The sequence below is a fragment of the Undibacterium sp. SXout20W genome (assembly GCF_049340285.1).
Taxonomy (GTDB): domain Bacteria; phylum Pseudomonadota; class Gammaproteobacteria; order Burkholderiales; family Burkholderiaceae_D; genus Undibacterium.
This window is the reverse complement of record NZ_JBMPPH010000003.1, coordinates 1-57,671: the sequence shown is the minus strand read 5'-3', so window position 1 is coordinate 57,671 and position 57,671 is coordinate 1. Positions and strand designations below refer to the sequence as shown.

Genomic DNA, 57,671 nt, shown 5'->3' with positions numbered 1-57,671 from the left:
AAAGCTTAAAGGAAGGCTGGTCGTGCTGTTCTCAGACTTTTGTAGAACGCAGGATTTTAAAATTGCATTCGCGGCAGCTTGAATCTCTTCGGGTGAATGTGGGTCGAGTGGAATAGGTTTTGTCGCCGTCGTTGAATTAAGCGACAGTGCTAAGGATTCCATTTCAATGAGTAAATTCTCGACGCCTCTACTGTCGACCGCCACTGTTTCAACTACTGGAATTTCAAGCGCTCGTTGTAGCGCTTTAATGTCAATGTGAATATCGCGTTTTTTGGCGACATCCATCATGTTAACGGCAAGGATAAGAGGTAGCTTCAGTGCTTTCAATTCTAGTGCTAGACGCAGCCCCCTTTTTAAATTGGTGGCGTCTACTACGCATAAGATGGCATCAGGTAGCGCCTCATTTACGCGTTCCCCGGTAATAACTTCTTCAGTAATCTTCTCATCAGGTGTGATGGCATGAAGGCTGTAAGTGCCAGGTAAATCCAAAACATGCCATAGTCTGCCGTTGGCTGAGGTAAATTTCCCCTCTTTGCGTTCAATAGTGACGCCAGCGTAGTTTGCTACTTTTTGACGTGCGCCAGTCAGGCGATTAAATAGTGCAGTTTTTCCGCAGTTCGGGTTGCCTACTAATGCAATGCGCGGAGAGAAAAGGGTGTTCAATGTCATTAAATTCGTCCGGACTTTGTAACGCTAGTAACACTAATGAGGGCTGCTTCAAAATTACGTAGGGCAAACGTAGATTGTCCAATTCTTACGGCAATGGGTTCACCGCCAAAATAACCTTTATGCAATATAGTCAACTCTTCACCGCACACAAACCCAAGCTCCTTAAGGCGCCTTGAAATCTCGCTCATGTCTGAAGTAGACTCTTTGCTATGATTTGCAACGAGACTCACTACTGCTTTTTCACCGACTTTAAGGCAATTAAGAGTTGTGTGGTTCGTTTGGTTTTGGTGGGTCTTATCCATGATGCATGACTTTGAAAATTGCTGATGTATCAGGGCTTCTAGATTGGAAGGTGCCTGTAATTCTAAATGATAATGAGAATATATATCAATATGCTTTAGCCGACAATCGATATCGCCGTTGGATGCTCGAAAGCTGATGTGTTTTTAATCATGAAATATCATTCGATTGTCGTATTTGATCATGAAAATCTTATTCAGTGGCCTCGTCGCTGAATTTCTCGCTGGGAGCTTTTCCTGAAGCTGGTTGTAGTCGATGGTCTTGTAAAAGCTTGCTTAGTAACTTGAGTTTCTCATGCTCGGAAGAGGAATTTTGCTCATGCGCTTTCTGTAATTGCACTTCTAGCGAATATTGCATATTTTTAGACACTGCTAGTTCTATCTCGATCGCCTGAAGTTTTATTTGTGAGTCTTGCAATAATGAAGTTACATCATTTTTATTGCGTTCTGTTTCGTCTAGCTTAAACATTGTTTTGTTATACAAACTTTCTAAGTCGCTTAATTCTTGGAGCTGAATTTGCGTAATCTCTTTCATTTTGTCTTGTGTTGTCCGAAGCTGTTTGTTTTCACTATGCAATTGTGCATTTTCACTTTGCAGTCCTGCCTGTAGCGCTTTGTTGTGTCGTAGATCGCTCTCACATTGAAGGATGCGCGACTCGTAAGACTGTTTTTCTTCAAGGCGTTGATTTTTGCTGGCTTCTTGAAAATGCTCAAACTGGGAACGTGCTGAATCGAGCTGTCCGTGCAGTGCCTTGACTTGATCGATGCTGTCATTAAGTCGGTTCAGTAAACCTTGATTTTCATTTTTTAAGGCTGTGAGCTCGAGATGAGACTGTTGCAATTGGAGCTGAAGCACATTATTCGTATTTTTGATGCGATTGCTTTCTTCTTCGAGATGATCACGCTGATTGGATAAGTCATTTACAGTGGTTGAAATCGCTTTGATTTGGATCTCTTTTTCAGCCAGATTTTGTTCGCAACTGGAACGTATTTCGTCTATCGCATTGGCGGATTCCGCTTTAATCAATTCGTAAACCCCTCTGACCGCATTCAATATTGATTCTGGCAAGCCGGAATTGATGATTGTCATTTCCCCTAGATGTTCTTCTTTCCATTTTTTTAGCATGGGTGCAATCGTGCTTTTGCTTCCGGTATCTCCCATCATTTGTCTCACGTTATCGACTGTGGGCGTGCTTCCAGATTGTTTGATTTTATCTGCAGCTCGTGCGACATCTGAATAAAGGATTCCTGATCTGGCCATCGTTACCTCGAATAAGATTATTCATTACGTATTATGTAATATTATGTTAAGCAATACGAAATTAGTGAAATATATTAATAAATATAACATGCGATAATGTATATTATCGTACGTTATAATGGCAACCAAATTGGATTGTTGGGTCGTACAGTACAGCGTGTTGTGAAAAGCACTTTTGCGCACCAATCCGAGACTGCGAGTACATATTGCAAAATATCCCTAAATTTGGAATTCGAACGGCAGATTGAAATAATGATTCCTCAAAAGAAATTTCCTTCAGTTAAAGAAAGCTGGAAAGTGGCTGATGACCGTAGTCAGCCTCAATCAGAAACGATCAACGAGATTAGCCATGCGCTTCTGTTAAGTGAGGAATTTATTGCGGCAGCAACCTCTGATGCGACGCGACGAGCGTATCGCTCCGCCATCAGGCATTTTTTGAGTTGGGGCGGGCGTCTGCCAGCCAATGAGGTGATGATCATTCAATACCTTGTCGCTTTTTCTGAAACGCTTAATCCTAGGACCTTGAGTCTTAAATTAACTGCTATTTCCCAATGGCACCGGCACCAGGAATTTGTCGATCCATGTGCCTTCCCATCAGTGAGAAAAGTGCTACTTGGCATATCGCGCACGCATGGAACGCCAAAGCAAAAGGCACCCGCACTATTACTTGCTGATGTGGAAAAAATTGTTTTGCATTTACAAAAGGATGACTCATTAAAAGCGTTGCGTGATTGTGCGCTATTGCAAATAGGATACTTTGGTGGCTTTCGTCGGTCCGAATTAATAAGTCTGTGTATTTCACACCTGACTTGGGCGCGAGAGGGAGTGGTCATACAATTGCAAAGATCTAAAACAGATCAAAGTGGGCAAGGGGTAACCAAAGCAATTCCTTATGGCACTGGCATATGCTGTCCAGTGACGGCACTAAAGAAATGGATTGATGCAGCAGAAATCCATAATCGCTCCATATTTAGGAGCGTTAATAAGTGGGGTAAGGTAAGTGAGAATGCCATAAATGCCGCCAGTGTAAATTTAATTTTGGTGGATTTAGCGAGCAATGCTGGGCTTATACATCTGTCTTCGATCAGTAGTCACAGCTTAAGGCGTGGCATGGCAACCAGTGCCTTTAGGGCCGGCGCGAAATTTCGAGATATCAAAAAACAAGGCGGCTGGCGTTTTGATGGTACCGTTCAAGGATACATTGACGATGCGGATCGGTTTCAGGAAAACGCAGTGAGTGGCTTGTTGAGACCCTGAATTGGCACCGTCATCGTTAAAATGATTGTTTTATAGCCAGTCACACTTACATTTAAAATAATAATTTGTCGTATATTTGACAATTTCGGGACAGAATAGATGACTATTGTGTAAGCAAGTGTATCTGGAACTGTTTCGCTTGACTGGATTTGTCAGATGGCTGATTCGTGTACAGGGCAAAACGCGGCAAATTTGCGGATTAAGTTTTGCTACTTTTACAGACTTGACTTGATGTTAAATATACTGGGGGCAGATTGTGAGCCTGTTTGGCCCCAGTGAAACTATGCCACACCTTGCAGGAACATATTTTCCAGGCACTAAATATGGTTTGAATAAATAGATAACAATTATTGAGTAAGTATTAGCAAAAAATAACAAGTAATAACATGCATCAACTAGCATCCGTGCGAAGCACGAGTCAATGTAGATTCTTTACTTGAATAAGTTGCGCCATGGAAATAAAATTAGAGGTAATTGTTAAAATTTGTGATTTAATGCAAATGTAAGATCTCCTAGTCTCTCATTGTATATAAAGTAACGAGCTTCTAATCAGGTGGGTAATTTAGTAACATTTTAGTTATGTCCGAATTTGTCACAGATCCACGTTGGAATCAGTGCTTTTTAAGTTTTTAAATGTTGAGTGATTTTATTGAAGAGCGTCTTTAATGGTATTTCAAAAGCAAATTAGGCAATACATTGGTTTTACGACGATTGAACTCGTCGTCGTGATGGCAATCGCAGGCATTTTGATCGCCATCGTGGTGCCGAGTTTTCAAGCGGCGATAAAAATCGCATCCACGACGAGAGAGATCAATGCTTTTGTCGGTGATTTAGGCTTTGCAAGAGCTGAAGCAATCAAGGAAGGGGTATCGGTGACCATGTGTGCATCATCAAACGGTACGTCTTGTTCAGGTTCTAATAATTGGCAAAATGGCTGGATTATCTTTTCAAATCCGGGGCTGACAGGAACCAATATTGTGCCTCTCCGAAAACAACTTGCCTTTACCAGTACCGATACTTTAATCGGAGATAATTCAACATCTGCAATTAATTTTTCATTAGAAGGTTTTACGATAAATTTACCGGGGAATCCGGTGACATTTGCAGTGCAAACGGTGCCGCTCGTTGCCTCGTACACGCAATGTACCGCGGTGAATAATGCAGGGCGACATGTCAATCAAAAGTCAGGTACGGGGAATTGTCCATGACTGCGCGCAAAATCTGCCTTCATCCGTCGCAAAAAGGATTCACGTTATTTGAAGTGTTGATAGCGATGGTGGTCTGTGCCGTCGGCCTGCTTGGTTTGGCGAAAATTGCGGCATTAGCCGTGTCAACCACACAAAATGCCGGATCGCGCTCTTTAATCGCGGTGCAAATGGAGAGTCTGGCGTCGATGATGCACGCGAATAGTACAACCGATATCGATAAGACTACCAACCTGCCCAGGGGATTCTGGCAATCAGGTCAAATACTTAAATTTACTGCATCTGGAACGACTATTACTGATTCGACAGGGCTTCTGACTAACGTTCCTGCATCTGGCTGTGTCGCACCGGCGACTTGCACCCCGGCGCAAATAGCCGCTGTGGACGTAAATAATTGGGTCAAGGACATGAATAGTCAGTTTCCGACTTATGGCGCAACAGTGACCTGTAGTGCGCCCGGAACGGTTGCTATCGCGGCGTCTAGTACTGCACCGACCGCAATCGATTGTTCAATTAATGTAACGTGGACTGAGAAACAGATTGCAGTTAATGCAACGGCTGCAGCTGGATCAGCAACGCAAATCTCTACACAGTCTTATACCGTGTATGTAAAGCCATGAAAATGCCAACTAAGGGAAAATTGAGCCCACTATTTGCTAATCAAGGTAAATTCAGACAAACTGGATTTACGTTGGTCGAACTGATGATCGCAATCACCGTGACGCTTGTGTTGGTTGCCGGAATTGTCGGGATGATCGCTGGCTTAACGAGAAGTTTTTCTACACAGGACGCATTGACGCAAATTCAGGAAAATGAGCGTTTCGCGATTTCAGTATTGGATTCAACCATCAGAAATACTGGATATTTTCCTGGTGCTGAAAACTTTACGACGCCTGCTGGCGTTACATTCACGGAGCCCTCGGGTGGTCAATTAAAGGCATTTCCTGCAACGACGACGGCAAACCCTGACGGTACAACTTTTGCGGCGGGTCAAGTGATTGTTGGCACCACAACGGCAGGAAGCGATACGATTAACGTCCGAGTCATTAGTAATCCAAATAGTACCGTGACGAATTGTCAGGGTGATGTAAATACCTCGGGATCCGCTGTGATTTGGACGAGTAGCCTCACCGTTAATGCATCGAATCAATTAATTTGTACCGTGAGTGTTAATGGTGGTGCGCCCGGTGCGCAGACCATTCTGGCGGATAATATTTCCTCGATGAAAATAACGTATGGCTTGCAGACGCAAACACCTACTTGTTTATCTGCACGCCAAGCCCCGCCACTTAATGTGGATGCTTATATTGACGCATCGGGGTTAAACGCGCCACAAGCGCCTCAATCCTGTTGGCTTTTGGGGGCAGTGACGCCAATAAATTGGATGTATGTGATGTCGGCGCAAATAAAATTGACGTTTGTTAATACGGTGGTTCCAAAGTCAGGTGGAACTACGCCGACACTGACACCGATTTTGCATACGATTTACATGATGAATGTGACATGACCGTGAATATGAACCTTGATTTTGCTCGAAAAAATCCGAGTGCGGGCAACAAGTGCACGCTGCCAGATACAGATGAGCGTGGCATCGCCTTGGTTACTGCATTGCTGATTTTGGTGGTGTTAACGTTAATCGGTTTGACGATGTTTCGGGGTTTTGGTCTGCAACAGAAAATTGCAGGTAATACGCGTGAAAAGGAGCGTGCATTTCAGGCAGCGCAAAACGCGCTTGAATATGGCGAATGGTGGCTCGTTAATGGTACTCAAGGAACATCAAGGCCTGGTTCTGGCTCACAGTGTTCCTCAAGCAAATCGAAGGCGGTGACCGATCAATCCATTATGTTTGTCTGTTCGAATCCACTAAGCAATCCTACTAACCTTGCCAGTTGGCCATCGGTGTTAACTTACACACCTCCACCGATGAAAGTTGCGTCTGGTGGTGGTGTAGTGACAGATGGATTTCAAAATTCGGATATTAATTACAGCCAGGCACCGGGCATTTATATCAATTTTCAAAATCGCGTGATTGACTCACGCGGCAATACGACAAACGTCTATACAGTGACGGCGGTCGGTTTTGGTGGGAGTGCAAATTCTACGTCGATCGTACAGAGCGTTTATTCTGTAACGGTTGGAGGAAAGATCAAATCTCTTTCTCAAGATCCAATCAATAATTGACAGGAAGGTTAACATCATGAAGTTCGATAAGCAGATAATTCTATGTACTGCTGCTGTGACTGCGATGGTCGCCTCATTTAATAGTATTGCCCAAGTGGTCGTCAATGACACATTGACCGGGGCATCATCCAACTCCCCATTGAAGTGGCAAACTTTTGGTGACACTTGTCTGACTGCGGGTGATGGTTCCGCAAGTTCAATTCCTCCATGTACAGCCAAGAATGTGAATACTGGTAACGCACAGGTTGGCGGTGTTAATGGCAAACTTCCTGACCCGATAGGCCAGGGCGCGTTACGCCTGACGAATGGTGGAAACAGCGATACTTCCCGAACCGGGCAAATCGTTTCAACCGTGCCTTTTAATACATCACAAGGTGTTCAGGTAACTTTTACGACGGTCACATATGGCGGTAACGGGTTTGGAAACAACTATGGCCAAGCATCGGGCGCTGACGGCCTTGCATTTTTTTTGGTTGACGGTGCAAAACTGACAAATCCAGCTTCAAATATGGTGCTGGGTGCATTTGGTGGTAGTTTGGGCTATAGCTGCTCCAATAATAAGTATCAAAACAATGGTACAGATGGTGGTTATCTGGCAGTGGCGATCGATGAGTATGGTAACTTTTCCAATCCGGGTGATACTAGTTCAGATGGCCCTGGTCAGACGCCGGGTGCCATCGTTGTCCGTGGTTCCGGAAGTGTCTATTATCCGTCGTTGACTGCGTATAACTCTAACTATTATCCTTCGTGGGTATCAAGCAGCCCAGGTTCCTATCAGTACTACACAAACGGTCAAAACTACAGTCAGCAACAAGCTGCGGTTTACTACACGTGCAAGACCGGTTATTACCAGCAATGGAATTCGAACGGTTACTGGCAGTCAACGAATGTACAGGCACCTGATTACCGTATCATTACTGGGCCGACGCCCATGAACGCTACTATTTATAGCCAGGAAGGTTCAAATTCTTCAACGCGTGGTGCGGCGACGCCAATTACTTACGGTTTAAAAATTACACAAAATGGCTTATTGAGTCTTTCGTATAGCGTAAATGGTGGCGCGACTACGCCTGTTATTTCTGGCCAAAGCATTATTGCGAATAATGGAGCAGTTCCTGCAACATTATTGTTCGGTTTTACTGCGGGTACTGGTGGTGGTACTAACGTCCACGAAATTACATGCTTTAAGGCGGCACCAATTAATGTCGCCGGAGATTCGGCGGGCTCGAACGCCCAGCAGGCTTCCAAAGTCCAAACTGACTCACAAATTTATTTGGCTTTTTATCATTCTTTGAATTCGTGGGGACAACTGCAGGCGTTTAATTTATTAACGGACACGACGACCGGTGCCGTATCTATTGCCTCGACCGCAAACTGGGATGCAAATTGCGTACTAAGTGGTTGCTCCTCAGCGCCTACTGCAACAAAACAATCGCCGACATCCAGAACAATATTAAGCTGGGATCCGGTTGCGCGTAATGGGATTCCTTTTGAATATGCCAATCTTAATTCGACGCAAGTAACTGCTATCGGAGGTACCGGATCCGGCCCCAATACGGGTACAAACCGGGTCAGTTATTTAAGGGGTGATACAACAAATGAGATCAACTCATCCGGAGTAGGACCATTTCGTGCGCGTACCGGTATTTTGGGTGACATTATGAACTCAAGCCCGGTTTGGGTAGGCGGGCCAAATGTACCTAGCGTTTTACCTACCACTGACGCAATTTATAACAAAGCGTTATCCGGATATAGCACCTATACATCATTCGCAAACTCCTATGCCGCAAGAACGAATATTGTCTACATTGGCGCCAATGATGGGATGCTGCATGGTTTTCGGGCGGGGAATCCAAATGATGGGAAGGAGATGATTGCGTATATCCCTGATGCTGTCGTTAATAGCATTCACACTGCAAATTCATCTCTTGATTATTCATCGCCAAGTTATGCGCATAATGTGTATGTCGATGCAACCCCAGGTACAGGAAGTTTGTATTACGCCAATGCATGGCATACGTGGGTAGTCGGTGGTCTGGGCGCGGGTGGTAACGCTTCTGGTGCAATCAATAATGTCACGAGTGCGGCCAATGGCGTAATTTATGCGCTCGACATCACTGATCCATCAACTTTTCAGGAAAGTAATGCAGCTAAGCTCGTTATCGGCGAATGGAATTCGTCCAATATTAGCTGCTTGAACGATACTAAATGCAAAACTAAATTAGGTAGCATTTTTGGTACCCCAATTGTTCGTTTAATGCATGATGGCAACTGGGCGGTGATATTTGGTAATGGTCGGAATAATGCCAACGGTACCTCGGGTATTTTTATCATGTCGATCAATCAAGGGACGGGCGCGATTACGTTTAATTTCTTTGATACGAAATCTGGTAGTGCGAGCAATATCAATTGGATCGATTATGCAACCTCTGCAGATCTGGATGGGGATGGTGTCGTCGATTATATTTATGCTGGCGATGCTTACGGACAGCTGTGGCGATTGGATGTCACAAGCAATGATTCAAGCAAATGGACAATGGGTTCTAGTCCCATCTTTACCACACCGGCCGGTCAGCCAATTACGACGAAAGTTTTAGTGAGTTCGTCACAGCAAGCAAAAGGAAATGCTCGTATCATTTTGAATTTTGGTACAGGTGTTCAGTATCCGCAGACATTAACAAGCGGTGCAACATATGCGAGCGGTACGCAAGCTTTGTACGGCATTTGGGATTCCGATATGACAGCTTGGAATGCTTTAAGCCCTCTCGATTATGCAGCGTTGCCGGCGGGTCAAGTAGTAAATACGAGTAATTTGCAGACCCAAACCATCACCAACTACAGTGGTGGCACTGGTTCAGTTTCCGGTTATCGGACATTGACTCAAAACCCGGTTTGCTGGAAAGGATCAACGACGTGTGGCACGACGAACAATCAGTTCGGATGGCAAATGTCTTTACCAAATTCTGGAGAGCAAATTATTTATAATCCAGTAATTCAAAATGGTGGGTTATTTGTAAATACAACGATTCCAGCGGTCAATCAAGTGCTAAGCTGCTCCACACAACCCGCATCAGGCTTTACAATGGCTATTGCACCTGATACGGGTGGAGCTCCTGTGTCGTCGTATTTTTCGACGGCAGCACTCAATGCAGGGATATCAGCGCCAGCGGGTGCGGTGATTGCAGGATTAGGATTGAGTGGTACAGGTACGCCGACTATTGTAACGTCAACCGGTAAATCGGGAAGTTCTGGAAGCACAGGTAGTACCGGGTCCATTAGTCAGCAAACTATGGTGCAGCAAAATACGTCTGGTACAGGTAGCGCAACCGTGATTGATCAAGCAGGATCTTCAAATGGCAAGCGCGTTACTTGGGTGAAATTGCGTTGATTAAGAAAAGGATTGCTATGAAAATAAAGTTAAACATCAATAAAAAACAAGGCTTTACTTTGATAGAGCTGGTAATTGCGATTGCAATTGTTGGGCTGCTTGCTGCAGTGGCCCTTCCAGCCTATAACAGTTCGATCATGAAAGGTCGACGGGTAGATGCCAAGAATGCGGTTCTTGACCTTGCCGCCAGAGAAGAGAAGTTTTTTGCCACGAATAACACTTATGTTGCCACAATGGCGCAACTGGGCTTGAATGCTGCAGCGGGTGCGACTACTGTTGCAATCATGTCTGGAAATACAAGTTATTACACTCTGAGCGTGCCGACGCAAACCGCAACGTCTTATACGATCAACGCAGCCCCAACTGGCACCCAGACTGCTGACGCCTGTGGCACCTACGTAGTAGATTCACTTGGTTCGCAAACAAATTTCAACGGCGCTGGAATGATTGCTGCTTCTGTCGGTTGTTGGTAGGTAGGTGGAAAGTAAATACCAGCGCATTGATGCTGTATGAAAAAAGAAGGCGAGATCAGTTCTGTGCCTTCTTTAGGTATCCAGTGTGTACTCGTCTTTCTGATGAAGGATTGTGTGACAACCCTGATGCGGTGAGCAGACTATTGACGTTTCAAGCTGTTTTCTCGATGTTGTAAATCTTTGTGCTACCCAATTTCATACTCCAATGGCGGCTCATCCCCTGCTAGTGCGCCAGAATTTATGGGTAGACCCTCGCCAGCACGAATCATGCTATCGGCATGTTCATAGACATTTGGACAGGCTGTTTCCGCAATGAGTGACTTGACTATGGTGACTTTCCACGCATCAACCCCAGCAGCCTGAAATTGGCAAACAAGATAACCAGGATTTTGACCATAATGGTCTACGAGTAGACCAGGTAGTTGATCTGCTTCGCCGTTAATCAGACGCTGTGGCGATGTGGATGATGTTTTGCGCGGCTGTGTTTTTGCTAGCGCGGTTTGGACGCGACGTTTGATCATTGCGTGATCAACAGCCTCCTTCTCATCTAAGGTCCATACGCGTGCTCTGATTTGAGACTTCGGACTCCAACTTGCTCTGGCTAAAAACTGTCCTGACGATGATCTTACAAGAGCTGTTCCGCCGGGTTTAATTCTCTCCTCAAATTTCCCATCTATTCTTGAAATTGCTGATAAATAGATCCAGGGATCACCTGCCAATATTGCTTTTTCTTTACCTTGTTTAATTGTAATAATGAGCATTTTGGTGGTCCTGACTGTTGGTTGATTGGAGGGTTGCGGAATATACCTTGATTCTCCAGTGTTCCGCAACGAAAGCTTTGTCTTTTTCGATCACAGGGAAGCGATGAGAGAAATACGCGCCTCTGCTACAATAGCAACCTTGTTCTGAATTTGACTGCCTTTTAATTAATATTCCGCAGACCTTTAAGTCGTCATTGCAATAAGCTGAATAAACAGAGTAAGCTGTATTGGTTCAATTGTTGTCGCAAAAAAAGGGAGCATCATAGTGCCGTAGTCAATTTGTTGGCGCTTTGTTTCTCTGTTTGCACTCAAATTCCCACTTATTTATCTTAATTTTTATCTAACATTATGCACATTATCCCTAATTCCGTTGTCAGCCTGAACTATACGATGTTTAATGAAGAAGGTAACATCATTGATCAGAACCAAGATCCTATTGTCTATTTGCATGGTGGTTACGACAATATTTTGCCTGCTGTCGAAGCAGCGCTTGATGGTAAATCGGTTGGCGATAAGGTTTCTGTGACCTTGACACCTGAAGAAGGCTTTGGCGAGTTTGATGCACAATATGTGCGTCAAGAAGACGTTGGTTTATTTCCACCAGACATCGAAGTAGGAATGATGTTTGAAACACGCGACCCGGAAACAGAAGAAACGATGCAATTCCGCGTTACGGCAATTGATGCTGGTGTCGTTACCGTTGACGGCAATCATCCGCTGGCCGGTATGACGATTCGTTTCGATGCCGAAGTGTTAGAAATTCGTGAGGCATCTGATGAAGAAGTGGTACATGGTCACGTTCATGGTGAACACGGGCATCAGCATTAACTTCCTCGCATAACCCGGCCAATTTTGTCGATGCTTTTTAATAGGATAGCAAGTAGTGGCAATGAGCTATTTGCTTGCTTCAGTGCCGGGTTTGACATGCAAAAATGATCGCTATTTGAGTATGACATTTGCTTAGTTTGGTTGAACTAGTGCTTTTTTTAACCGATTCGGCAGATGCGGCTCATTTGCGCAGAATTCCGTTGATTTTTTCAAAGAATCTATGAAAGATTACTACGTCATTCTGGGTATCGCACCAAATGCTACTTTGGCCGATATTAAGAAAGCCTTCCGTCAGAAAGCAGCAGAATTTCATCCTGACCGAAATACGTCAGAGCTGGCGCCAGAAAAGTTTCATGCGGTAAAGGAAGCCTACGATATTTTGTCAGATGATGCGGCACGTACCGCTTATGATGAAAATCGTCGTCGCAATCTATTGGATTCACCGTTAGAGACCGCGACTGAAATCTGGAAGCATTATTTATCAGGAGTATTGAAGTGAAATTGTCACGTTTTTTTGAAGACTTGACCTCGGTCTACAATGCCGAAATTGAAGATTTAAAGTCAGATTCAGAAGGAAAAAATATCCTCAAGGCCAGACTTCGCGAAAAGGCCGAGCAGTTGCCTTTATTGCTGCCGATGATGGAAAGTAATCCCGAAATGCTTGCATCAGCCTTTCATTCAGGGTTCATCTTTATGAATCCTTTGGTGATGGAAACCTTGAGTACAAAAGAAGAGTCCAAATTACCTTCATGGAAAAGTCTGGCAACGGCTGTCAAATTAGAACCGTGGGCAGAGCCTCTAAGTCAAATTGTGCTTAAGGAAGACGGCGGTGAGCGTTTTATGGTCATCGCAGCGGCGCTGGAGTACCTCAATCGAGGATTGCAAGCTCGCAAACATAGCGCGACCAATACCTTAGAGGATGATGAAGATAGTGAAGCCAATGAAGAAGCGGAAGAATTAAAAGAAAACGGCGATCTGGATGGGAACTATGGCCGCCATGGTCGCGATGATGGCGATGATGGTGACGATTACGATCTTGATGAAGCAGGCGCAGACTGGCTCGCCGAACAAGGTTTTGACCGCAAAGATTAAGGAATAGTATGACTTTACCTGCATTAATTGAAGCGCAAAATCTCATTCTGGCAGGTGATATCGCTGGTGCTGAATTTGCATTAGCGAATATTGCTGAAACGCAAGGTGATAAGGCATTAGTTGCGGCATTGGATGATTTTCCTTCTAAGGATTTGTTGGCCATCATTCGTGAATATGATGCGTCAAAGGAATCGTTGGTGAATCTGTTAGTGACGCCAGAGCAGTTTGCTCAGGCGGTCGTTTTGGAACGCCGTTACGGCGATCAGACGCATGAACAACTTCGTGGAATGATTAATTCCGTGATCTTCCGGGAGGGTGCTGATCCGGCAGAGTTTCTCTATGAAATCGCTGAAGTTGATGGTGGCTATGACGCACTGGTTGATTATTTGCTCGATCGTACGCAAATGGTGGAACATTTTTACCGCTACGCCACGTTTGATCTGTATGAGTACGGTGACGGCGCCAAGACCCAAGCGCAAGAAGATGATTTGATGAATATTGATCGTGACACAGAAAGCCTGGCATCGCCGCTGGATATGGCTAATCTGGAGGATCGCGACTGGATGCAAGTGACGTATATTCTACGTTATGAATTGCCAGAAATATTCCGTGAGGTTTTGATGAAATTACGGGCGCGCTACAAAGCGTACCTGGCAAATCTTCAAACCGATGAACTTGAAGGTGAATCGGAATCTGAAGAAGAGGAACGACCAAAAAATAACGACGATGGTGATGATAAGGATGATGACGAAGAGTCTGCTTTGTAACACTTATTCGCCGTTTTAAATAAGTGCAGGGCGCTGAGTGCGTTCTGCATTTTTTATTTGTTTTTGCAGAAAAATTTTTAAACGAGTAAAGATCCTATGTCTGATTCCCAATACGATATTGCCCTGATCGATAACCGTCCATTTTTCGAATCTGCTCTACGTCATGGCGTTCAAAGAGCGATTATCCCTAACAGTAAAGTTGCCGCCATCGAAGCAGAGGCGCCTAAAGGGATGGTGCAGATTGCAGACGTCTTCGGTAGTAAATATTTGCGTCCCGAAATTGAGGCTGCACGCAAACGCATCGTTAATCTGGCCAGCCTTTATTTGATCGAAACATCGAAGGGTGATCTTGATGTGGCTGCAAAACTCATTCGTGATAATACGTTTTTGACTTTGTCTCGTGGTGGTTCAGGTTTGTTAAAGGCACTGTTTGCGTTACCTGAATACGCTTTACTTGGGCGAGAGGCAAAAGGCCGTGTGGAGGATTTTTTGGAGGCATGGTCTCTGAAGGAAAAACCACATGAATATCGCAACACGCTTGAATATCGTCAGCAAAATGCCTTAGAAATCGAAGCAGGTTATTGGTTTGGTGAGTATCTCGGTATCTCGATTGAGAATTTAAAAGAAGAGGATGCCGAAGCAGTTGGCGTGGTTCGCTCTGCATTGCTAGTGATGATGTTTGGCGGGCCAGACGATAATCTCGCAAATCAACTTGAATTTGCGACGTTGCTAGAAACTATACGTGGCATGTCGAATGCCAAACGCAACAAGGCTGTTGCGAGCGTTGATGTGAGCGATATTCCTGTTCAATTTATGCCGGTCGTAGAGCGTATTGTTGAAGAGATTAAGTCGCATGACCTCCCAGTTTTGCAAGACAAGACAGCGTCGCTTGATCGTTTGGTGTATTCGCTGAAAGATAAATATTACCTCGGCGATCACGAGATTGAAGATACCTCCGATTACGATGCATTAGTTTCTAAAGAGTGGAGTCGCTTAACAAAGGGTAAGACCGATGTAGATTCACTGATGACACTGTTTGTTTGCATTTCTGCTGGCATCGCGCCAAAAACAAGCATATCGGAGAGGCTCGCAAAGACGATTGTTAAGCAATTTCGAAATGAAGGCTTTAAACATGAGTTAGCGACAACGTGGATTAAAAAGTCAGCTCCTCATGAAAAGCAGGAAGGTTTATTGGAGGATTGGGTTAATTTTATTGAAGAAGCCGATAACTACTTGCTTGATGACTGGGACACGTCTTACAGTGGTGCTATGCGGTTCCTTGCGCTGCATTGCCACGTGCAGAAAGCCACCGCCAAATAAGGTATGTGGTGTGTAATCTGTCCGTCTGCAGATGGTTCCACCGTATATTTGTGCTGGCAATGGCGGGTTGCAAGCAAACTATGTTGACTATCCGGCGGTTTAGCATGCCGGATAGTGTGCATATAGACAGTATTCAAAGAAACAGCATTCAAATAAACAGTATTCAAAGAAACTGGTCGTAACTACGACAACTTACAGACTCAATTCTAATACTTGACGGCTAACATCTAATGTCACATCACGTTTTTCTCCCAGTGCTACCATGCGATGGGTTTCCAACGCTGCTACGATAGGATCAATGTTGCTGGCGTTCAGTGCGTAGTCGCTTAAATGTGTTTTTACACCCATTTGTTCAAAGAAGTCTTGTGTGCGACTGATGGCTGTCTCAATACGTGAATCTTCATCGCCATCGCGCAAATTCCAAATCCGTTCAGCGTATTGCAATAATTTTGCCCTTTTTGATTCTTTACGCACGCGCAGCATGCTTGGCAGTACGATTGCCAAGGTTTGAGCATGGTCTATGCCGTGCAACGCAGTTAATTCATGGCCTATCATATGCGTTGCCCAATCTTGCGGCACGCCAGCTGAAATTAATCCATTGAGCGCCATTGTTGCGCACCACATCAAATTTGCGCGGACATCATAATCTTCAGGATTTTTTAATGCTTTCGGACCTTCTTCGATCAAAGTTTTAAGCAAACCTTCGGCAAAGCGATCTTGAACAGGTGAATTAACTGGATAGGTCATGTATTGCTCCATGACGTGTACAAACGCGTCTACCGCGCCGTTACCAATTTGGCGAACGGGAAGAGTGTAGGTTTTGGTCGGATCCAACACGGAAAATTTAGGGTAGCAATGTGGGCTTGAAAAGGCCATCTTCGCTTTGATTGATTTTCGTGTGACTACGCCACCTGCGTTCATTTCTGATCCGGTGGCAGGTAAAGTAAGAACGCTACCGAAAGGCAGTGCTTTTTTAATATTGGTGCCGCGTTTTTCGAGAATGGCCCACGGATCGTCACCTTCAAACAAAGCCGCGGCGGCGATGAATTTCGTGCCATCAATGACGGAACCGCCACCTACAGCAAGTAAAAAGTCGATCTGACCTTGCTTGATGACTTCGACGGCTTGCATTAAGGTTTCGTAACTTGGGTTTGGTTCGATTCCATTAAATTCCGTGACGCTGCGGCTTCCCAATGCTGCAATCACTTCATCAAAAACGCCGTTTTGCTTAATACTGCCGCCGCCGTAGAGCAATAAAACTTTAGCGTTTTCAGGAATAACCTTATTCAAATCAGCAATGCGGCCTTTACCAAACAAAATGTGAGTGGGATTGTAGAAATCAAAATTCAGCATAGGTATTTCCTCCGAAAAAATACATAGTAGCTGAAATTCAAAAAACAAACCGTTCGTTCTAAATTTTGTGCTTTTATAAATCTCGATCTTAATTTGCGAGAAATAAGAATACGGTGGGTTTCTTATGAAAATCGGGTGATTTGCCATTGCCGACGCGCATTCTCCATTCGGTTGCAGTCAAGGTCTGAATCGATTCGCTTGGCAGGCTTAAATCAGTCGCAACGCAAATCAGGCTACTTGGATTCAGGTGATGAGCAAGTGCCTCAAGCATCGCAGCGTTACGATAGGGTGTTTCAATCAGCAATTGGGTTTGTTTTTCCTTTTTTGAGCGATCTTCAAGTTCCTTGATCCGCTTGGCGCGCAAAGCACTGTCGGTGGGAAGGTAGCCATGAAATGCGAAACTCTGACCATTGAGTCCGCTTCCCATTAAGCCCAATAATAACGAGGAGGGGCCGACAAGAGGGCGCACTGTGACGCCCTTTTGATGCGCAAGACGTACCAGGTTTGCGCCCGGATCGGCTACCGCGGGCACCCCAGCTTCAGAAATTAACCCGACGTCGTGTCCTTGCAATAGCGGTTGTAACAAACCTTCTAATGCCTGATTCGGCGTATTGATATTTAACTCGCTGATATGGATTTCTTGCATGGCGAGTTTGAGAGGGTGATGCTGTCCCAAAAATTTTAAATATGCGCGTGTTGTTTTCGCATTTTCCGCGACAAAATAGCTGAGCTGCGCGGACATCGATTGGACGGTATCAGGAATAATTTTTGCCAATAAACCATCTTGTTGCCCGTCTGAATAGCCGAGGGTATTGGGAATAAGGAAAAGCGTGCCGGTGTTCATATTTTTTTGATTTTTAATTAATACTGGGAGGTGTATATTTTTATACCTTATATTTTCTCATGATAATTTACTGGAAAATCCACATACTCCCTCGTTTTTATAAATTAGCTGAAAAAATTGATGCCTGCATTGCGCAGCATACTCGTGAGCGCAATCAGAGGTAAGCCAGTCAGTGCGGTTGGGTCATTACTTTGAATTGAGGATAAAATAGTAATACCCAAAGCTTCATTCTTTGCACTGCCCGCGCAATCATACGGTTTTTCAATTTTCAGGTAAGCGTCTAATTCAGCATCATTCAATTCGCGAAAGCGAACAATGGTGCTGATATCTTGCACTTGCAAAGGATCTGGCGCTGATTTGCGTGTATCGAGTAGACATAACGCTGTATGGAAAATCACTTCGCGACCACGCATTAGTTGTAATTGCTTTAAGGCGTTTTCGTGGTTGCCTGGTTTGCCTATTTGTAAATTATCTAAGGTGGCGACTTGGTCTGAGCCAATGATGAGGGCTTCGGACGAATCGCCTAGCTGGCTGGCGACAGCTTCCGCTTTCAAACGCGCAAGCCGCAATGCTGTTTCAGTTGGTTTTTCAGATGCTAGCGGCGTTTCGTCGACGTTTGGCACCAGCGTGATGAACGGCAACTGTAATCGACTTAGTAGTTCTCTTCGGTACGCTGAGCTGGATGCTAAAATCAGCTGTGGATTGTCCTTTTTGTGCATTGCTTGCCTGATCATCGTGTTAATTTTGCAGTAAATTGTGTTTTTGACTTGTTTTACTCTAAAAAGTGCGCCTAAGCCTTTGACTAACAAGGGCGAGTGCTGTTATTATCGCAGGTTTTCTGGGTTCAAATAATCCTATGCAAGCTTTTGTGATTGACGCCTTCACGTTTTGTCGACTTGAAGAGCAGCGTTCCGGGAGTATTCCGGTTGCAGATTTTCCTCGTCTTTCCGAGGAAAGCGCCAACACAGAAGGTGTGTTGAATTGGACTTTGTCCGGTGGCAAAGATAAATTAGGTCACGCAGAACTGACTTTAACAGTTGCTGGTAGTGTGAATTTAATGTGTCAGCGTTGCCTTACGCCTTTTGCATTTGAAATTGACTCAGAATCAGTATTGATACTCGCCAAAAACGAAGAAAATGCCGATGAAATAGACGCATTACTTGAAGATGACGAGGTCGATGTTGTAGTAGGTAGCAAAACATTCGATGTCTTAGCTTTGATAGAGGATGAAGCGCTACTCGCAATACCCCAATCGCCCAAACATGCAGTATGCCCAGATGTAACATTGGCTTCAGCAGATTCTACTGCACGGGTTGACGCAGAAGGCAGTGGAAAAGTATCTCCTTTCGCTGTGCTGAAGAAGATAAGTGGGCGTACCTAGTGGCATTATTCTGAAAAAACACTCAGGTCGAAGTATTGTTAGGGATTCTTGGTTGGTGATGTTCGCACTCTTCAGCCAGGTGTGTAAATTTTTAGAAACATTTTTTGAAGTATTAGGAGTTATCATGGCAGTTCAGCAAAATAAAAAATCCCCATCCAAGCGTGGCATGCACCGTTCCCACGATTTCCTGACAGCACCACAGTTAGGTATCGAACCAACAACGGGTGAAACACATCTGCGTCACCACATCAGCCCTAACGGCTTTTACCGTGGTCGTAAAGTATTGAAAACTAAAAACGACGAGTAATTCGTTATTTAGTAAAAAAGCGGCGCTGCGAGTCATAGACTTGGCGCCGCTTTTTTTACGTCCGTAATTTCGCTTAGAAGAGTGTTTATTCGGTTTGATGGTAGGTCTTCGCAGTAATTTTTGCGTGTTTATCATGCCAAAACCTAGTTTTTTTCTTGTTTCATTACTTATTGGCAATGAAAATAACTGAAATACTCCTCTAATTTGGTACACTAGCTGTTTCGTATAGAAGTCTCGTAACACCACATGACAATAAAAATTTCCATAGACTGCATGGGCGGCGACCACGGACCTGCAGTTACCGTGGCGGCGGCGGTTGCCTTCGCGAATCGTGAGCCAGATGTCGAATTTCTATTGGTCGGGCTTGAAAGTAATATTCAGGCTGAGCTCAAAAAAAACCATGCTAGCCAACACCCGCGAATTAAAGTAATTCATGCTTCTGAAGTCGTCGAAATGGATGATCCGATTGAGGTTGCTTTGCGCCGCAAGAAGGATTCTTCGATGCGTGTTGCAGTGACGCAGGTAAAAGATGGTCATGCACAGGCTTGTGTTTCAGCTGGTAATACCGGTGCCCTAATGGCAGTTTCTCGCTACGTATTGAAAACGATGCACGGCGTAGATCGTCCTGCTATTTTCGGTATGCTGCCGAATCAAAAAAATAAGCCAACCTACATGCTCGACCTAGGTGCGAATGTTGATTGTGAACCTGTTCATTTGCATCAGTTTGCGATTATGGGATCGGTATTGGTTTCTGCACTGGAAGGCAGAGAGAAGCCAAGTATCGGCTTATTGAATGTTGGCGAAGAAGACATAAAAGGCAATGACGTAGTCAAAAAAACAGCCCAATTATTGCGTGCGGACCATGAGCGTGGCTTGTTAAATTTTTACGGCAATGTCGAAGGAAATGATATTTTCAAAGGCACAACAGATATTGTTGTTTGCGATGGCTTTGTCGGTAATGTGACCTTGAAAGCTGCTGAGGGAATGGGGCGTTTCGTAAAAACGACGCTCACTGAAGCATTTAAAAGTAATCCGTTCAATATGCTGGGTGCCATTATTGCGCGTGGTGCATTGAAGTCAATTTCTCGTACGATGAACCCATCAAACTATAACGGCGGTAGCTTATTGGGTTTACGTGGCATTGTTTTTAAGAGTCATGGTGGCGCGGATAAATATAGCTATGAATGGGCTATTCAACGCGCATTTGATGCAGCAAAAAATGACGTCTTAAAGCGCATTTCAACATCGATGGCGATCTTAATGCCGGTGGCAGAGGCGGTTGCGCCAAATAATAACGAACAAACAGCACAGAAAATCGCATGACTTTTTTTAGCAAAATTATCGGCACAGGCAGCTATTTGCCCCCCAACAAAGTAAGTAACCAAGACCTCACCGATCAACTGGCAGCAAAAGGCATTGAAACCTCAGACGAGTGGATTGTTTCTCGTAGCGGAATTTCGTTTCGCCATTATGCAGACGACGGTGTTAATTCCAGTGATTTGGCGGTCGCTGCCGCAAAGAATGCATTAGATGCAGCAAATTTGCAGGCCAATGATATCGATATGATCATATTGGCCACCTCTACACCAGACTTTATCGGTGGCTTCCCAAGTACAGCCTGTATTGTTCAGAATAAGCTCTTGATGAAAAATGGCGCTGCTGCCATGGATGTGCAGGCAGTTTGCAGCGGGTTCATGTATGCAATGTCGATTGCTGACAGCATGATTAAGTCAGGTGCGCACAAAAATGTATTGGTTATCGGGGCGGAAGTTTTTTCGCGTATTCTGAACTTCGAAGATCGCACAACTTGCGTTCTGTTTGGCGATGGTGCCGGTGCAGTTGTTATGTCTCGCTCAGAGACGCCAGGCGTGCTGGCCACTAAGTTACACGCAGATGGCAGCTATGCAGATATTTTATGCGTCCCCGGGCAGGTTCAAAATAATGCCATTACAGGAAGTGGCTATTTGCACATGGACGGTCAGGCAGTCTTTAAATTGGCAGTGACAGTGCTTGAAAAAGTGGCCAATGAAGCGCTGGAAATCGCTGGTTTACAAGCAGAAGACATCGATTGGCTGATTCCACATCAAGCCAATATTCGCATTATGCAAAGCACGGCAAAAAAAATGCGCCTGCCGATGGAGAAGCTTGTCGTCACGGTTGATCAGCAGGGTAATACATCGGCGGCGTCGATCCCACTAGCTTTGGATCAGGCGGTTCGTGATGGTCGTGTGCAAGCTGGACATAAAATTTTGTTAGAAGGTGTTGGTGGCGGATTTACCTGGGGTGCCGCCATTGTTCAAATGTAGTAATCAAAATAACCCAAAAGAGACATAAAAACATGACCCAATTTGCATTTGTTTTCCCCGGTCAAGGCTCGCAAGCGATCGGGATGCTTAATGGTTTTGCTGATAACCCTGTTGTGCAGCAAACTGTCGCCGAAGCTTCCGATGCGCTGCAATTCGATCTTGGCAAATTAATTTCCGAGGGGCCAAAGGAAGACCTCGACTTAACTACGAATACCCAACCAGTCATGCTGACCGCTGCAGTTGCAACGTATCGTGCCTGGATTGCGGCTGGTGGATCTACCCCTAAGGTTGTTGCCGGTCATAGTCTTGGAGAATACTCCGCTTTAGTTGCTGCTGGAGTTATTGCCTTTAAAGATGCCGTTCCACTTGTTCGTTTTCGTGCGCAAGCTATGCAGGAAGCAGTGCCAGTCGGGCAGGGCGGTATGGCTGCCATTCTTGGTTTGTCGGATGAAGACGTCGCTACGATTTGTCAAGAGGCTGGCAGTGTTGGTGTGGTTGAGGCGGTGAATTTCAATGCACCGGCACAGGTTGTCATTGCGGGTACCAAGGCGGCTGTAGAGCGTGCTTGTGAGTTGGCGAAAGCGAAGGGTGCAAAACGCGCTTTAGTATTGCCCGTGTCAGCGCCATTCCACTCATCCCTTCTTAAGCCAGCTTCAGATAAATTACGTGAATATTTGGCTGGTGTCGCGTTTTCCGCTCCGGCAATTCCGTTGATTAATAACGTAGACGTGACGATCGCCTTGGATCCTGCCTCCATTAAAGATGCGTTAGTCAGGCAAGCAGCGAGCCCTGTGCGCTGGGTTGAAACCATTCGCGAAATGCAAGCTACTGGCATTACTCACGTCATTGAGTGTGGGCCAGGCAAAGTATTAACAGGCCTAACCAAACGAATTCATGGCGATTTGATTGGGGATGCTGTTTTTGATGCAGCGAGTTTAGAAAAAGTACTGGAAATTTTAAAATGACAAAACCATTAGCAAATCAAGTTGCCCTTGTCACGGGTGCGTCGCGCGGGATCGGTAAGGCCATTGCAGTGGCTTTGGCAAACGCCGGTGCTAAAGTTATCGGAACAGCAACGACGGAATCCGGTGCTGAAGCTATCTCCGCCTACCTTGCGGAATTGGGGGCGGATGCCGGTAAAGGTGTCGCCTTTAATGTTAACGACGTTGAGCGTTGCAGCAGCTTGGTGGATGAGATTCAAAAAGAATTTGGCTCTTTGTCCATTCTTGTCAATAATGCTGGGATTACCCAGGATCAGTTGGCGATGCGAATGAAGGAAGATGACTGGGATAATGTTATTTCGACCAATTTGAATTCGGTTGCTCGCTTATCCCGCGCGGTGCTGCGGGGAATGATGAAAGCAAAGAACGGGCGTATCATTAATATTACGTCAGTTGTAGGATCCTCAGGTAATCCAGGGCAAATGAACTACGCTGCTGCAAAGGCTGGTGTGGCAGGGATGAGTCGTGCCTTGGCGCGTGAGATTGGTAGCCGTAATATTACGGTCAACTGTATTGCTCCAGGCTTTATAGATACCGATATGACCAAAGCATTAACCGATGAGCAAAAGGCTGCTATTTTGGGGCAAATTCCAATGGCTAAGCTGGGACGCCCCGAAGATATTGCTGCTGCGACGGTATTTTTAGCCTCACCTGATGCTGGATATATTACGGGTACAACCCTCCATGTAAATGGCGGGATGTATTTAGCTTAATTTTTTTGTTGTTAATTAACTGCAATTTCACCGAAATTAGCCGGAGTTATTGCTGAAAATTTAGTGCTTGCTATTTTTAGCCACAAACCTGCTAAAATGCGCGCACTTTCTGTAGGCCCTTATTTTTTGATTTTTCACTGGAGATACAAATGTCCGATATCGAACAACGCGTTAAGAAAATTGTTGCTGAACAACTGGGTGTTGCTGAAGCAGACATCAAAATTGAATCCTCTTTCGTTGATGACTTAGGTGCAGATTCTTTAGATACAGTTGAATTGGTCATGGCTCTCGAAGACGAATTCGAAATGGAAATCCCTGATGATCAAGCTGAAAAAATTACAACTGTGCAACAAGCGATCGACTACGCTACTGCACACGTTAAGGCATAATTCAGTTACCTCGTTTTCAAATCCAGGAGAAACGCTTGAGTAGTTCGCTTAAACGTCGTGTTGTCGTAACCGGATTGGGTTGCGTTTCGCCAGTTGGCAACACAGTTGCCACTGCATGGGAAGCAATTAAGACCGGGCAATCTGGTATTGCTACGATCACCAAATTTGATGCAACTCCTTTTTCCACGCATTTTGCTGGAGAAGTGAAGGGCTTTAATGTCGAGGAATATATCCCGGCAAAAGAAGCACGTAACATGGATACCTTCATCCACTACGGTATCGCTGCCGGGGTGCAGGCGTTTCAGGATAGCGGTTTAACCGTTACCGAAGAAAATTCCGAACGCATCGGCGTCATCGTGGGTTCTGGAATTGGTGGGTTGCCGCTGATTGAGGCGACGAAAGAAACACTGATCGAGCGTGGTCCGCGCCGGATTAGTCCTTTCTTTGTGCCAGCCTCGATCATCAATATGATTTCTGGTCATTTGTCGATTAAATTTGGACTGAAAGGTCCAAATTTGGCCATCGTAACGGCTTGTACGACCGGGCTTCATTGCCTTGGTTCAGCTGCTCGGATGATTGAGTATGGTGACGCTGATGTGATGATTGCTGGCGGAGCGGAATCGACAATTTCTCCGTTGGGTTTAGGTGGTTTTGCTTCTGCGCGCGCTTTATCTTCACGCAACGACGATCCTGCGACTGCTTCTCGACCATGGGACAAAGATCGCGATGGTTTTGTCTTGGGCGAAGGCGCTGGTGTTATGGTTCTTGAAGAATATGAACATGCTAAAGCACGTGGCGCAAAAATTTACGCTGAAGTGATTGGTTTTGGTATGAGTGGTGATGCCTATCATATTACATCGCCAAGCATGGATGGGCCACGTCGTTCCATGGTGAATGCGTTGAAAAATGCCGGTATTAATGCGGATCAGATTAATTATCTGAATGCGCACGGTACCTCGACGCCACTTGGGGATAAAAATGAAACTGATGCCATCAAAGCTGCTTTTGGTGATTACGCATACAAGTTGACTGTGAATTCCACTAAATCTATGACTGGGCATTTGCTCGGTGGTGCAGGTGGTTTGGAATCACTGTTTACAGTCTTGGCTGTGTATAATCAAGTTTCACCACCAACAATCAACATTTTCAATCAAGATCCAGAATGTGATTTGGACTATTGTGCAAACACAGCGCGGGATATGAAGATTGATTTTGCAATGAAGAATTCGTTTGGTTTCGGCGGAACGAATGGCACGCTCATTTTTGCTAAGGTATAAGTAGTTCAGAATACTTTAGGCAAAAAAAGGCACTTCGTTTCTTTAGAATCGAAGTGCCTTTTTTTTAATTCTTTGATGATCGCATTTTCTGTTGCATTAAAACGCTCACACGTTCTCTTCGTCGCCACTTGTCTCATGGCCATCATGGCATCGTATTCGGTGGGACTTTTCCTGAGTACAGTGAGTGTTAATTCGCTTAGTAGATGGCTCACTTGGGGTCTTTGCCTGACTTTTCTTATTAGCACGCTATCTTACTCAATAATGCAGTGGCGAGATTTTTTACCTAAGTCTTTAGAAATTACCGTCAACGGTGACATTGTGTTACGCCAGGTTTGCCCACAAGTCGATAAGGTATATAGTGAAATATTGGCGCTTGATCACCGATCAATCGTTTGGCCGGGTCTTATGGTGTTACATTTTATTCGCGATGATCAAACCTCTTTTGCGATGGTGCTAATGGGTGATAGTACTGATCGAATCAGTTTTCAACGATTGCGGGTCGCGGCGATATGGCTACGACAGCATCGACAAAGTGAAGCTGATAATAAAATTCCTCAAAGCAGGAACTTAAATTAAATTCCCAACTCTATATTGATATTGATGGGTACTTTGAATGCGGCATAAATTTTTATACAATAGTTTTTTGTCAAAAAACAGGATGATTGAGTGACGACAGAGCGCGAGATAGATCAAATTTTGGTCGAACGCGTGCAGCGTGGTGATAAAAAGGCATTCGAGCTCTTGGTTTCCAAATATCAAAGGAAGCTAATGAGGCTCGTGTCGAGGCTCGTCTATGATCATGCTGAAGCTGAAGACGTCGTTCAGGAAGCATTCATCAAAGCGTATCGTGCATTACCCAATTTTCGTGGTGAGGCTGCTTTTTATACGTGGCTTTATCGAATCGGTATTAATACGGCAAAAAATTATCTCGTGACGCAAGGTCGTAGAGCGCCAACATCGACGGATAACGACGTTGAAGAAGCTGAGGGATTTTCTGATGCTGATGGCCTCAGGGATATAAATACCCCCGAATCCCTATTGGCTAGCAAACAAATTGCGGCAACTGTCAACGCGGCTGTGTCTTCCCTGCCGGAAGAGCTGCGCAACGCTATTACGCTACGAGAGATTGAAGGCTTGAGCTATGACGAGATTGCTGAAGTTATGCTGTGTCCGATTGGAACTGTTCGCAGTAGAATTTTTAGGGCGAGGGAAGCCATCGCTGAACGGTTAAGGCCGATTTTAGGGACTTCCGCAGACCATCGCTGGTAACAACTATTAAACTATTAAACTATTAAATTATTAACTCAAAGAATATTGAACAGAAATTGCAGTGCAAATGGCAAATAAAATGATGAGCGACATGTCAAAAAACGAAAACATATCAGCAATGCTAGACGGCGAAATGAGTGATGCCGAACTGAATTTGGTATTCAAACAACTTCGATCCGATCAGGATGCCGATGCGTGGGACACGTATCATTTGATCGGAGATGTATTGCGTTCCGATGACCTGGCAACGCCAATGAGTCCTGATTTTTTACAGCGATTTGCGAAAGAATTTGATGCTGAGCCCGTTATTTTAATGCCTTCAGCCCATATTAAGTCTACGTCTGAACCTTCTATGTCACGTGGTGCTCGCCAATATTTACGCTCCTATTTAGCGGTTGCAAGTGCTACTGCGGCTGCAGTTTTTGCCTTTGTTTTTGCACCACAGCTTTCTCATTTTGGACAAAATAATTTTTCGACACAAATAAGCCAAGGTGCGAGTTCAAATTCGAAAGTGCAATTGGTTTCCGCTTCATCAAGTTCAGAGTCTAGCATGGTCGCGGTTGCAGATGATAAGTCCATGTCAAACGCTAATGTCGCTTCTCGAACAGCCGATGACGATGCTTCTGTTGATATGGTGCGTGATCCTCGAATTGATAGCTATTTAATCGCACATCAACGATTCTCGCCTGCGATCAGCAATGCAGCTCAGTATGTAACTCCGGCAAACTCTGGTTCGACCGCTTCGGAGAAATAGAAATTATGCGGCGTAATCGTTTTCAATTCTCAATGCTGTTCATCGGCCTTGGTTTTTTAGCCAATGCTACGTCGGCAGCTACGCCCAATAATGTGGATGAGAAGTTGGAAGTACAAGGCCTGATTCGCATGATTCAGTCATCGCCACAAAAGTTAAATTACTCCGGTATTTTCGTGTACCAACAAGCGAATCAGATTAGAACCTCTAAGATCACGCACCATGTTGATAGCAGCGGTGAGTTGGAAAAGCTAGAAATTTTAGACGGAAATTCGCGTGAATACATTCGAAGAAATGATGAGGTTTCTTGCTATCTACCTGATAGTAAAACAATTCAGGTAGAGAAGAATGTTACGCAAGAAGTTTTTCCGGCTTTGCTCGCGCAAAACGCACCGCAACTGCCTGAGTTTTACACTTTTAAAAAGGGTGAGTTGAGTCGGGTAGCAGGGCTTGAATGTCAAACTTACATATTGGCCCCAAAAGATGGGAGCAGATACGGATATCGTCTGTGTACAGAAAAACAATCAGGATTATTGCTGAGAGCACAAACTATTAACAGTCACGATGACGTTATTGAGCAAATTGCTTTTACTCAACTTAAATTAGGTGATGTTGATAAAAGTAAGTTGAAACCAAGTTTTCAAAATTTATCGCAGTGGCGTGTTGAAAATCAGACGATTCAATCCAATATCGTTTCAGGTTGGATTGTGAAATCGCTGCCTGCAGGATTTATGAAGACTAAGGAGATGAAACGCGTTATTGCAGCGCCACCATCTGCAAGTCCCAATAAAAAACCTGCTTCTTCGCATCAGGTAACTCAGATGATATTCTCTGATGGGATGGCAGCTATTTCTGTGTTCATTGAACCAGATATGGAACATCGGACAGAAGGAAGTTTGCAGCAAGGTGCTATGACCATCATGACAAAACGCCAAGGGGAATATTGGTTGACGGTCGTTGGTGAGGTGCCGGTAAATGCGATTCGACAAGTTATGAACTCAATTGAGTTTAAATCCAAGTAATTATATTCAGGTAATAAAAGTGAGTAAGACCATGAAAACAATAGAATATTTTCCAAGTAAAAAAATATTAAGCAGTTTGATTGTTGGCGTTTTTGTCGCCATTACTACTTCAAGTGCGGTCAGTGCGACGCCGGTTCCGCAGGCTGCACCGATTGTGACAGGTTTGCCCGATTTTACTGATTTGGTTGAAAAAGTGGGGCCCGCCGTCGTAAATATCCGTACCACAGAAAAGCTACAGCAGTCACAAGGTGAAATGAGTGCTGAAGATCAACAAATGCAGGAATTTTTCCAGCGATTTTTTGGTATGCCGATGCCAAAACAAGCTCCCGGGCCTAAGGGGCGTAGATCAGCACCGCAGCAGCAAGAAGAAGAGATTCCGCGCGGCGTTGGATCGGGTTTTATTATTTCCCAAGATGGTTTCGTATTAACGAACGCTCACGTAGTGGATGGTGCTACGGAGATATACGTTAAATTGACGGATAAGCGTGAGTTTAAGGCAAAGGTGATCGGCATCGATAAGCGTACTGATGTCGCATTAATTAAAATTGAAGGCGCCAAGTTACCAAAGGCAACGATCGGCGATTCAGATAAAATCCGCGCAGGTGAATGGGTGATTGCCATTGGTTCTCCATTTGAATTAGAAAATACTGTTACGGCGGGGATTATTTCTGCCAAAGCCCGTGATACCGGGGATTATTTACCACTAATTCAGACTGACGTTGCTGTTAATCCGGGTAATTCTGGTGGGCCGCTGATAAATATGCGTGGTGAAGTGATCGGTATAAATTCACAAATCTATAGCCGTTCTGGTGGATATATGGGCATCTCGTTTGCCGTACCTATCGATGAGGCAATGCGAGTTGCAGATCAATTGAAATCGGCCGGCAAGGTTACACGTGGCCGCATAGGTGTGCAAATTGGTGAAGTCTCAAAAGAAGTTGCAGAGTCTATTGGGTTATCCAAAGCAGAAGGTGCCGCAGTCGTGCGCATTGAACCAGGCTCTCCTGCAGAAAAAGCCGGAATCCTTGATGGCGACGTCATTTTGAAATTTAATGGTCAGAGCGTAAGCAAGTCTAGTGATCTGCCTCGCATCGTCGGATCATTTAAACCTGGATCGAAAGCCGTAGTGACAATCTGGCGTAAAGGTGCTCTGCGTGAGTTGCCAATTACGGTCGCCGAAATGGAAGCAGATAAAACCACTCAAAAGGCTGACAAGAAAAGCAAAAAAGAGCAGGCTAATGTGTTGGGGATTTTTGCTACTGATCTGACAGATGCACAGAAAAAAGACTTGCCTGCCGGGGGTGTGGTTATTGAGTCCGTTGAGGGCTCAGCCGCTGCTGTCGGCTTAATTCCAGGCGACGTAATTCTTACCCTCAATAACGTTGATGTTAAAGATGTGAAGCAATTTAACGCTATGGTGGCAAAACTAGATGGAAAAAAGGCGGTTGCATTACTGGTCAGGCGTGGTCAGCTTTCGCAGTTTATTTTGGTGAAACCGCAGCCACAATAGCCTGCACAGCACCAAATAGGAATGTAGCTTCAGGAAGTTGCGCCACCGAGTTAGTTCGCGTGGCGCAGTTTTTTATTGTACTTTTGATTTTGTCCGACGCTCTTCCAGGACTTATAATGAAGTCCTTTACGTTTGCGGCGGTGCTTATGATTGTTCTTACCCTCTATTCCAGAAGTTACTGCCACCTTTGTGACGACATGCTGGAACAATTGCAATCGTTTACCCCGGACTTTCAATTTACTGTGAAGGTTGTCGATGTTGATGCGGACGCCGAATTACTGAATCTATATGATGAATTAGTGCCAGTTCTCGTTGGCAAAAAGCCCGATCGCCAGGAGCAGCGAATTTGTCATTATTTTTTAGATACAAATGCCTTGAAGGCATTTTTTCAAAGCTGATATGCAAGAGAGTTTGAATTTGTTTGATTATGAAGGCGAAATTATTTGTGGCGTCGATGAAGCAGGACGCGGGCCATTAGCGGGGCCAGTCATGGCTGCCGCAGTGATTCTTGATCCACAACGTCCAATCCCTGGTTTACGCGATTCGAAAAAATTAACTGAGGCTAAGCGCGACGCGCTGGCAATTGAAATCAAGCAATACGCGTTGGCATGGGCTGTTGCAGAGTGTTCTGAGCAAGAAATTGACGATTTGAATATTTTACAAGCGACGATGCTGGCAATGCGACGTGCTGTTGAAGCACTTACTGTGACACCAACTTTGGCGCTGATTGATGGAAACCGATGTCCAGTTATGGCAATACGCTCGGAAGCCATTGTCAAAGGTGATGATAAGGTCGCTGCTATTTCAGCCGCCTCAATTTTGGCGAAAACGGCGCGTGATAAAGTCTTATATGAATTGCATGAACAATACCCACAATACGCACTGGATCAACATAAAGGTTATCCAACCGCGCTGCATCTCGAACGACTACGTGAACATGGTATCGCACCGTTTCATCGTAAGTCATACGCGCCTGTAAAGGCCTTGTTGAAATGAAATCAATTACTTCACGCGATAATTCCCAATACAAAGAACTTAAGTTAATCGCGACTAATTCACAAGCCCGCCGTAAAGCAGGTCAAACTTTGCTGGATGGCGTGCATTTATGTGAAGCCTATTTTCAACATAGAGGGGCGCCAGAACTTTGTATCGTTTCAGAATTTGCTGCTGATGATCATGAGGTTCAAGCCTTACTAGTGCAATGCGAAAAGCAAGGTGTCCGTTGTATCTGCTTGCCTGAGCCTCTGTATAAAGGTATTCGTCAGGTTGAAAATGGCGTCGGCATTATGTTTTTGATTTCTACGCCGACACTCGAATTCTCTCAGGATATCGATGCGACATCGGTTGTCTTAGATAATCTGCAAGATCCTGGAAATCTTGGTTCAATTTTGCGAAGTGCCGCTGCAGCAGGAGTAAAAAATGTTTTTTGCAGCCCGGGAACGGTACTTGCGTGGTCACCCAAGGTTATGCGTGCTGGGATGGGGGCGCATTTTTTACTCAATATTTATGAAAACGTGGAACTTGCTCCTTTGCTTCAGGCCGCCAAAATACCGGTTCTTGCAACGAGTTCGCACACGAGCAAAACGATATATCAAGCAGATCTGAATCGTGCCGTTATATGGTTGTTCGGCCACGAAGGGCAGGGTGTTTCTAAAGATTTAATGGCAATGGCCACCCATACGTTAACCATTCCTCAGCAAGCATCTATTGAGTCTTTAAACGTCGCTGCAAGTGCGGCCATTTGTTTTTTTGAGCAGGTGCGGCAACAGTTAAAGTAAAAAATACAATAATTTAATTTCTCACAAAAAAATAGAGCAACAGTTAGCCCGTTGCTCTATTTTTTATTGGTCTTGTAAAGAAATAAATTAAGATATTTCGTAGATATGAAGCTACCTCAAAAAATTCTAAATAAATATCAATAAACCTTAATATCTGCCTTTATTTCTTGCAAAATTGTCGTCGAAATTTCTTCGATCGACTTGGCTGTTGACGATAACCAACGTATTCCCTCGCGCTTCATCATTGCCTCGGCTTCATTTACTTCATAACGGCAATTTTCAATTGATGCATATTTACTTCCCGGGCGGCGTTCATTGCGGATTTCAGAAAGCCGTTCAGGTGCTATGCTCAGTCCAAACATCTTGTTTTTAAACTCGGGTAACACAGAAGGTAACTTGCCACGCTCAAAATCGTCCGGAATCAACGGATAATTCGCCGCTTTGATTCCATATTGCATCGCAAGATAGAGGCTAGTCGGCGTTTTCCCCGAACGAGACACGCCGACCAAGATGACATCTGCCGTTGATAGATTTTTATTCGATTGGCCATCATCATGTGCCAGAGAGAAATTGATCGCTTCAATCCTATTTTTATATTCTTCAGAGTCGGCAATATTATGGCTACGACCTATCGTATGCGTTGATTTGACACCCAATTCTTGTTCCAGTGGAGAAACAAAAGTTTGAATCAAATCCATATGCAATCCTTTGGATTTGAATACAACGGTGGCGAGATCTGTTTTTACGAGCGTCGAAAACACAATAGGGCGGGCGCCGTCTTGCGTAAAAGCATCATTAATGCGACGAACGGCGTCATGCGCTTTGTCTAAATTGTCAATGAAAGGCAGGCGAATTTGCCTAAACTTTAAATCAAATTGCGTTAAAACTGAGTGTCCGAAAGTTTCGGCTGTAATTCCGGTCCCGTCTGAAACAAAAAAAACAGTGCGATTGGCTTTGGGTAGCGCTGATGAAAGTGAGTCTGGCATAGTGTTTTATTTGTTTATTGAGAAGAAATAGGGGTGCAAATCATTGAGCAATATACGAATTAGTAACGAATTTCATAAAAATGGCCTATCGCTCATAGAAGTAATTAATTGTTAATAGGTGAGAGCCGTTCAGTTGAAAAATTTTCGTATATCGATCAAATAAAAAAGAAGTGAAATTCTTTTCACGCATAGATAAATTTTGCATGACACAATGTAAAATGCTGCAATAGCGTATTACACGTCATCCACCTCAAGAATAACAAAAAAATAGCGTTTGACGAAGCAGTTAGCAGTGACTTGTACAGATTTCTTACCATCAAAAAGAGGTTGTTATGTCCAACGCAGCAAATATTGACGCAACTTACGTTGCTTCATTTGAGCATCTACGAATGACGGATGTTGAATCCGTCGGCGGGAAAAATGCATCATTAGGCGAAATGATCAGTCAGCTCGCCACAGCGGGAGTTCGTGTACCGGGTGGTTTTGCCACCACTGCGCAAGCATTTCGTGATTTTTTATCGTATAGCGAAAATGGCGGTCTGCCGTTAGCGCAACGCATTGCCGATCGTCTGGCAAATTTGAATATTGACGATGTCAAAGAATTGGCGAAAGCGGGTGCTGAAATCCGTCAATGGATTATCGACACACCTTTCCAGCCACGTTTGCAGAAGGAAATCGAAGAATTCTACAACAAGCTGGTGGCTGATTCGACGGCAGAAATGTCGTTTGCGGTGCGCTCCTCAGCAACAGCAGAAGATTTGCCGGATGCTTCATTTGCTGGACAGCAAGAAACTTTCTTAAATGTCGTCGGCATTGACAATGTCTTAGAGGCAATGAAGCACGTGTTTGCTTCCTTGTACAACGACCGCGCTATTTCCTATCGCGTGCACAAGGGCTTTACACACGCTGAAGTTGCTTTGTCCGCAGGTGTCCAACGTATGGTTCGTTCTGACTTGGGTGCTGCTGGTGTAATGTTCACCATTGACACAGAATCAGGCTTTAAAGATGTAGTGTTTATCACTTCAAGCTATGGTCTGGGCGAGACAGTGGTGCAGGGCGCTGTTAATCCTGACGAATTTTATGTTCACAAACCAATGTTGGAACTCGGCAAATTACCGGTGATTCGTCGCAATATTGGCTCTAAGCTGATCAAAATGGAATTTACGGGCGAAGCCAAGGCAGGCCGCTCGGTGAAGACGGTGGATGTTCCAGTTGAACTACGTAATCGCTATTCTTTAACCGATACCGAAGTTGTCGAATTAGCCAAATATGCGGTCATTATTGAAAAACATTATGGCCGTCCAATGGATATCGAGTGGGGCAAAGATGGCCGTGACGGCAAGCTTTACATCCTACAAGCGCGTCCTGAGACAGTTAAATCACAGCAAAAATCTACTGATGCGCAGCAACGTTTCAAACTCAAAGGTAGCGGCACGGTGTTAGCGTCTGGCCGCGCTATTGGTCAAAAAATCGGTGCGGGGCGTGTGCGCGTAATTCACGATCCTTCAGAAATGGAGCGTGTGCAACCTGGTGATGTGTTAGTTGCGGATATGACTGATCCTAATTGGGAACCCGTCATGAAACGCGCCGCAGCGATCGTTACTAACCGCGGCGGTCGTACATGCCATGCAGCGATCATTGCACGTGAATTGGGCGTGCCAGCCGTTGTGGGCTGCGGCGACGCAACTGACGTACTGAAAGACGGCACATTGGTGACGGTGTCTTGTGCGGAAGGTGACGAAGGTAAGATTTACGACGGCTTGTTAGAAACCGAAGTCACTGAAGAGTTGCGCGGTGAATTGCCTAAATTGCCATTAAAAATCATGCTGAATGTTGGTAACCCACAATTAGCGTTTGATTTCCAATCAGTTCCGAATCAAGGTGTAGGCTTAGCGCGTCTGGAATTTATTATCAACAACAATATTGGCGTTCATCCAAAAGCGATTTTGGAATACCCAAATATTGATCCGGATCTGAAGAAAGCGGTTGAATCCGTTGCTCGCGGACATGCTTCGCCACGCGCTTTCTATGTGGATAAATTAGCAGAAGGCATCGCCACGATTGCAGCAGCATTCTGGCCGAAAAAAGTGATTGTTCGTTTGTCGGACTTTAAATCGAATGAATACAAAAAACTCATCGGTGGTTCGCGTTACGAGCCGGATGAAGAAAACCCAATGCTGGGCTTCCGTGGCGCTGCTCGTTACCTTGCAGCGGACTTTGCTGAATCATTCGAAATGGAATGCCAGGCAATGAAACGTGTTCGTAACGATATGGGTTTGACCAACGTAGAAATTATGGTGCCTTTCGTTCGCACACTCGGTCAAGCTGAAAAAGTTGTCAATCTACTCGCTAAAAATGGTTTGAAGCGTGGTGAAAACGGCTTACGCCTGATTATGATGTGTGAAGTGCCTTCTAATGCCATTTTGGCTGAAGACTTCTTACAATTCTTTGATGGCTTCTCTATTGGTTCAAACGACTTAACACAATTGACGCTCGGCTTGGATCGTGATTCCGGCATGGAGTTACTCGCAGCTGATTTCGATGAACGTGATCCTGCTGTACGTGCGTTGTTGTCAAAGGTCATTGCAGCTTGTATCAAGTTGGACAAATATGTAGGTATTTGCGGCCAAGGTCCTTCAGATCATCCAGATTTTGCCGAATGGCTAATGAAGGAGGGCATCGAGTCAATCTCATTGAATCCAGATTCAGTGGTTGATACCTGGCAAAAATTGGCTGCTGTTGGTAAATAATTATTTGATAATGCCCTAGATGTCATTTCAACTTAGTAGAGAATGACAACCGGTTTGAAAAACGAGACTGCTTTGGAAGTGGTCTCGTTTTTTTCGTCTGATCAACACATATCGACAACTATTCGATAAACAAAATTGAAGTAAATTCGCTTCAATGACGACAAAGAAATAGCCATTCAAGCATGAATAATTCGTTTGTAATTAAGCTGCTACATTCGCCAGAATGCATGCTATGAAATGTTAAAGCTTGTGTCAGGTGCTTAATTTTTAACCATTGACATGTAGAATCCGACCTGAAAATTTATATTCATTTGCTGTCAGAAAATACAGCGCACCTACTGCGCCTACTTTTCAGACGCATTTTTAGGCTGATTAAGATGAGAAAAAATCAATCGCGGTATGGTGGCATTGAGAATCATGCAGCACATTTTATTGCTATTTGCTGTCTGTTATTCTTAACTGCGTGCGGCGGATCAGATAAAAATAGCTCGGTTCTTGCTCCGATTGCCGTTGACCAATCAACAATCTCCACGACACCTGAAAGCATTTCGCTTGCGAATGTTGCTTCTGCAAAAAAAGCGACAGTAACGGCAAAAGCGGCGGTTTCAGGAGCAACAGTTTCATCAATTATTTCTACCAATACCTTCGCGGACGTACTTAAAGCCGGAGAAACGATTCGTAGTGTGACCATTTGCGCCGGTTGGTACGTGGACAGTTTGCAGTTCGCGACCAATTTACGCACGCTGCCTGTTCATGGCGCCCCCGGGGCTGGTAACTGCCACGTCGTTTCCATTCAGGCTGGTGACAACATCAGTGGAATTTTCGGTAATGCCGGTAGCATCGTCGATAGCGTAGGTGTTATTACGACTAATGGTAATCGTTATGGTCCATTTGGCGGAAAGCAATTTTCAGCGACGGCTGTACCTAGCCCAGGCTCCGCGCCTTACTTAATTCAGGTGAACTCGACCGAGGCATTGCAAGGGTTCTACGGACGTGCCGTAACAGATACAAGCCTCGTGGCGACACCTTTGCTAGGGGTAATTGGTATTATCAATGCGGATCAAGGCGGCGGAGGTGGCACATTTGTGGATAAATTAAATCCCGGTGAAACCGTTTCTCAAGTCAATATCTGTGTAAATACCAGTTTTGTAGAGTCGGTACAAATGGTATCCAACTCACGCACATTCACGCAGCGTGGCGGTGCAAATGGTTGCACGACTTTGAAGTCATTTAATTTGGTCAATGGCGAACAAATTGTGCGCATGTTTGGTACCGTAGGTGTCGCAAACCAACCCGGTCATTATGTTAAGACGATAGGTTTTATTACTGACCACGGAAATACCTATGGACCCTATGGTAATACGGCCAACTTCAACACAAGCACTTGCAACCAACAGAATTCCGTCTGTACTGGATTTGAAGAAACACTGCGACGTGGAAATACCTTCAGAGGTTTGTTTGGGGGATCAGGTTGGTATCTGGATAACATTCACTTAGTCGATACGATGGCCGGAGGCGAGGGTGGAACTCAAAATACGGCGACGTTCAATGACCAGGCGGTTAGTGGTGCGACAGTGCTGGGATTCCAAGTTTGTACTGGCTCTGTTGCATCTGATAATTTAAGTTTTTGGGGTGGCATCACTCTTGTAACTGGTGTGAGAACTATTACAAGTCTGGATTCAATTCCTATGCACGGAAGCGGTCAGGGCACCTGCACATATTCTGCGCTTAATCCTGGTGAATACGTTACGCGTATTTTTGGCACGGCATATTGGGCAATGGATCAATTAGGATTCATTACCAATACCGGGCGCCAATTAGGGCCATGGGGGAACACAGCCGCATCACCAAATTTTGTCATTGATAACCCCAATATCAATGCGTTTTATGGTTTCTCAGGCTTGCAAAGTTCTACTGTTATTAATCAGATCGATTTTTCGACGAATAATGCGCTAGTAACACCAATTGTTCGCCCCGCGCCGACGAGCACAGCCACAACAGATGGATGGTGGGATAGCCTGCAAGATTGGTACATCATCCCTGTGCACACCATTGTCCTGAGCGATGGACGCGTACTCAGCTATGGGACAGATGGTTCAGGAACTCAAAGCGGCCGCTGGAACTATGACATTTGGAATCCAGTCAATGGTAACTCCTTAGTTTCTAGCCATCAGTTTTTACCTAATACGACAACGACAGATCTGTTTTGTGGTGCGCAATCACTATTGCCTGGCAGTGGCAAAGTATTACTCTCTGGAGGTGATAATCGCTATGCGGGTGTGGTTAATAGCGGCGTCAGGGATGTGAATATTTTTGATCCGCTGAGCAATCAATTGACAAAGCAAACCGCAATGGCATCGGCACGTTGGTATAACACTCAGGTGACATTGCCTGATGGCAGAGTTCTAAGTTCTGCTGGCGAAGATCAGAATAAAAATGCGGTAAATACCACAGAGGTATTTGCCCCTGCAACTGGTCAATGGAAAACATTAACCGGCATCAACGGCGATAATTTAATCGGTCGTTATTATCCAAGAATGTTTGTACTGCCAGATGGCTCACTTTTAACTTTTTCTACATCAGGAACGAACGCAATTTATCAGGTTCAAGTTAGCGGCAACGGTGGTAACGGAGCGTACATTGATACCGGTGCGCGCTTACCTGTTGCTTCAAATTGGACGTTTCCAGCTGCAATGTACCAGCCAGGAAAAATTATAGTAGCGATGTACGACGGTTCGGTTGCCTTGATTGATGCTACGTCCAAACCTATAAAAGTATCGTTGACCTCACCGCTAAGCCAAGTTCGTTCTTGGGGTAATTTCACGTTATTACCAACCGGTGAAGTATTGGCGACGGGCGGTAGCGCAGTGTCGAATACTTTGACTGGTGTGGCATATAGCGCAGAAATCTGGAATCCGCAGACCGGGAAATGGCGTTTGGCAGCGAAAGAAGATATGCCGCGCTTGTATCACAATAACGCCATTTTGTTGCAAGATGGACGTGTTATATCAGCGGGAGGCGGCGCGCCCGGGCCGATGGTGAATACGAATGCGCAAGCCTATTCACCTTACTATTTGTTCCAAAAAAATGGCAATGGAAGCTTGGCAACTCGTCCGGTTATTTCGTTACAAGCGGTCAAAAATGCCGTTGCGTGGGGTAGTACATTTAATGTATCCACGACATCGGCGCAACCGATTCAACGCGTAACTCTGGTTCGTAACAGTGCCAGCACGCACTCATGGAATGTCGATCAACGGTTTGTTGAATTGACGTTCAGTAACAAGAATGGCTCGCTCTCTGTGAATATGCCAGCAAACGCCAATATCGCGCCACCAGGCTTCTATTGGTTATTCGTCCTCGATAGTAATGGCGTACCTTCAGTGGCACAGAGCGTTCGTCTTGGACTGTAAAATCAACGATTGATTTAGTTCGATCAACGTTGCCCGATCGTTGATGTTTTCTAGTCTTAGTCTTAGAATGTCTAAAACGCCTGCAGTTTGCAGGCGTTTTAGTTACTGGGAGTAACTGAGCGTCAGTTGTTAATTCCTTTCGTGTTAAACGCGAAAATCAACTGAATTTTGAAGTGATCTTAGAGGTTTTGTTTGCGCCAATTTTTTCGAGTTTGTTGCGATCAGTGGTTGCTATCTTTTGATTCAAAACACCTGAACAATAAAATTGAGAGTCTTTGAGCTTTGGATTCTTATTCTGTTATTTAACATAATATAAATTATGCGAACTTATCCATTGTATCGGCTTGGCACTTCAAACCTTTCCGCTACGCCGGATTCAGAAACTTAAAGGTTTCGCACCTTCAGGCATTTTTGCTGCGGGCACCCATTTTTTTTACAACCTCTCAACAGTGCCGTCTTTCTTCATATCGTCAAATGCTTTTTGCCATGCGTCTACCGTTCTTTTGTCGCTTTCTTTTGAAAAAGCAATATACATTTGAACCTGGCAGAATTCCATCAAAACCTCATAGTCGTCGACCTTTTCTGCAAGCTCAGTCAGCTCATATTGGTAACTCAAGTTGGAGCTTACAAAGACCGGGATACGATTTACTGCGACTTTTTTGATATTTGAAACATAGTCCGTAGCAGCGTCTAAGTTGGTAAATCCCTTACTCTTCAAGTATTTACTCCAAGCGAAATCTCTGACAACACCTATATATGGAAGCTTTTTGGCTTCGTCTAGGCTGCTAATTTTTAAATGTGAACTCTTCTTGGCCACAAAAATCCAATCATTCTCAATAATCGGTCCAACCCATTGAAAAAGAGGATCTCTTTCTTGCGTTCTCGACATTGCAAATACAACCACCCCGGGCTTATTCAGTATTGTAAAAAATGCTCTGGCCCAAGGATATATTCTTATGACGTCTTGATTCTTAACGCGTTTTTGAATCTCCAAAACGATTTCAACACCATAACCTGTTGGTCGTTTGTCCGGCCCAGTCAAACTAAATGGTGGATTTTCTTCAGTCAATATTTGCAATTCTTGCGCACAGATAAGAGAGCCGACAGTCTCCATGATCAAAAAAATCAAGAGTACGCTTAAACTCTTTTTCATGATACCTCCAGGCAGTGGATACGTTCGCCAATTTTCGGAAACTAATCAAGACCAGATGAAGCGGATAAATTGCATATTAAAGATAAGAGTTGAACTAACGTCAAATAGGCAGGTATTTGACGTTTTTAGTCAAATACTTAAGCAATTTTAGATGAGGACAGGGACAATTTGCACTTGTGGTAAGCGAGCACGCCGTATGTCCGGGTGTGAGCCCATGCAAAATATTGATTGAGGTGTAATCGTGACCATTGGTCACTTTAAGTATTGCCATATTGGGTTCTATTTGCAACTATAAATTCGGTTGCAGAACGCACATCAGATATGCAGTAGAAATATCACGATGCTAACCGATGGATCACATCGAGCAACTCGCATAAAAATGATCCTGCGAAAAAAATTGTGGTACATCTCTCCTCCTCTATGACCTTTCGTCGCCAGATTCTAGTGCATGGCGACAAAAGGTCATAGAGGACGAGAGAGAATACACCTTATCAATGAAGGCTGAATAATTGAATCGAAATTGATTATTTGCAGCTGGCTGGCAAATAATTTTTAGCCAGCGTGCCAGTGCATGTCCAATTGAGTTGTCCGATGCCAGCAGAGGACGCACTCAATACGATGGTACCTGCACTCATTGCTGGTTCTGCTGTTGATGCAGTTGCGGTAATTGTGCCGCTTGAGGCTCCCCCAGTATACGCTACGCTAGCAACGTATTTCGTTGTCTGTGATGCGATATTGAGGGTCGCTGGGAATGCGTTATTCACGGCGAAGTACTCGGAAACAGAATGTTTTGGCGCCGATGCGGCCAAGATCACTTCCGACACTTTTGCGCGGACTGTATAGTCCTTATACGCAGGTAATGCAACAGCCGCTAAAATACCGATGATTGCTACAACGATCATCAATTCAATTAACGTAAAACCTTTTTGAATATTTACTCTCATCGGATCGACTCCACCTATGTAAGACACTTCAGACACTTCAGACACTTTTAAATTATTTTTTTGCAGGTAATGACAAAATTTGGTAACTTTGCAGTGCCCGTTTCATTCAAGCATAACACTACTAACAATAAGTTCAAAACTATACAATAAGTTACATGCTAAAGTGCAACTTATTGTGAACTAATATCATTTACTTGTTTTTTGTCAATTGCCGCATCAACGAGATGAGTTGTTGCGCGCCCTGCTTACACAATCTCTTCAATAATCTTCCCCGGTCACCTCGCGTGCGTTTTGTTCGCACCTTAGAGTTTGTGTCGCTCCAATCAGTAACAGGGTCTTCCGGTTGCATAGGGTTACTCGAATGACGTCCCGCCTTCGGTGGTTTTTCTCAGTTCTTTCTTCATACGTGCACAGCCCCTACTTGCTGGCACCGTCAAAGGCCAAAATAGTTGCTGGTCTTTGGTAGAACCACAAAGCTTCTTATATTCTCGCTTTATAAAAAAACATATTACACACTTAATTTCTTTTGCACTATTGCATAATAGTTTATTGAGTATCTGTGCCAGGATTTGAATTCAGCTAACGCTGAGAACGCATCTTAAATCAAATTCAATCAAATTCAATCAATTACCATTTTGGTGCTGTAGTGGAATTATATGTGCAAGGATATAGATATTAATATCGCTATGAGTTGGCATCACGGTCAGAAGACAGTATTAGCGTTAGCTAAAAGCACAAGTTGCGACGCACTTACACTTGCTTGGCGCGTGTGAAGAGTGAGCTTTAATCAATATTTGAAGGAGTTTCTAAGTCCCTGGAAGTAGCACTTGATATGTCAATCGATATGTCAAACGATATGTCAAATGAAGGGTCAATTACTGTTTGCCTACTTAGCAACCAAGGTTCAATCATGGATTGAGCGATGTGAGGCAGCAAAAGACGAGCAAAAATACCAAGGCGAACTGGACATTTTTGAAAAGCCAATTATCTCAGATATTTTTCATATGAACGGTTTAGTTTGCTGCATCGCCAGGGTCGTTTGACATTGGCGATGCAGCTCGTTATCACTGAATGCCGTTGATAGGGCCAGTGACCGTCGTGGAGGCTGTTCCGCCCAATCCAGTTCCCGGCGCACTCATTGAATTGAAAAGGAAATACATATTGTGCCCGTAGAAGGACGATAAGCCAAAAGCCATCGTTGTTGCACTCAGTGTGGTTGAACCTGCGATGGGGCCAGCAACATTACTAAACACAATCGCCGAAGGCGTATTGATGACATCAGCGTTTGCAACTTGATATGTCATTGCACCAATAGCAACCGGCGTTTTTCCAGCACTAGCATAGTTTGCAAATGAAACTGGAATATTTTGCGGTTGTGCCGGGCAGTACAAACCAGCATTCACTCCTTTGCTCGAGCATAGTGTCAGGTTCGTGTTCGTATTGTCATTAAAATACATCAAGTCAGTTCCACTATCGATATAGGCTGAATACCAAGTATTCCCTACCTTTGCGGCAAACTCACCCAAATTGTCATTGATAATCGCCAACGTTGAAACTGCGGGGGTATTATTTGCTTGCGTACTCACACCGAAAGTTAAAGTGCCGACTGTAGGTGTACTTAACCCTGTGGATGGCACGGATGGCAATGCTAAGACGACACCGTTATTATCTGATGAAAACTGACTCACAATGTTTGGCAAACCGGCATACGAAGTATTTGAAGTGCATTGACCAAGTGCGGAGTTCTGGCAATCAAAATACATCGCGTAATTATCGAGCAAATCAAAACTAACACCTATTAATCCGTTGCCATTGAATGCTTGTGTTGTGTCCGTTTCAGTGCCACCTTGGTTGCTACAAGCGGCTGGAACCTGATATCCAGGCGCACCAAATACCTGCATATTGGTATTTTTGACCAATTTGCCTGCAATATAGACGTCTGCGCTGACGACAGGCCCATAGACGTAAGAGGCAACATAGATTTCACACTCAGCTAACGACGTCGCTGCATTACGTCCGGCTACGGTCGGCAATCCACTTCCAGGCTGCAAATTTGATGCAAGAGCTGTTGAAGCGATGCGCAAACCCGCGGACCCTGTGTCAACAATAACGTGATCAATAATTTGGCAATTAGTTGTGCTCCCAGGTGCGCAAATTTTTACGCTGACGTAGGGCACATTGGCATTATTCGCACCACCTGCCGTACCGCCCGCAGCGCACGGGAAGCCGTCTATCACCAACGGCGCAACATTTCCACTGCCAATTGAAGTTGCATTCCCACAGGCCATGGCAACCTGAGGTACAAGCGAGCAAGAAACCGCAACATTTGTCACATTGCTGCTTGCTACTGTTCCCGTGCCATTTGTAATTGAGCAGGCATAATAGTTGGGGGAAGTCGTTGTTGTGCTCACTGCATACTGCTTTCCACTTGCCAATGCTGTCGGGAATGTGAACGTGCTATTACCCGTTACCGTAATTGTGTCGCCACCATTATTTTGCAAAATAACGGAACCGCTCAATCCAGTTACTGTGCCGCCAACCGTTATGCCCGTCGTTGAAGGTGTCGGGGATGAAGAGGATCCTGAACTGCTCGAACCACCACCACAACTGGTGATTAATGCGCAGGCGATCAACACAAAGGCAAATTTTTTCATCTTTTTAATCTCAAATCGGTCAAAAAATTAAATCACTGCTATACGCTGGAAATACACTTATTTAATACCGCTACCTTTTCAATCAGTTCTAATTGCTTCTAATTGCCTCTAATTAGGTCTAATTATTTCTGTTAACGTTATTTGAAGGCGTCGGCGTAATGCGGTCATTGGGTACATTAACAGGACCATTCAGCGTTGATGGTATTTTTGAAGGAATATGCGCAGTGCCACTGAAAACGCGGTTGACTACAGCAGAGTGAATTTCTACATTTGAACCGGCAATATCAGCACGCCGCAACGTTGGGTGTCCCTTTTTTGGCGCGGTGATAGTTTGATTAAAATAGGGGCCGAGTAGTTGTTTCATGTCTGGACGAGTACCCTTCCCGTTCCAAGTCACTTCGAAGACCTGATCGGCAGCATTCACAAACTCGTGGACGATGATTCCATTGGGTAATGTGAGTACGTAATCGGTGTATCCAGCTGTCGTGTTTTTTGCAAGCGAGGCTCCGAACGCTGCTTGATCAGCAATCACAGTGGCAGAATTCCCCCCCAATGTTGCAAAAGCAGGGACTGACGTTAATCCAATAACCAGAAAGGCAAACCGCAAACCCAATGTGGGAAGCTGGACGCATAATTGATTAGTGTTTCTTGCTGTGCGCTTTTTCATTGCTGCTCCGTATTGATGTGATTTGTTGCTATTTCAATCCGCTATTGTCGTTTCGGAATTAACGAACGCATTTTATTCGAGGATCTTTTTCAATATAACCGAGTGTGGGGTTAATCATACCAAATACGGTCTCTTTTAGATGTGGCATCTTTTAAAAGTTAAACATCAAAAGACGAAAAACGACGCTAAAGACCTTTTTGAGTCGATTATTTTTGTCAATTATTCACGTTCATGCCTAAAATTACCGAATTTCAAAGTGTCCTTGCCAACCAGCTAAAACTTGTAACCCACCTTTGCATGAAGCTAGGGTGTGTTATCAGGATGTTAGCTTACGATATTGACCCATTTAATATTATTTGTTCGAAGGTAACCAGGCAAAAACAAATGTGATCTTCCCTATTCCAATTCAGTCAAAGATAATGAAATTGCAAAAACGTCATCGCCTCCTATGCCCAACAATACGATCGTTAATTGTCAGGAGCATTGTAGTTGCAAAAAGAAAAGCCAATCTTTTTCACAGATTGGCTTCAAAATAAGACGCTACGATACTAACAGCGATAGGCATATCCCAAGGCTATGCCTATAGGATTCCAGCGTTAAAATAATCAGACCCCAATTTTAGCCAGCATTGATGCAAGCTCGCGTAAAGCAGGCTCTAGTTTCGGGTGTTCAGCGGCGAATTGAGCGGATAGCGCAACAGAGCGATCACTCAAAGCGGCATAGACAGGGTCATCATGAGCCTGTTCGCTATTAAGTACGTGATGAATATCTTTGTTTAAATTTTGCAGCAAGGATTTTAATTCACCGTCCACTTCATCTGCGTTAGCCAACTCAGTATGCAATTGCAGCAGTAATTGCTTCACGTTTTCTTGATTCATAGTAGATCCTTTTTGATCAGTTCCGAGATGTGTTTGACGCCGTTGTCGACGCTTAGCCAGATAATTTTGTTTTTTCGCGATCTACAATTTAAATTAAAACCTCGATTTTAAAGTTTATCAATCTTAAATATGAGTACTGCTGCCTCTGCAGCAATCCCTTCCTCACGGCCTAAGTATCCCAACTTTTCATTGGTCTTCGCTTTGATATTAACCTGTGTTACGTCGACCTCCAGATCCATGGCAACATGCTCCCGCATAAAGGGAATGTGCGGTGCCATCTTTGGCGCTTGGGCAATAATAGTTGCATCCAAATTACCTACGGCATAACCAGCTTCATGCAAGCGCTTTATGGCTTCACGCAACAGTACCCGTGAATCTGCACCAGAAAACCGGACATCAGTATCAGGAAAATGACGCCCGATATCGCCCAAACCCGCGGCGCCGAAGATTGCATCCGTAATGGCATGCAACAGCACATCTGCATCGGAGTGACCTAATAAACCTGTCGTATGCGGGATATCCACGCCGCCAATAATGAGTTTTCGACCTGGTACCAATGCGTGACAGTCATAACCTTGCCCGATTCTGAAGGGAGGAATATTATTTTTCATCAAATTTCTCTCGTTTTTCTGTGGTTTTTGTATTTACTTTATACCTACATTCAGGCGCCTCGTAGCTGGCCATCCAAATAGCGTTTTATCTGATCGAGATCAGCTGGTAAAGTCACTTTTAAATTACATACATGACCTTCTACTAAGGCAGGCGTGTAGCCCGCAGCTTCGACTGCACTAGACTCATCAGTCACCTGATTAGCTGCATCCAAGGCATCGCATAGTAATTGATACCTAAACATTTGTGGGGTCTGTGCCAGCCACATGCCGTCGCGTGATATGGTTTGCATCTTGCCAACCATTACCCGCTTCACCGTGTCAACAACCGGCAGCGCTAATAGCCCTCCGACTTGATGCTCTCCAACTTCGTTGATTAATTTTCTCAATAAATCGGTAGTCAGACCGGGTCTGGCTGCATCATGGACCAAGACCCAGTCGTTTGGATTTAATTGATCCCGGATTTCACTCAAACCGTTTCTGACCGTATCCCGCCTACTGGCACCACCACAACGCATGATAGTTAGATGTTGATCGCTCTTCAAAGAGTCGTCGGCAAAGGCATCTTCTGGACTGACGATGACATAGGTATGCAAAATGCCAGGGAAATTTAAAAATGCATCAACGGTGTGCTGCAATATCGTCTTTCCGGCAACATTAATATATTGTTTAGGTATGTCTTTACCCATGCGGCTACCAACGCCAGCTGCCGGAATTAAGGCAACGTAGCGCGGACTTAGGGGGGCGTGTTTCATAGCTTCATGCATACTTCTTTTACGCGTTCTCTGAAGAGAACAGTCCGTTCGTTTATAATAAGCTCTCATTTTAACCGCGTATTTCATTCTGTACGCGGTTCCTTCAGCTGCTTTTATGGGTTCTTCAATTTTCAGCCGCAATGTCATTCGATTTCAAGAAATCTTTAGCAAAACCGGGCCATAGACTGGCTCTTCCGACCTTACATGGTTCTGCGGATGCGTTTGCGCTCGCACAGGCCGCGACTGCGCTTAAGTCTGAAAAACGCATGTTGACTGTTTTTGTTGCCAATCCTGGCGACGCTCAGAGGTTGCGCGATGAAATTCCCTGGTTTAATCCTGAATTGCGTTGTCATTTGCTGCCAGATTGGGAAACCCTCCCCTACGATGCATTTTCTCCGCATCAAGACTTGGTTTCAGAACGCTTGGCCAGTCTGCATGAAATTCAAAATGGCAACTGCGATGTGCTTTTAGCGCCCGCTACAACCGCTTTGCTGCGGATGGCACCACCGTCGTTTTTAGCCGCCTACACGTTTTTCTTTAAAAAAGGCGATACCTTAGATGAAGCAAAGCTAAAATCACAGCTGACTTTAGCTGGATATAGTCACGTCAACCAAGTTATGTCTCCTGGCGAGTATTCCGTTCGTGGTGGATTAATTGATCTTTTCCCTATGGGCTCGGCGTTACCATATCGCTTAGATTTGTTCGGTGACACGATAGAAACGATCCGCACTTTTGATGCAGATACCCAGCGGTCACTTTACCCCGTGCCCGAAGTGAGGTTGTTGCCTGGGCGCGAATTCCCAATGGACGAGCCTGCAAGAACCGCATTTCGCAGTCGTTGGCGAGAAACGTTTGAAGGTGACCCTTCGCGCTCATCGATATACAAAGATATTGGCAATGGCATCGCATCGGCTGGTATTGAATACTACCTGACGCTATTTTTTGAACAGTCTGCCACTCTCTTTGACTACTTGCCTGCCTCGCCCCACTTCGCATTAGTGGGCAATATCGACGAAGCAATTCAACGGTTTTGGACCGATACACGCTCGCGCTATCAATTTTTAAAAGCAGACAGAGAACGACCAGTTTTATCCCCTGAAACCGTATTTTTGCGCGACGACGATTTTTTTGCCGCAATGAAAACGCAAGCACGTTGGGTAATTACGCCTGCAGAAAAAGGCACTTCTTCAGCAGAAGGAACTGAAATCTCTGCTTTTTTACCCGATATTTCGGTGAATCGCCGAGCGGATGACCCGCTGATTAATTTACGCTCGTTTTTATTGCAAACGGATAAGCGAGTCATGATCTGCGCTGAAACTTTGGGGCGACGCGAAACGCTGCAACAGTATTTTAACGAATACGCTATTTCCCTCAGTTTGTGCGAAGGCTACACAGACTTTGTCACTGCAAGTCCAAAACTAATGCTGGGCGTCGCACCATTGCATGCTGGTTTTATGCTTGCCGACGGTGTAGTTTTTATTACCGAAGCGGAATTATATGCTGGCAGCGGAAAGCGTATAGGCCGCAAAAAGCAGGAGGCAGTAACCCAAGTCGAGCATATGGTGCGCGACCTGTCAGAACTCAAAATCGGCGATCCTGTGGTTCATAGTAACCATGGCATTGGTCGCTATATGGGCCTGATCAGTATGGATTTAGGTGAAGGTGATACCGAATTTTTACATCTTGAGTACGCTAAAGAAACCAAACTCTATGTTCCGGTAGCGCAATTGCACGTCATTTCGCGCTACTCAGGCGCGTCGCCGGACGATGCGCCATTGCATAGTCTAGGTTCTGGACAATGGGAAAAGGCGAAGAAGAAAGCCGCCCAACAGATTCGCGATACTGCTGCAGAATTGCTTAATCTCTATGCGCGCCGAGCTGCACGTCAAGGTCATGCTTTTGAATATTCAAGTAAAGACTACGAAGCCTTTGCAGAGAGCTTTGGCTTTGAGGAGACTCCAGATCAAGCTGCTGCAATCACAGCGGTGATTGGCGATATGACCTCTGGCAAGCCCATGGATAGGCTGATTTGTGGCGATGTAGGTTTTGGTAAAACAGAAGTTGCTTTACGCGCTGCGTTCGTTGCCGTCATGGGGGGCAAGCAAGTCGCAATTTTGGCACCAACCACCTTGCTGGCAGAGCAGCACGCACAAACTTTTGCAGATCGTTTTGCAAATTGGCCAGTAAAAATCGCTGAATTATCTCGTTTCCGATCTGGCAAAGAAATTAATTTGGCAATTAAGGGGATGGGCGATGGTACCGTTGATATCGTCATTGGTACGCATAAACTGTTATCTGATGACGTAAAGTTTTCCCGTCTGGGTTTGGTGATCATCGACGAAGAGCATCGGTTTGGTGTGCGACAAAAAGAAGCCCTGAAATCATTGCGTGCAGAAGTAGACGTACTGACTTTAACAGCGACACCTATCCCCCGTACTCTGGGAATGGCACTGGAAGGTTTGCGCGATTTTTCGATCATTGCGACCGCACCTCAGAAACGTTTGGCAATTAAAACTTTTGTCCGTAGCGAAGATAATTCCGTTATTCGCGAAGCTTGTCTGCGCGAATTAAAGCGCGGCGGCCAAGTTTACTTTTTGCACAACGAAGTAGAAACGATAGAAAACCGTAAAGCAATGCTCGAAGCCTTATTGCCAGAAGCACGCGTGATTGTCGCGCATGGGCAAATGCATGAGCGAGATCTGGAAAAAGTAATGCGCGATTTTGTAGCGCAGCGCCATAACATCCTATTGTGTACGACTATCATCGAAACGGGTATCGACGTTCCGACCGCCAATACCATCATCATGCATAGAGCCGATAAATTTGGATTGGCGCAATTGCATCAATTGCGTGGACGTGTCGGTCGCTCGCATCATCAAGCCTACGCTTACCTGCTGGTACATGACGTACAGGGGTTGACCAAACAAGCAAATCGCCGCTTAGAAGCAATTCAACAGATGGAAGAGTTAGGTAGCGGATTTTATCTTGCGATGCACGATCTGGAAATTCGTGGTGCTGGTGAAGTATTAGGCGATAACCAATCCGGTGAGATGCATGAGATCGGCTTTCAAATGTATTCCGATATGTTGAATGAAGCTGTCCGCTCTCTGAAAAATGGCAAAGAGCCAGATCTTGCGGCACCTTTATCGAGCACAACTGAAATTAATCTGCATATTCCTGCGCTATTACCGAACGATTTTTGTGGTGACGTTCACGAACGGCTGTCCATATACAAACGATTGGCCAATTGCAGTAAAGCCAGTGCAATTGATGATATGCAAGAGGAAATGATAGACCGTTTTGGCAAACTGCCTGAACAAGTTCAATCACTGTTGGAAACCCATCGCTTACGCGTCGCTGCAAAGCCATTGGGAATCATAAAAATAGATGTGCACGGGGAAGCCGCTAGTTTGCAATTTGAACCACAGCCTCCCATCGATGCCATGCGTATTATTGAGCTGGTGCAAAAGAACAAGCACATCCGGCTCAATGGTCAAGATAAATTAAGAATTACTGCAAATATGCCCGATCTGGCAAGCCGCGTCGCGCAGATTAAGTTGACACTAAAAGCATTGCAATAGATCCTTCAATCGATGCTACTGAGCATTTGTGACGATATTTGAACTACATTTGAACTGCATTAAATTATATTTAAACTTTGTTAGCTAACAATGACGACTCCACAGCTTATCATCCAGTCTCTGCAAGATATTGATCATAATGATGCCGATTTGCATAAAATTATTGCCTTGAGCAGTGCCAGTGCCAGCAAGAACATCAGTCCAAAAGTCATTAAACTCGAAGGTGTTTCGATCGATGAAAAACAATGGGGTAATATCCAACAACATGCATTCGCCAAAGCATGGGATGTTACTAAAATGGCGGCACCACTTTCATTAAGCGACTTTAAACTTGTTGCCATGGATATGGATTCCACATTGATTACCATTGAATGCATCGATGAAATCGCTGATATGCAAGGCTTAAAACCTCAAGTAGCGGAAATTACAGAAGCCGCAATGCGTGGAGAATTAGAGTTTCAAGAAAGTTTAATCCGTCGCGTGGCACTGCTCAAAGGCCTTGATGCATCGGCGTTACAACAGGTTTTCGATGAACGCTTGAATTTATCACTGGGTGCCGAAGCAATGCTTAAAGCGGTTCAGCGCGCTGGCTTAAAGACGCTCTTGGTTTCAGGTGGATTTACATTCTTTACTGATCGCATGAAATCCTTACTGAATCTCGACTACAGTCATTCCAATGTACTTGAGATCGAAAATGGTAAATTGACTGGTAAGGTGATCGGCACCATCGTTGACGCCACTGAAAAACAAAAAACTGTCGAACGTGTTTGCCAGGAGTTGGGAATTAGCTCGCAACAAGCGATCGTCATGGGTGACGGTGCCAATGATTTAAAGATGATGCATATTGCGGGGATGTCGGTTGCATTTCGCGCCAAGCCTATCGTCAGATCACAGGCCAATGTGGCATTGAATTTTGTCGGATTGGATGGCGTACTTCACTTATTTGCCTGAATTTGGCAAAAAAAATGCTTTTTATGAGATGGCCACCCGATTTTTCCAGGTGGCCATTTTTCATTACGGATTGAAATGTTGTTCCATCCAACAGATAAAATGAATACAATAAATTAAAATAGTACGGACGTTCGATTATTTGAGTTAAAATAGTTTTGATACCCTCACAAGTGATAACTTCGCGGGTAAGATCAACGACCATACGCAAAAAGCGAGGAGACATCGATGTTTGAAGAATTTATGGGCACCATGGCAGTTGCCGAGCGTCAAAAGTTTAATATCGGCGCCCTCGCCGACTATATGCGGCAGCATGTAGCAGGCTTTGATGCATCCATGGCAGATAAATTGGAAGTCGCGCAATTTAAAGGCGGCCAGTCCAATCCTACCTTCAAGCTTAGTGTTGGCAATCAACACTATGTTTTACGCGCAAAACCTGGCCCAGTCGCAAAATTATTACCTTCGGCGCATGCTATCGAACGCGAATTTAAGGTGATGGATGCCTTGAGTAAAGCCGGTTTTCCGGCTGCTAAGCAGTACGCTTTATGTAGCGATGAAGACGTAATCGGGCGCGCCTTTTACATCATGGAATTTGTTGATGGACGCGTGTTGTGGGATCAGTCGCTTCCAGGTATGACACCGCCACAGCGCGCTGAAATTTACGATGAAATGAATCGCGTCATTGCCCAATTGCACACCATCGACTATGCAGCGATTGGTCTCGCTGATTATGGCAAACCAGGAAATTATTTTGCACGCCAGATTGATCGCTGGACGAAACAATACCGGGCATCAGAGACTGAGAAAATCGATGCGATGGACAATCTCATCGAGTGGTTACCGCATCATATTCCTGCTGGCGATGATACGAGTATCGTGCACGGCGACTATCGTCTCGACAACATGATGTTCCACCCGACCGAACCGCGAATTTTGGCTATTTTGGATTGGGAATTATCGACTCTGGGTCATCCATTGGCAGATTTCTCCTATCATTGCATGAGCTGGCACGTCACTCCCGGCCAATTCCGTGGCATCAAGGGCGTTGATTACAAGGCATTAGGTATCCCAAGCGAACAAGAATATATCGCTAAGTATTGCGAGCGCACGGGCAAAACGATTCGTCCAGAAGATTTCAATTTTTATCTGGCCTATAACCTGTTCCGCATGGCGGGTATTTTGCAAGGCATTATGAAACGCTTTGTCGACGGCACGGCGTCTAGCGCTCAGGCAAAGAAATCCGGCGAAGCTGCACGGCCAATGGCAGAATTAGGCTGGAGTTACGTCAACAAAGCGATGCGCTAACGTAGGTTTTCATTCAAAAGAATTATAGCTACTGCATTTTCGTTGTAAGTAAATAAGTCCAAAAAGACCAAAAAGGCCAGGAAGGCCCAAAAAAGATCTTTAAAGATTCAGAGAAGTCCAAAAAACATACCGGAGATAACATGGAATTCGAATACTCAGAACGTTGTAAGACCTTGCAAGCTAAATTGTTACGCTTCATGGATGAACACATTTATCCAAATGAAAAAGCATATAAAGAAGAAATTGACCGTAATGGGTCTGAAAAAGGTAATCGCTGGCTGGCTACCCAAATTATTGAAGACCTGAAACCAAAGGCGCGTGAACAAGGTCTATGGAATTTATTCTTACCAAAATCAGTTCGCGCACCGGAAGGCTTGTCCAATCTTGATTACGCACCATTATGCGAAATTATGGGACGAGTTAGCTGGGCACCAGAGGTTTTCAATTGCTCCGCGCCAGATACCGGCAATATGGAAACCATAGAACGTTACGGCTCTGAAGAACACAAAAAGCAATGGCTGGAACCACTTCTCCGAGGAGAAATTCGTTCAGCATTTGCGATGACAGAACCTGGCGTTGCTTCTTCTGACGCGACCAACATTGAAACCAGAATTGATCGTGATGGCGATCATTACGTGATTAATGGTCATAAATGGTGGATTTCTGGCGCTGGCGATCCTCGTTGCTCTGTTTATATCTTGATGGGAAAAACCGACTTCAATGCTGCGCGCCATTCACAACAATCGATGATATTGGTGGATGCAAAAACGCCCGGCATTACTGTTAAACGTCCCCTCCCCGTTTTTGGCTACGACGATGCCCCACATGGTCATTGCGAAATTTTATTTGAAAATGTTCGGGTGCCAGCAAGCAACATCTTGCTAGGTGAAGGTCGAGGCTTTGAAATTGCACAAGGTCGCTTAGGCCCTGGTCGCATCCATCATTGCATGCGTGCCATTGGCGTGGCCGAACGTGCATTAGAATTGATGTGTAAGCGTCTCAATAGTCGCACCGCTTTTGGCAAGAAAATATCCGAGCAAAGTATCTGGCGTGAACGTATTGCCGAATCCCGTATTCAAATCGATACTGCTCGTTTATTGACTCTCAAAGCGGCTTACATGATGGATACCGTTGGTAATAAGCATGCCCAAGCCGAAATCGCGATGATTAAAGTGTTGGCGCCGAACGTCACTCAACAAGTTCTTGACTGGGCAATTCAGGCGCATGGCGCTGGCGGCGTTTCGGGCGATTTTCCATTGGCAGCTCAATGGGCGGGCAATCGTACATTACGCCTCGCTGATGGGCCGGATGAAGTTCACCGGAATGCAATTGCTAAGTTAGAACTGGCAAAACATATTAGTCTCAGCGAAGATCTAGGTTTGCCAATTACGCGTTCTTAAACACTCAACGGTTGCAAGGTTAGACCTAAATAAAATAAAGACGGCTGAGATTCACCGTCTTTATTTTTTATTTCATCTTAAAAACGACATCTACGGCGTTTTTATAGTGCAAAGCACTCGGAATTGATAAATCCACGGAATCAAGCTGCGGTGGCTTCTCAGAGCTAATTATTCCAGCCAGATTTGCAGAATTACCTTCAAACCCCATGACACTCGCGATTTTTGCCAGCGGTGTTTCAGAAATTGCACTGGCATTTCCTAATTTAACACCGAGCCCATCTGCCATCGTTTTTGCATTTTCCTTAGCGTTTGCAATGGCAGCAGCTAACAAGTGCTGCCGAATTAAATTGAGATCAGATCTCCCAAACGTTGCCGAAAGATTGCCAAGGTAAGTTCGACTCAGCAAGAAATCCGTCAGCGTTTTCCATTGATCTAAATTTTTCACGACAAAGTGAAAACTGCGTAGCAATCGGTAGCGCACCGAGCTTTTTTCATTCGCGACCGTTTCGTCATCACTCACCATTTTTTTTGTGTCGTAGGTTTCAATGTCGCTACTATTAATCTGATTATTAGCCAAAAATTGCACGATTTCTTTCGACATCGCCTCGAGTTGTTGACCAGATTCGTGTGGTGTTACGGCCAGGCTGCGAATGTCAAATTCAAGCTCAGCCACATCAGCCGGTACTGATATCGATGCATTTCCCGTTGCGTGAATGAACGGATATTGCGGTAGAGAGTTCGCTTGAACCGTGAACGGAAGTGGCAGCAGACAAAACGGTATAAGAAACAGTTGGAAAAATTTAGTCAAAAATTTGGTCAGCGAGTTAGTCATAACATCAAACTATTTAAAGTGAACAAATTGCTATTATGAACGAATGTTAGCTACTGTTGCTTATTAATTAATTTTATTTGACGAATAAGTATGAAAATAGGTTGCGATTGTCGTGGTCAATAATACGATCGCCGCTCCTAATAAGGTGCGGGTTTGTATTACTTCGCCTAAGACTATGTAGGCCAAAATCATGCCGTACACTGGTTCCAAGGCAGCAGTGACGCTGACTAAAATGGCGGATATCTTTTTTAGACTAAAGGCGAACAACGTATGTGAAACCGCGGTGAATACGACGCCTAATACCCCCAGCAACACCCAGGTACGCACGCTTACATGGAGCAATTCGCCTTGATAAATCGCAAAAGGCGCCAGCAATGCGCAAGCAATCGCATTTTGTACAAAAGCAATTTGACTTGAAGATTCGTTTTCACCCTGATGACGATTGCTCAAAGTCAGCAATGCAAATGACAAGCCTGAGAGTGCTCCCATGCCAATTCCCTGAAGTGACCCATCTTGCCATCCCGTATCGCTCACCATGACAATCAGCCCCACTACCACCATGATTGCGGTCAGAACATCACGCCGCTGCCAGGCAGATTTCAAAATAATTGGTTCAAGAACCGCCACAAAAATTGGATATGTCGCAAATCCCATTAAACCAAATGCGACTGGCGCATAGTGGAGCGACGCAAAAAAAGTCAACCAGTGTATCGCTAAGAGCGCACCGCTGACTAGAGATAGGTACCAGTTCACTGACTTCTTCAGTGTTTGCAATTTCATCATTGGCAGCAAACATAAGGCTGCAAACAAGGTACGTCCGAAAACCAGACTCAGTGCACTCAACGCTATATATTTACCGAAAACGCCAGCTGCACCAAAAAGTAAGACGGCCAAATGCAAGGATAAAAATGACCGCAATCGGGATAATGTCATAAGATAGTAGGTAATTGTGGTTCTGCTATAGTAGCCTGAAATTGATTAAATAAATTGCTCAGACAACGTGGACTAACTTATGCAGAAAAACTCAAATTTCTGCATAATGGAATTCTGTATTTTTATTCACCTTTTGAAGAGGATCGCAATGATAGATGTTTATTCCTGGCCTACACCGAATGGCCACAAGGTACACATTATGCTCGAAGAGTGTGGGTTGGATTATCGTGCGATTCCGATTGATATTGGTGCTGGTGATCAATTTTCTGAGGATTTTTTATCCATTTCACCCAATAACAAGATTCCCGCTATCGTCGACTCTGATGGTCCAGACGGCAAACCGATCTCATTATTTGAGTCAGGCGCGATCCTGGTGTATCTGGCAGGTAAGACAGGATCATTTCTTGGTAACTCTGATCGCGACAAATACAATACCTTGCAATGGTTGATGTTTCAAATGGGAGGCGTTGGCCCTATGTTTGGTCAAACCCATCATTTCCGCATCTACGCTCCGAATAAAATCGAGTACGCGATAGATCGATATACCAACGAAACAAAGCGTTTGTATGGCGTGATTGATAAACAGCTGTCAAAAACACCTTATTTAGCAGGTGATGAATATACGATTGCAGATATTGCGACTTTCCCTTGGACACGGTCGTTTGCAAACCAGGGTATTGATTTGGCAGATTTTCCACACGTTAAACGCTGGTTCGACGAAGTTAGTGCGCGCCCTGCTGTGGAACGTGGCGTAAAAGTACTGGCGGATCTAAGAAAGCCGCTGGTTGATGACAAAGCAAAAGAAATGCTTTTCGGTAAAACTCAATACGATAAAAGGTAGACCATACCTGTAACTGCATGCTCACGATTCTCGGGTGAGGATCAAGGTTTAGTCGTTTTCCTCACCAGAACGGGTCTCTAATTTATCCGCTTACATTCGCTATTTCACGATAGTTGCTTTGAACATATGGTCGCGATATTGTGAAATGACATCTGACAGAGAACCCTTATGCGCCGACCTATCAAAAGAAATAGATTAAAGCTCGCTGCTGAAAGTCAACGGCTAGTCAACCTGTCACTCGCCGTCGCACAATCTGCGAGCCGTATGGAAGACTTGGCCTGGCAAGAGAAATTGGATTTATATGTCGCAAAAAATTTAAAACAGCACCATCAGGATATTTTAGATGCTGCTGCCGAAAATTTATTTGCCTCGCATCCAAATGGCTATGAGGTTTTGGTCGAGACTTTGGAAACTATCAGTACCAGTGCCATTTTTGAAGTCCAGGGGCACCAATATTACACTCTGCTGATCGCAGCGCCTATTTTAGCGTGGACACGTTTTGAGATTTCCTCGGGATCGATCTCCGTGGATGCACTAGCGTCTTTATCCCATCAATTAAGCACGCAATTACTCGTAGATCAGGCTAAATTGCGTTTGCTTCCTAATTTGTATTCGATTGATCAATTGCCCCGTAATCACACTGAGACGTATGCATTAATGGAACGTCAGGCAATGTCGCTGCTTAAAAATAGCACGCCTCCGGTCGAAGCTGAGCGCGCCCAAACGGTGCCGTTTCTCGCTGATATTCGCTACTTATTGGCGGTCTTAGTGACCCCAATTGATGCGCCACTGTTTCAATGGCAAGCGCTCGATGCGCCATATGACTGTGTTAAAGCAAAATCGGCTGCGCTCCTTGAATGGCAACAGCAGGTGGAACCGACGATTAAAAATTTGCTTCCGGGCTGCGGTATTGAACTCTTGTTACCAGAAGCCTACTACACAGCCTGCCGGGAAGCGGATATCAAGATTCGACCTGCTTCAATTCGATCGGCTGTATTTTATTTGACACAGACGCTAGGCAAAGAAGCAAATCAGTTTGAAGTCGTCATTGCCGCCTGCGGTGTGCAGGAGACACCCGGTCAAATCGATGAATTTCGCATCAGTTTTTGCCTTGTGGAGGCTCCAGAAGTCATTTACGGTGTCGTCTGGCCACTTTACCAGGCTGAAGACCAACTTGCTGCCCTTGGCATGGACGATACGGGACAAGTAAACGGCGATATTCCAGAAATTTTAACGGAATGCGGCATCGTTAATATTCTTCAACTGGAAGAAATTTTTGCAATGGAATTTTGTGACGATTGTGGGACACCTTTGTTTGCTGACCGCGAGGCAGAATTAGTGCACCCTGAAATGCCAGAAGATACACCCACACCCGGCACTGCGCATTTTCACTGATGCCACGCACTCAATGAGCGAACACACGAATGTCTCGTTATTGTTTCCACCCAAAGCGATAACGAGACATTTCTATTGTGGTTGGGTCGGCTAAGTAAAGAAGGCGAATTCTAGGATGAAGTGCAATTTATGAACGGTACCGGTTAATGAGGGCAAGATGCGATAGCATTTGTGCCTTTTTGACCGGCCAGTCGAAATTGCATAATGAACTACACACATCTCACCCAAA

52 protein-coding genes (1 of these 52 running past the window's edge) are annotated in these 57,671 nt (G+C 44.8%); 35 read left to right on the top strand and 17 right to left on the bottom strand.

From position 1 onward, the window contains the following. The 3 genes from feoB to ACO0K1_RS02845 form a co-directional block, all read right to left on the bottom strand. Positions 1 to 669 carry the beginning of a ferrous iron transporter B gene (feoB, locus tag ACO0K1_RS02855; RefSeq protein WP_423022487.1) on the bottom strand. Its footprint begins 1,221 nt before the window's first position, so 669 of the gene's 1,890 nt are visible here — the first part of the coding sequence; the start codon lies at positions 667 to 669; the stop codon falls past the left edge of the window. Further along, positions 669 to 971, bottom strand: coding sequence for a FeoA family protein (locus ACO0K1_RS02850; protein ID WP_423022485.1), 303 nt, complete (start codon positions 969 to 971; stop codon positions 669 to 671). Before ACO0K1_RS02850 ends, feoB begins: the two co-directional genes overlap by 1 nt. A 190-nt stretch (positions 972 to 1,161) precedes the next feature. Continuing rightward, complete coding sequence (locus ACO0K1_RS02845; protein WP_423022483.1) at positions 1,162 to 2,229, bottom strand: DNA-binding protein; 1,068 nt, start codon at positions 2,227 to 2,229, stop codon at positions 1,162 to 1,164. A 252-nt stretch (positions 2,230 to 2,481) separates the two neighbouring features. Here ACO0K1_RS02845 and ACO0K1_RS02840 point away from each other — a divergent pair, with 252 nt between their 5' ends. The 7 genes from ACO0K1_RS02840 (at position 2,482) to ACO0K1_RS02810 (ending at position 10,733) form a co-directional block, all read left to right on the top strand. After that, positions 2,482 to 3,486, top strand: coding sequence for a tyrosine-type recombinase/integrase (locus ACO0K1_RS02840; RefSeq protein ID WP_423022481.1), 1,005 nt, complete (start codon positions 2,482 to 2,484; stop codon positions 3,484 to 3,486). 665 nt (positions 3,487 to 4,151) lie between these two features. Beyond that, entirely contained in the window at positions 4,152 to 4,694 is a 543-nt protein-coding gene (locus ACO0K1_RS02835) for a GspH/FimT family pseudopilin (protein WP_423022479.1), read from the top strand. Then, positions 4,691 to 5,311 carry a type IV pilus modification PilV family protein gene (locus ACO0K1_RS02830; RefSeq protein WP_423022477.1) on the top strand — a complete coding sequence of 207 codons (621 nt, stop codon included), beginning with the start codon at positions 4,691 to 4,693 and terminating at the stop codon, positions 5,309 to 5,311. The genes ACO0K1_RS02835 and ACO0K1_RS02830 overlap by 4 nt, the downstream gene beginning before the upstream one ends. Continuing rightward, positions 5,308 to 6,198, top strand: coding sequence for a PilW family protein (locus ACO0K1_RS02825; RefSeq protein ID WP_423022475.1), 891 nt, complete (start codon positions 5,308 to 5,310; stop codon positions 6,196 to 6,198). Before ACO0K1_RS02830 ends, ACO0K1_RS02825 begins: the two co-directional genes overlap by 4 nt. After that, positions 6,195 to 6,872 carry a pilus assembly PilX family protein gene (locus ACO0K1_RS02820; RefSeq protein WP_423022473.1) on the top strand — a complete coding sequence of 226 codons (678 nt, stop codon included), beginning with the start codon at positions 6,195 to 6,197 and terminating at the stop codon, positions 6,870 to 6,872. The genes ACO0K1_RS02825 and ACO0K1_RS02820 overlap by 4 nt, the downstream gene beginning before the upstream one ends. A gap of 16 nt (positions 6,873 to 6,888) precedes the next feature. Further along, positions 6,889 to 10,260 (top strand): pilus assembly protein, encoded by a 3,372-nt coding sequence (locus ACO0K1_RS02815; protein ID WP_423022471.1) that lies wholly within the window; start codon positions 6,889 to 6,891, stop codon positions 10,258 to 10,260. After that, a complete protein-coding gene (locus ACO0K1_RS02810) occupies positions 10,242 to 10,733 on the top strand; it encodes a type IV pilin protein (protein ID WP_423022469.1) in 492 nt (163 codons plus the stop codon). Before ACO0K1_RS02815 ends, ACO0K1_RS02810 begins: the two co-directional genes overlap by 19 nt. Positions 10,734 to 10,918: 185 nt before the next feature. On the opposite strand, the gene ACO0K1_RS02805 is transcribed toward ACO0K1_RS02810, so the two are convergent. Further along, positions 10,919 to 11,494 (bottom strand): SAM-dependent methyltransferase, encoded by a 576-nt coding sequence (locus tag ACO0K1_RS02805; protein ID WP_423022467.1) that lies wholly within the window; start codon positions 11,492 to 11,494, stop codon positions 10,919 to 10,921. A gap of 348 nt (positions 11,495 to 11,842) precedes the next feature. Here ACO0K1_RS02805 and ACO0K1_RS02800 point away from each other — a divergent pair, with 348 nt between their 5' ends. The 5 genes from ACO0K1_RS02800 (at position 11,843) to ACO0K1_RS02780 (ending at position 15,501) form a co-directional block, all read left to right on the top strand. Next, positions 11,843 to 12,322, top strand: a complete 480-nt coding sequence (locus ACO0K1_RS02800) for an FKBP-type peptidyl-prolyl cis-trans isomerase (protein ID WP_423022465.1) — start codon at positions 11,843 to 11,845, stop codon at positions 12,320 to 12,322. Positions 12,323 to 12,542: 220 nt separating this feature from the next. Next, entirely contained in the window at positions 12,543 to 12,821 is a 279-nt protein-coding gene (locus ACO0K1_RS02795) for a DnaJ domain-containing protein (protein WP_422998658.1), read from the top strand. Then, on the top strand, positions 12,818 to 13,414 hold the full coding sequence (locus ACO0K1_RS02790) for a hypothetical protein (protein WP_423022463.1): 597 nt from the start codon (positions 12,818 to 12,820) through the stop codon (positions 13,412 to 13,414). Before ACO0K1_RS02795 ends, ACO0K1_RS02790 begins: the two co-directional genes overlap by 4 nt. A gap of 8 nt (positions 13,415 to 13,422) precedes the next feature. Further along, positions 13,423 to 14,181 (top strand): hypothetical protein, encoded by a 759-nt coding sequence (locus ACO0K1_RS02785; RefSeq protein WP_423022461.1) that lies wholly within the window; start codon positions 13,423 to 13,425, stop codon positions 14,179 to 14,181. A 96-nt stretch (positions 14,182 to 14,277) separates the two neighbouring features. Continuing rightward, complete coding sequence (locus ACO0K1_RS02780) at positions 14,278 to 15,501, top strand: hypothetical protein (protein ID WP_423022459.1); 1,224 nt, start codon at positions 14,278 to 14,280, stop codon at positions 15,499 to 15,501. A 192-nt stretch (positions 15,502 to 15,693) separates the two neighbouring features. Here the strand turns inward: ACO0K1_RS02780 and ACO0K1_RS02775 are convergent, their stop codons facing one another. The 3 genes from ACO0K1_RS02775 to ACO0K1_RS02765 form a co-directional block, all read right to left on the bottom strand. Then, positions 15,694 to 16,854 carry an iron-containing alcohol dehydrogenase gene (locus tag ACO0K1_RS02775; RefSeq protein WP_423022457.1) on the bottom strand — a complete coding sequence of 387 codons (1,161 nt, stop codon included), beginning with the start codon at positions 16,852 to 16,854 and terminating at the stop codon, positions 15,694 to 15,696. Positions 16,855 to 16,942: 88 nt separating this feature from the next. Continuing rightward, positions 16,943 to 17,698 (bottom strand): SAM-dependent methyltransferase, encoded by a 756-nt coding sequence (locus tag ACO0K1_RS02770; RefSeq protein ID WP_423022455.1) that lies wholly within the window; start codon positions 17,696 to 17,698, stop codon positions 16,943 to 16,945. Positions 17,699 to 17,802: 104 nt separating this feature from the next. Next, on the bottom strand, positions 17,803 to 18,417 hold the full coding sequence (locus tag ACO0K1_RS02765) for a Maf-like protein (protein ID WP_423022453.1): 615 nt from the start codon (positions 18,415 to 18,417) through the stop codon (positions 17,803 to 17,805). Between the two features lie 137 nt (positions 18,418 to 18,554). Here ACO0K1_RS02765 and ACO0K1_RS02760 point away from each other — a divergent pair, with 137 nt between their 5' ends. From ACO0K1_RS02760 to ACO0K1_RS02690, 15 genes are all read left to right on the top strand, one after another. Beyond that, positions 18,555 to 19,079, top strand: a complete 525-nt coding sequence (locus ACO0K1_RS02760) for a YceD family protein (RefSeq protein ID WP_423022451.1) — start codon at positions 18,555 to 18,557, stop codon at positions 19,077 to 19,079. Between the two features lie 124 nt (positions 19,080 to 19,203). After that, positions 19,204 to 19,386: a 50S ribosomal protein L32 gene (gene rpmF, locus ACO0K1_RS02755; protein ID WP_162018712.1), complete on the top strand. Its 183-nt coding sequence runs from the start codon at positions 19,204 to 19,206 to the stop codon at positions 19,384 to 19,386. 246 nt (positions 19,387 to 19,632) lie between these two features. After that, positions 19,633 to 20,709, top strand: a complete 1,077-nt coding sequence (gene plsX / locus ACO0K1_RS02750; RefSeq protein WP_423022449.1) for a phosphate acyltransferase PlsX — start codon at positions 19,633 to 19,635, stop codon at positions 20,707 to 20,709. After that, positions 20,706 to 21,692, top strand: a complete 987-nt coding sequence (locus ACO0K1_RS02745) for a beta-ketoacyl-ACP synthase III (RefSeq protein ID WP_423022447.1) — start codon at positions 20,706 to 20,708, stop codon at positions 21,690 to 21,692. The genes plsX and ACO0K1_RS02745 overlap by 4 nt, the downstream gene beginning before the upstream one ends. A 32-nt stretch (positions 21,693 to 21,724) precedes the next feature. Then, positions 21,725 to 22,657 carry an ACP S-malonyltransferase gene (gene fabD, locus ACO0K1_RS02740; protein WP_423022445.1) on the top strand — a complete coding sequence of 311 codons (933 nt, stop codon included), beginning with the start codon at positions 21,725 to 21,727 and terminating at the stop codon, positions 22,655 to 22,657. Beyond that, positions 22,654 to 23,406: a 3-oxoacyl-ACP reductase FabG gene (gene fabG / locus ACO0K1_RS02735; RefSeq protein ID WP_423022442.1), complete on the top strand. Its 753-nt coding sequence runs from the start codon at positions 22,654 to 22,656 to the stop codon at positions 23,404 to 23,406. The genes fabD and fabG overlap by 4 nt, the downstream gene beginning before the upstream one ends. A 149-nt stretch (positions 23,407 to 23,555) precedes the next feature. Continuing rightward, a complete protein-coding gene (gene acpP, locus ACO0K1_RS02730) occupies positions 23,556 to 23,795 on the top strand; it encodes an acyl carrier protein (protein ID WP_186912138.1) in 240 nt (79 codons plus the stop codon). A 35-nt stretch (positions 23,796 to 23,830) separates the two neighbouring features. Continuing rightward, positions 23,831 to 25,072, top strand: coding sequence for a beta-ketoacyl-ACP synthase II (gene fabF, locus ACO0K1_RS02725; RefSeq protein ID WP_423022440.1), 1,242 nt, complete (start codon positions 23,831 to 23,833; stop codon positions 25,070 to 25,072). A 666-nt stretch (positions 25,073 to 25,738) separates the two neighbouring features. Beyond that, a complete protein-coding gene (rpoE, locus tag ACO0K1_RS02720) occupies positions 25,739 to 26,341 on the top strand; it encodes an RNA polymerase sigma factor RpoE (protein ID WP_423022438.1) in 603 nt (200 codons plus the stop codon). A 91-nt stretch (positions 26,342 to 26,432) separates the two neighbouring features. Then, on the top strand, positions 26,433 to 27,095 hold the full coding sequence (locus ACO0K1_RS02715) for a sigma-E factor negative regulatory protein (RefSeq protein ID WP_423022436.1): 663 nt from the start codon (positions 26,433 to 26,435) through the stop codon (positions 27,093 to 27,095). A gap of 32 nt (positions 27,096 to 27,127) precedes the next feature. Continuing rightward, positions 27,128 to 28,114 (top strand): MucB/RseB C-terminal domain-containing protein, encoded by a 987-nt coding sequence (locus ACO0K1_RS02710; protein ID WP_423022434.1) that lies wholly within the window; start codon positions 27,128 to 27,130, stop codon positions 28,112 to 28,114. Between the two features lie 31 nt (positions 28,115 to 28,145). Next, complete coding sequence (locus ACO0K1_RS02705; RefSeq protein WP_423022432.1) at positions 28,146 to 29,624, top strand: DegQ family serine endoprotease; 1,479 nt, start codon at positions 28,146 to 28,148, stop codon at positions 29,622 to 29,624. A gap of 59 nt (positions 29,625 to 29,683) precedes the next feature. After that, positions 29,684 to 30,022, top strand: a complete 339-nt coding sequence (locus tag ACO0K1_RS02700) for a glutaredoxin family protein (protein ID WP_423022430.1) — start codon at positions 29,684 to 29,686, stop codon at positions 30,020 to 30,022. A gap of 1 nt (position 30,023) precedes the next feature. Next, a complete protein-coding gene (gene rnhB, locus ACO0K1_RS02695; protein ID WP_423022428.1) occupies positions 30,024 to 30,620 on the top strand; it encodes a ribonuclease HII in 597 nt (198 codons plus the stop codon). Next, the gene (locus tag ACO0K1_RS02690) at positions 30,617 to 31,402 is read left to right on the top strand and encodes a TrmH family RNA methyltransferase (RefSeq protein ID WP_423022426.1); all 786 of its coding nucleotides are present in this window, start codon (positions 30,617 to 30,619) and stop codon (positions 31,400 to 31,402) included. Before rnhB ends, ACO0K1_RS02690 begins: the two co-directional genes overlap by 4 nt. Positions 31,403 to 31,539: 137 nt before the next feature. On the opposite strand, the gene ppsR is transcribed toward ACO0K1_RS02690, so the two are convergent. Beyond that, on the bottom strand, positions 31,540 to 32,388 hold the full coding sequence (gene ppsR / locus ACO0K1_RS02685; RefSeq protein WP_423022424.1) for a posphoenolpyruvate synthetase regulatory kinase/phosphorylase PpsR: 849 nt from the start codon (positions 32,386 to 32,388) through the stop codon (positions 31,540 to 31,542). Positions 32,389 to 32,720: 332 nt separating this feature from the next. Here ppsR and ppsA point away from each other — a divergent pair, with 332 nt between their 5' ends. Together ppsA and ACO0K1_RS02675 are read left to right on the top strand one after the other, a co-directional pair. Continuing rightward, entirely contained in the window at positions 32,721 to 35,138 is a 2,418-nt protein-coding gene (ppsA, locus tag ACO0K1_RS02680) for a phosphoenolpyruvate synthase (protein WP_423022422.1), read from the top strand. Positions 35,139 to 35,515: 377 nt separating this feature from the next. After that, on the top strand, positions 35,516 to 38,548 hold the full coding sequence (locus ACO0K1_RS02675) for a jacalin-like lectin (RefSeq protein WP_423022420.1): 3,033 nt from the start codon (positions 35,516 to 35,518) through the stop codon (positions 38,546 to 38,548). Positions 38,549 to 38,981: 433 nt separating this feature from the next. Here the strand turns inward: ACO0K1_RS02675 and ACO0K1_RS02670 are convergent, their stop codons facing one another. The 7 genes from ACO0K1_RS02670 to ispD form a co-directional block, all read right to left on the bottom strand. Next, positions 38,982 to 39,701, bottom strand: a complete 720-nt coding sequence (locus ACO0K1_RS02670; protein ID WP_423022418.1) for a substrate-binding periplasmic protein — start codon at positions 39,699 to 39,701, stop codon at positions 38,982 to 38,984. 524 nt (positions 39,702 to 40,225) lie between these two features. Then, positions 40,226 to 40,645, bottom strand: a complete 420-nt coding sequence (locus ACO0K1_RS02665) for a pilin (RefSeq protein ID WP_423022416.1) — start codon at positions 40,643 to 40,645, stop codon at positions 40,226 to 40,228. Positions 40,646 to 41,709: 1,064 nt separating this feature from the next. Continuing rightward, positions 41,710 to 43,299, bottom strand: a complete 1,590-nt coding sequence (locus ACO0K1_RS02660; RefSeq protein WP_423022414.1) for a DUF3443 family protein — start codon at positions 43,297 to 43,299, stop codon at positions 41,710 to 41,712. A 118-nt stretch (positions 43,300 to 43,417) separates the two neighbouring features. Continuing rightward, positions 43,418 to 43,966 carry a DUF2844 domain-containing protein gene (locus ACO0K1_RS02655; protein ID WP_423022412.1) on the bottom strand — a complete coding sequence of 183 codons (549 nt, stop codon included), beginning with the start codon at positions 43,964 to 43,966 and terminating at the stop codon, positions 43,418 to 43,420. A gap of 605 nt (positions 43,967 to 44,571) precedes the next feature. Beyond that, positions 44,572 to 44,844 (bottom strand): DUF4404 family protein, encoded by a 273-nt coding sequence (locus ACO0K1_RS02650; protein ID WP_423022410.1) that lies wholly within the window; start codon positions 44,842 to 44,844, stop codon positions 44,572 to 44,574. 107 nt (positions 44,845 to 44,951) lie between these two features. Further along, entirely contained in the window at positions 44,952 to 45,455 is a 504-nt protein-coding gene (gene ispF, locus ACO0K1_RS02645) for a 2-C-methyl-D-erythritol 2,4-cyclodiphosphate synthase (RefSeq protein WP_423022408.1), read from the bottom strand. Positions 45,456 to 45,505: 50 nt separating this feature from the next. Then, positions 45,506 to 46,207, bottom strand: coding sequence for a 2-C-methyl-D-erythritol 4-phosphate cytidylyltransferase (gene ispD / locus ACO0K1_RS02640; protein ID WP_423022406.1), 702 nt, complete (start codon positions 46,205 to 46,207; stop codon positions 45,506 to 45,508). Positions 46,208 to 46,347: 140 nt separating this feature from the next. Here ispD and mfd point away from each other — a divergent pair, with 140 nt between their 5' ends. The 4 genes from mfd (at position 46,348) to ACO0K1_RS02620 (ending at position 53,441) form a co-directional block, all read left to right on the top strand. Then, positions 46,348 to 49,788 carry a transcription-repair coupling factor gene (mfd, locus tag ACO0K1_RS02635; RefSeq protein WP_423022404.1) on the top strand — a complete coding sequence of 1,147 codons (3,441 nt, stop codon included), beginning with the start codon at positions 46,348 to 46,350 and terminating at the stop codon, positions 49,786 to 49,788. A 90-nt stretch (positions 49,789 to 49,878) separates the two neighbouring features. Next, positions 49,879 to 50,739, top strand: a complete 861-nt coding sequence (gene serB, locus ACO0K1_RS02630) for a phosphoserine phosphatase SerB (RefSeq protein ID WP_423022402.1) — start codon at positions 49,879 to 49,881, stop codon at positions 50,737 to 50,739. 225 nt (positions 50,740 to 50,964) lie between these two features. Next, positions 50,965 to 52,041, top strand: coding sequence for a phosphotransferase family protein (locus ACO0K1_RS02625; RefSeq protein WP_423022400.1), 1,077 nt, complete (start codon positions 50,965 to 50,967; stop codon positions 52,039 to 52,041). 140 nt (positions 52,042 to 52,181) lie between these two features. Further along, positions 52,182 to 53,441: an acyl-CoA dehydrogenase family protein gene (locus ACO0K1_RS02620; RefSeq protein WP_423022398.1), complete on the top strand. Its 1,260-nt coding sequence runs from the start codon at positions 52,182 to 52,184 to the stop codon at positions 53,439 to 53,441. Positions 53,442 to 53,508: 67 nt separating this feature from the next. Here the strand turns inward: ACO0K1_RS02620 and ACO0K1_RS02615 are convergent, their stop codons facing one another. After that, positions 53,509 to 54,249, bottom strand: coding sequence for an SIMPL domain-containing protein (locus tag ACO0K1_RS02615; RefSeq protein WP_423022396.1), 741 nt, complete (start codon positions 54,247 to 54,249; stop codon positions 53,509 to 53,511). An 87-nt stretch (positions 54,250 to 54,336) separates the two neighbouring features. Beyond that, on the bottom strand, positions 54,337 to 55,206 hold the full coding sequence (locus ACO0K1_RS02610; RefSeq protein WP_423022394.1) for a DMT family transporter: 870 nt from the start codon (positions 55,204 to 55,206) through the stop codon (positions 54,337 to 54,339). A 148-nt stretch (positions 55,207 to 55,354) separates the two neighbouring features. Between ACO0K1_RS02610 and ACO0K1_RS02605 the strand changes: the two genes are divergently transcribed. After that, positions 55,355 to 56,047 (top strand): glutathione binding-like protein, encoded by a 693-nt coding sequence (locus tag ACO0K1_RS02605; protein WP_423022392.1) that lies wholly within the window; start codon positions 55,355 to 55,357, stop codon positions 56,045 to 56,047. A gap of 168 nt (positions 56,048 to 56,215) precedes the next feature. Next, a complete protein-coding gene (locus ACO0K1_RS02600; protein ID WP_423022390.1) occupies positions 56,216 to 57,442 on the top strand; it encodes a DUF2863 family protein in 1,227 nt (408 codons plus the stop codon). Positions 57,443 to 57,671: the final 229 nt, after the last annotated feature.

What these genes read in the sequence shown, in the direction of transcription:
- ACO0K1_RS02705 (WP_423022432.1), top strand. Translation starts at nt 28,146, where the DNA reads ATGAAAACAATAGAATATTTTCCAAGTAAAAAAATATTAAGCAGTTTG.
- ACO0K1_RS02770 (WP_423022455.1), bottom strand. Translation starts at nt 17,698, where the DNA reads ATGAACACCGGCACGCTTTTCCTTATTCCCAATACCCTCGGCTATTCA.
- ACO0K1_RS02710 (WP_423022434.1), top strand. Translation starts at nt 27,128, where the DNA reads ATGCTGTTCATCGGCCTTGGTTTTTTAGCCAATGCTACGTCGGCAGCT.
- ACO0K1_RS02650 (WP_423022410.1), bottom strand. Translation starts at nt 44,844, where the DNA reads ATGAATCAAGAAAACGTGAAGCAATTACTGCTGCAATTGCATACTGAG.
- ACO0K1_RS02785 (WP_423022461.1), top strand. Translation starts at nt 13,423, where the DNA reads ATGACTTTACCTGCATTAATTGAAGCGCAAAATCTCATTCTGGCAGGT.
- ACO0K1_RS02780 (WP_423022459.1), top strand. Translation starts at nt 14,278, where the DNA reads ATGTCTGATTCCCAATACGATATTGCCCTGATCGATAACCGTCCATTT.
- ACO0K1_RS02745 (WP_423022447.1), top strand. Translation starts at nt 20,706, where the DNA reads ATGACTTTTTTTAGCAAAATTATCGGCACAGGCAGCTATTTGCCCCCC.
- ACO0K1_RS02715 (WP_423022436.1), top strand. Translation starts at nt 26,433, where the DNA reads ATGTCAAAAAACGAAAACATATCAGCAATGCTAGACGGCGAAATGAGT.
- ACO0K1_RS02815 (WP_423022471.1), top strand. Translation starts at nt 6,889, where the DNA reads ATGAAGTTCGATAAGCAGATAATTCTATGTACTGCTGCTGTGACTGCG.
- rnhB (WP_423022428.1), top strand. Translation starts at nt 30,024, where the DNA reads ATGCAAGAGAGTTTGAATTTGTTTGATTATGAAGGCGAAATTATTTGT.
- ACO0K1_RS02600 (WP_423022390.1), top strand. Translation starts at nt 56,216, where the DNA reads ATGCGCCGACCTATCAAAAGAAATAGATTAAAGCTCGCTGCTGAAAGT.
- ACO0K1_RS02660 (WP_423022414.1), bottom strand. Translation starts at nt 43,299, where the DNA reads ATGAAAAAATTTGCCTTTGTGTTGATCGCCTGCGCATTAATCACCAGT.
- ACO0K1_RS02760 (WP_423022451.1), top strand. Translation starts at nt 18,555, where the DNA reads ATGCAAGCTTTTGTGATTGACGCCTTCACGTTTTGTCGACTTGAAGAG.
- ACO0K1_RS02840 (WP_423022481.1), top strand. Translation starts at nt 2,482, where the DNA reads ATGATTCCTCAAAAGAAATTTCCTTCAGTTAAAGAAAGCTGGAAAGTG.
- ACO0K1_RS02605 (WP_423022392.1), top strand. Translation starts at nt 55,355, where the DNA reads ATGATAGATGTTTATTCCTGGCCTACACCGAATGGCCACAAGGTACAC.
- fabG (WP_423022442.1), top strand. Translation starts at nt 22,654, where the DNA reads ATGACAAAACCATTAGCAAATCAAGTTGCCCTTGTCACGGGTGCGTCG.
- ppsA (WP_423022422.1), top strand. Translation starts at nt 32,721, where the DNA reads ATGTCCAACGCAGCAAATATTGACGCAACTTACGTTGCTTCATTTGAG.
- ACO0K1_RS02670 (WP_423022418.1), bottom strand. Translation starts at nt 39,701, where the DNA reads ATGAAAAAGAGTTTAAGCGTACTCTTGATTTTTTTGATCATGGAGACT.
- ACO0K1_RS02620 (WP_423022398.1), top strand. Translation starts at nt 52,182, where the DNA reads ATGGAATTCGAATACTCAGAACGTTGTAAGACCTTGCAAGCTAAATTG.
- ACO0K1_RS02805 (WP_423022467.1), bottom strand. Translation starts at nt 11,494, where the DNA reads ATGCTCATTATTACAATTAAACAAGGTAAAGAAAAAGCAATATTGGCA.
- plsX (WP_423022449.1), top strand. Translation starts at nt 19,633, where the DNA reads ATGACAATAAAAATTTCCATAGACTGCATGGGCGGCGACCACGGACCT.
- acpP (WP_186912138.1), top strand. Translation starts at nt 23,556, where the DNA reads ATGTCCGATATCGAACAACGCGTTAAGAAAATTGTTGCTGAACAACTG.
- ACO0K1_RS02820 (WP_423022473.1), top strand. Translation starts at nt 6,195, where the DNA reads ATGACCGTGAATATGAACCTTGATTTTGCTCGAAAAAATCCGAGTGCG.
- ACO0K1_RS02655 (WP_423022412.1), bottom strand. Translation starts at nt 43,966, where the DNA reads ATGAAAAAGCGCACAGCAAGAAACACTAATCAATTATGCGTCCAGCTT.
- ACO0K1_RS02830 (WP_423022477.1), top strand. Translation starts at nt 4,691, where the DNA reads ATGACTGCGCGCAAAATCTGCCTTCATCCGTCGCAAAAAGGATTCACG.
- ppsR (WP_423022424.1), bottom strand. Translation starts at nt 32,388, where the DNA reads ATGCCAGACTCACTTTCATCAGCGCTACCCAAAGCCAATCGCACTGTT.
- ACO0K1_RS02665 (WP_423022416.1), bottom strand. Translation starts at nt 40,645, where the DNA reads ATGAGAGTAAATATTCAAAAAGGTTTTACGTTAATTGAATTGATGATC.
- ispD (WP_423022406.1), bottom strand. Translation starts at nt 46,207, where the DNA reads ATGAAACACGCCCCCCTAAGTCCGCGCTACGTTGCCTTAATTCCGGCA.
- serB (WP_423022402.1), top strand. Translation starts at nt 49,879, where the DNA reads ATGACGACTCCACAGCTTATCATCCAGTCTCTGCAAGATATTGATCAT.
- ACO0K1_RS02625 (WP_423022400.1), top strand. Translation starts at nt 50,965, where the DNA reads ATGTTTGAAGAATTTATGGGCACCATGGCAGTTGCCGAGCGTCAAAAG.
- ACO0K1_RS02675 (WP_423022420.1), top strand. Translation starts at nt 35,516, where the DNA reads ATGAGAAAAAATCAATCGCGGTATGGTGGCATTGAGAATCATGCAGCA.
- ACO0K1_RS02775 (WP_423022457.1), bottom strand. Translation starts at nt 16,854, where the DNA reads ATGCTGAATTTTGATTTCTACAATCCCACTCACATTTTGTTTGGTAAA.
- ispF (WP_423022408.1), bottom strand. Translation starts at nt 45,455, where the DNA reads ATGAAAAATAATATTCCTCCCTTCAGAATCGGGCAAGGTTATGACTGT.
- ACO0K1_RS02610 (WP_423022394.1), bottom strand. Translation starts at nt 55,206, where the DNA reads ATGACATTATCCCGATTGCGGTCATTTTTATCCTTGCATTTGGCCGTC.
- mfd (WP_423022404.1), top strand. Translation starts at nt 46,348, where the DNA reads ATGTCATTCGATTTCAAGAAATCTTTAGCAAAACCGGGCCATAGACTG.
- ACO0K1_RS02765 (WP_423022453.1), bottom strand. Translation starts at nt 18,417, where the DNA reads ATGCACAAAAAGGACAATCCACAGCTGATTTTAGCATCCAGCTCAGCG.
- ACO0K1_RS02845 (WP_423022483.1), bottom strand. Translation starts at nt 2,229, where the DNA reads ATGGCCAGATCAGGAATCCTTTATTCAGATGTCGCACGAGCTGCAGAT.
- ACO0K1_RS02835 (WP_423022479.1), top strand. Translation starts at nt 4,152, where the DNA reads ATGGTATTTCAAAAGCAAATTAGGCAATACATTGGTTTTACGACGATT.
- ACO0K1_RS02825 (WP_423022475.1), top strand. Translation starts at nt 5,308, where the DNA reads ATGAAAATGCCAACTAAGGGAAAATTGAGCCCACTATTTGCTAATCAA.
- ACO0K1_RS02690 (WP_423022426.1), top strand. Translation starts at nt 30,617, where the DNA reads ATGAAATCAATTACTTCACGCGATAATTCCCAATACAAAGAACTTAAG.
- ACO0K1_RS02800 (WP_423022465.1), top strand. Translation starts at nt 11,843, where the DNA reads ATGCACATTATCCCTAATTCCGTTGTCAGCCTGAACTATACGATGTTT.
- ACO0K1_RS02850 (WP_423022485.1), bottom strand. Translation starts at nt 971, where the DNA reads ATGGATAAGACCCACCAAAACCAAACGAACCACACAACTCTTAATTGC.
- fabD (WP_423022445.1), top strand. Translation starts at nt 21,725, where the DNA reads ATGACCCAATTTGCATTTGTTTTCCCCGGTCAAGGCTCGCAAGCGATC.
- rpmF (WP_162018712.1), top strand. Translation starts at nt 19,204, where the DNA reads ATGGCAGTTCAGCAAAATAAAAAATCCCCATCCAAGCGTGGCATGCAC.
- ACO0K1_RS02795 (WP_422998658.1), top strand. Translation starts at nt 12,543, where the DNA reads ATGAAAGATTACTACGTCATTCTGGGTATCGCACCAAATGCTACTTTG.